This is a genomic window from Mycolicibacterium gadium, assembly GCF_010728925.1.
Lineage (GTDB): Bacteria > Actinomycetota > Actinomycetes > Mycobacteriales > Mycobacteriaceae > Mycobacterium > Mycobacterium gadium.
The window spans coordinates 5,468,893-5,526,563 of the sequence record NZ_AP022608.1 but is presented as its reverse complement, the minus strand read 5'-3'; the positions used below and the strand labels follow the sequence as shown (position 1 = coordinate 5,526,563).

General features: G+C 66.0%; 48 protein-coding genes and 1 pseudogene (1 of these 49 running past the window's edge). 22 read left to right on the top strand and 27 right to left on the bottom strand.

The window, feature by feature from the left end:
* Together G6N36_RS27235 and G6N36_RS27230 are read left to right on the top strand one after the other, a co-directional pair.
* Positions 1–1,275: the 3' portion of an oligopeptide ABC transporter ATP-binding protein OppD gene (locus G6N36_RS27235; RefSeq protein ID WP_163689835.1), read on the top strand. Its footprint begins 564 nt before the window's first position; only the last 1,275 of its 1,839 coding nucleotides appear in the window; its start codon lies off the left edge, out of view; the stop codon is at positions 1,273–1,275.
* A gap of 10 nt (positions 1,276–1,285) precedes the next feature.
* Complete coding sequence (locus G6N36_RS27230; RefSeq protein WP_163689833.1) at positions 1,286–2,965, top strand: oligopeptide ABC transporter substrate-binding protein OppA; 1,680 nt, start codon at positions 1,286–1,288, stop codon at positions 2,963–2,965.
* 32 nt (positions 2,966–2,997) lie between these two features.
* Here G6N36_RS27230 and tnpB read toward each other — a convergent pair whose 3' ends face one another.
* Both tnpB and G6N36_RS27220 read right to left on the bottom strand, forming a co-directional pair.
* Positions 2,998–4,371 carry an IS607 family element RNA-guided endonuclease TnpB gene (gene tnpB / locus G6N36_RS27225; RefSeq protein ID WP_235690193.1) on the bottom strand — a complete coding sequence of 458 codons (1,374 nt, stop codon included), beginning with the start codon at positions 4,369–4,371 and terminating at the stop codon, positions 2,998–3,000.
* A 127-nt stretch (positions 4,372–4,498) separates the two neighbouring features.
* Entirely contained in the window at positions 4,499–5,770 is a 1,272-nt protein-coding gene (locus tag G6N36_RS27220) for an alpha/beta fold hydrolase (protein WP_163689831.1), read from the bottom strand.
* Positions 5,771–5,851: 81 nt separating this feature from the next.
* On the opposite strand from G6N36_RS27220, the gene G6N36_RS27215 reads away from it, so the two are divergent.
* Positions 5,852–6,265, top strand: coding sequence for a DUF1622 domain-containing protein (locus G6N36_RS27215; protein WP_163689829.1), 414 nt, complete (start codon positions 5,852–5,854; stop codon positions 6,263–6,265).
* 3 nt (positions 6,266–6,268) lie between these two features.
* On the opposite strand, the gene G6N36_RS27210 is transcribed toward G6N36_RS27215, so the two are convergent.
* From G6N36_RS27210 to G6N36_RS27170, 9 genes are all read right to left on the bottom strand, one after another.
* Positions 6,269–7,804, bottom strand: coding sequence for a GMC family oxidoreductase (locus tag G6N36_RS27210; RefSeq protein ID WP_163689827.1), 1,536 nt, complete (start codon positions 7,802–7,804; stop codon positions 6,269–6,271).
* 49 nt (positions 7,805–7,853) lie between these two features.
* On the bottom strand, positions 7,854–10,499 hold the full coding sequence (locus tag G6N36_RS27205; protein WP_163689826.1) for an AAA family ATPase: 2,646 nt from the start codon (positions 10,497–10,499) through the stop codon (positions 7,854–7,856).
* On the bottom strand, positions 10,496–11,644 hold the full coding sequence (locus tag G6N36_RS27200; RefSeq protein WP_163689824.1) for a metallophosphoesterase family protein: 1,149 nt from the start codon (positions 11,642–11,644) through the stop codon (positions 10,496–10,498). Before G6N36_RS27200 ends, G6N36_RS27205 begins: the two co-directional genes overlap by 4 nt.
* A 116-nt stretch (positions 11,645–11,760) precedes the next feature.
* Positions 11,761–13,059 (bottom strand): dicarboxylate/amino acid:cation symporter, encoded by a 1,299-nt coding sequence (locus G6N36_RS27195; RefSeq protein WP_163689822.1) that lies wholly within the window; start codon positions 13,057–13,059, stop codon positions 11,761–11,763.
* 72 nt (positions 13,060–13,131) lie between these two features.
* Positions 13,132–14,346 (bottom strand): Dyp-type peroxidase, encoded by a 1,215-nt coding sequence (locus G6N36_RS27190; RefSeq protein WP_163689820.1) that lies wholly within the window; start codon positions 14,344–14,346, stop codon positions 13,132–13,134.
* Positions 14,347–14,348: 2 nt separating this feature from the next.
* Positions 14,349–14,876 (bottom strand): copper chaperone PCu(A)C, encoded by a 528-nt coding sequence (locus G6N36_RS27185; RefSeq protein WP_372512255.1) that lies wholly within the window; start codon positions 14,874–14,876, stop codon positions 14,349–14,351.
* Entirely contained in the window at positions 14,869–16,473 is a 1,605-nt protein-coding gene (locus tag G6N36_RS27180) for a PepSY-associated TM helix domain-containing protein (RefSeq protein ID WP_163689818.1), read from the bottom strand. The genes G6N36_RS27185 and G6N36_RS27180 overlap by 8 nt, the downstream gene beginning before the upstream one ends.
* A gap of 47 nt (positions 16,474–16,520) precedes the next feature.
* A complete protein-coding gene (locus G6N36_RS27175) occupies positions 16,521–18,044 on the bottom strand; it encodes a PepSY-associated TM helix domain-containing protein (protein ID WP_163689817.1) in 1,524 nt (507 codons plus the stop codon).
* A gap of 186 nt (positions 18,045–18,230) precedes the next feature.
* The gene (locus G6N36_RS27170) at positions 18,231–18,770 is read right to left on the bottom strand and encodes a hypothetical protein (protein WP_235690192.1); all 540 of its coding nucleotides are present in this window, start codon (positions 18,768–18,770) and stop codon (positions 18,231–18,233) included.
* 74 nt (positions 18,771–18,844) lie between these two features.
* On the opposite strand from G6N36_RS27170, the gene G6N36_RS27165 reads away from it, so the two are divergent.
* On the top strand, positions 18,845–19,363 hold the full coding sequence (locus G6N36_RS27165; protein WP_163689815.1) for a SixA phosphatase family protein: 519 nt from the start codon (positions 18,845–18,847) through the stop codon (positions 19,361–19,363).
* Between the two features lies 1 nt (position 19,364).
* Here the strand turns inward: G6N36_RS27165 and G6N36_RS27160 are convergent, their stop codons facing one another.
* Together G6N36_RS27160 and G6N36_RS27155 are read right to left on the bottom strand one after the other, a co-directional pair.
* Positions 19,365–19,931 carry a DUF3558 domain-containing protein gene (locus tag G6N36_RS27160; protein WP_163689814.1) on the bottom strand — a complete coding sequence of 189 codons (567 nt, stop codon included), beginning with the start codon at positions 19,929–19,931 and terminating at the stop codon, positions 19,365–19,367.
* Entirely contained in the window at positions 19,928–20,512 is a 585-nt protein-coding gene (locus G6N36_RS27155) for a DUF3558 domain-containing protein (protein WP_163689812.1), read from the bottom strand. The genes G6N36_RS27160 and G6N36_RS27155 overlap by 4 nt, the downstream gene beginning before the upstream one ends.
* A gap of 115 nt (positions 20,513–20,627) precedes the next feature.
* Between G6N36_RS27155 and G6N36_RS27150 the strand changes: the two genes are divergently transcribed.
* The 3 genes from G6N36_RS27150 to G6N36_RS27140 are packed head-to-tail and all read left to right on the top strand — an operon-like array spanning position 20,628 to position 26,466.
* Positions 20,628–22,364 carry an ABC transporter ATP-binding protein gene (locus G6N36_RS27150; protein WP_163689810.1) on the top strand — a complete coding sequence of 579 codons (1,737 nt, stop codon included), beginning with the start codon at positions 20,628–20,630 and terminating at the stop codon, positions 22,362–22,364.
* 2 nt (positions 22,365–22,366) lie between these two features.
* A complete protein-coding gene (locus G6N36_RS27145) occupies positions 22,367–24,259 on the top strand; it encodes an ABC transporter ATP-binding protein (protein ID WP_163689808.1) in 1,893 nt (630 codons plus the stop codon).
* Positions 24,260–24,279: 20 nt separating this feature from the next.
* Entirely contained in the window at positions 24,280–26,466 is a 2,187-nt protein-coding gene (locus G6N36_RS27140; protein WP_163689806.1) for a molybdopterin-containing oxidoreductase family protein, read from the top strand.
* Here the strand turns inward: G6N36_RS27140 and G6N36_RS27135 are convergent.
* Positions 26,463–27,047, bottom strand: a complete 585-nt coding sequence (locus tag G6N36_RS27135) for an ATP-binding transcription factor AbmR (RefSeq protein WP_163689805.1) — start codon at positions 27,045–27,047, stop codon at positions 26,463–26,465. The genes G6N36_RS27140 and G6N36_RS27135 overlap by 4 nt on opposite strands.
* A 73-nt stretch (positions 27,048–27,120) precedes the next feature.
* The gene (locus tag G6N36_RS27130; RefSeq protein ID WP_163689803.1) at positions 27,121–27,327 is read right to left on the bottom strand and encodes a hypothetical protein; all 207 of its coding nucleotides are present in this window, start codon (positions 27,325–27,327) and stop codon (positions 27,121–27,123) included.
* Between the two features lie 38 nt (positions 27,328–27,365).
* Between G6N36_RS27130 and G6N36_RS27125 the strand changes: the two genes are divergently transcribed.
* Positions 27,366–28,253, top strand: coding sequence for an AIM24 family protein (locus G6N36_RS27125; protein WP_163689801.1), 888 nt, complete (start codon positions 27,366–27,368; stop codon positions 28,251–28,253).
* 4 nt (positions 28,254–28,257) lie between these two features.
* Here the strand turns inward: G6N36_RS27125 and dtd are convergent, their stop codons facing one another.
* The gene (dtd, locus tag G6N36_RS27120; RefSeq protein ID WP_163689799.1) at positions 28,258–28,689 is read right to left on the bottom strand and encodes a D-aminoacyl-tRNA deacylase; all 432 of its coding nucleotides are present in this window, start codon (positions 28,687–28,689) and stop codon (positions 28,258–28,260) included.
* A gap of 65 nt (positions 28,690–28,754) precedes the next feature.
* On the opposite strand from dtd, the gene G6N36_RS27115 reads away from it, so the two are divergent.
* The 3 genes from G6N36_RS27115 to G6N36_RS27105 are packed head-to-tail and all read left to right on the top strand — an operon-like array spanning position 28,755 to position 32,042.
* Positions 28,755–28,961 carry a heavy-metal-associated domain-containing protein gene (locus tag G6N36_RS27115; RefSeq protein ID WP_163689797.1) on the top strand — a complete coding sequence of 69 codons (207 nt, stop codon included), beginning with the start codon at positions 28,755–28,757 and terminating at the stop codon, positions 28,959–28,961.
* Entirely contained in the window at positions 28,961–29,845 is an 885-nt protein-coding gene (locus tag G6N36_RS27110) for a DUF8832 domain-containing protein (RefSeq protein WP_163689795.1), read from the top strand. Before G6N36_RS27115 ends, G6N36_RS27110 begins: the two co-directional genes overlap by 1 nt.
* Before the next feature lies 1 nt (position 29,846).
* Complete coding sequence (locus G6N36_RS27105) at positions 29,847–32,042, top strand: heavy metal translocating P-type ATPase (protein ID WP_163689793.1); 2,196 nt, start codon at positions 29,847–29,849, stop codon at positions 32,040–32,042.
* On the opposite strand, the gene G6N36_RS27100 is transcribed toward G6N36_RS27105, so the two are convergent.
* Genes G6N36_RS27100 through G6N36_RS27090 form a run of 3 tightly spaced genes read right to left on the bottom strand, consistent with a single transcriptional unit; the run spans position 32,043 to position 34,561 of the window.
* On the bottom strand, positions 32,043–32,942 hold the full coding sequence (locus G6N36_RS27100) for an NAD-dependent epimerase/dehydratase family protein (RefSeq protein WP_163689791.1): 900 nt from the start codon (positions 32,940–32,942) through the stop codon (positions 32,043–32,045).
* Between the two features lie 29 nt (positions 32,943–32,971).
* Positions 32,972–33,385, bottom strand: coding sequence for a hypothetical protein (locus G6N36_RS27095; RefSeq protein ID WP_163689788.1), 414 nt, complete (start codon positions 33,383–33,385; stop codon positions 32,972–32,974).
* A 60-nt stretch (positions 33,386–33,445) separates the two neighbouring features.
* The gene (locus tag G6N36_RS27090) at positions 33,446–34,561 is read right to left on the bottom strand and encodes an adenylate/guanylate cyclase domain-containing protein (protein WP_163689786.1); all 1,116 of its coding nucleotides are present in this window, start codon (positions 34,559–34,561) and stop codon (positions 33,446–33,448) included.
* 41 nt (positions 34,562–34,602) lie between these two features.
* Here G6N36_RS27090 and G6N36_RS27085 point away from each other — a divergent pair, with 41 nt between their 5' ends.
* The 3 genes from G6N36_RS27085 (at position 34,603) to G6N36_RS29565 (ending at position 40,061) form a co-directional block, all read left to right on the top strand.
* The gene (locus G6N36_RS27085; RefSeq protein ID WP_163689784.1) at positions 34,603–35,103 is read left to right on the top strand and encodes a DNA-deoxyinosine glycosylase; all 501 of its coding nucleotides are present in this window, start codon (positions 34,603–34,605) and stop codon (positions 35,101–35,103) included.
* Between the two features lie 63 nt (positions 35,104–35,166).
* The gene (locus G6N36_RS27080) at positions 35,167–38,286 is read left to right on the top strand and encodes an ATP-binding protein (RefSeq protein WP_163689782.1); all 3,120 of its coding nucleotides are present in this window, start codon (positions 35,167–35,169) and stop codon (positions 38,284–38,286) included.
* A complete protein-coding gene (locus G6N36_RS29565) occupies positions 38,283–40,061 on the top strand; it encodes a serine/threonine-protein kinase (RefSeq protein WP_179964881.1) in 1,779 nt (592 codons plus the stop codon). The genes G6N36_RS27080 and G6N36_RS29565 overlap by 4 nt, the downstream gene beginning before the upstream one ends.
* Positions 40,062–40,094: 33 nt before the next feature.
* Here G6N36_RS29565 and G6N36_RS27070 read toward each other — a convergent pair whose 3' ends face one another.
* The gene (locus G6N36_RS27070) at positions 40,095–41,471 is read right to left on the bottom strand and encodes an amidase (protein ID WP_163689780.1); all 1,377 of its coding nucleotides are present in this window, start codon (positions 41,469–41,471) and stop codon (positions 40,095–40,097) included.
* Between the two features lie 49 nt (positions 41,472–41,520).
* Between G6N36_RS27070 and G6N36_RS27065 the strand changes: the two genes are divergently transcribed.
* Entirely contained in the window at positions 41,521–41,958 is a 438-nt protein-coding gene (locus G6N36_RS27065) for an HIT family protein (RefSeq protein WP_163689779.1), read from the top strand.
* 3 nt (positions 41,959–41,961) lie between these two features.
* Positions 41,962–42,405, top strand: coding sequence for a nitroreductase family deazaflavin-dependent oxidoreductase (locus tag G6N36_RS27060; RefSeq protein WP_163689777.1), 444 nt, complete (start codon positions 41,962–41,964; stop codon positions 42,403–42,405).
* On the opposite strand, the gene G6N36_RS27055 is transcribed toward G6N36_RS27060, so the two are convergent.
* Entirely contained in the window at positions 42,406–43,443 is a 1,038-nt protein-coding gene (locus G6N36_RS27055; RefSeq protein WP_163689775.1) for an LLM class flavin-dependent oxidoreductase, read from the bottom strand.
* A 13-nt stretch (positions 43,444–43,456) separates the two neighbouring features.
* Entirely contained in the window at positions 43,457–44,689 is a 1,233-nt protein-coding gene (locus G6N36_RS27050; RefSeq protein ID WP_163689773.1) for an FAD-dependent oxidoreductase, read from the bottom strand.
* 54 nt (positions 44,690–44,743) lie between these two features.
* On the opposite strand from G6N36_RS27050, the gene G6N36_RS27045 reads away from it, so the two are divergent.
* The gene (locus G6N36_RS27045) at positions 44,744–45,397 is read left to right on the top strand and encodes a TetR/AcrR family transcriptional regulator (protein ID WP_163689772.1); all 654 of its coding nucleotides are present in this window, start codon (positions 44,744–44,746) and stop codon (positions 45,395–45,397) included.
* Here the strand turns inward: G6N36_RS27045 and G6N36_RS27040 are convergent.
* A complete protein-coding gene (locus tag G6N36_RS27040) occupies positions 45,336–46,181 on the bottom strand; it encodes a uracil-DNA glycosylase (protein ID WP_179964880.1) in 846 nt (281 codons plus the stop codon). The genes G6N36_RS27045 and G6N36_RS27040 overlap by 62 nt on opposite strands.
* Before the next feature lie 58 nt (positions 46,182–46,239).
* Here G6N36_RS27040 and G6N36_RS27035 point away from each other — a divergent pair, with 58 nt between their 5' ends.
* On the top strand, positions 46,240–47,487 hold the full coding sequence (locus G6N36_RS27035) for a multidrug efflux MFS transporter Tap (RefSeq protein WP_163689770.1): 1,248 nt from the start codon (positions 46,240–46,242) through the stop codon (positions 47,485–47,487).
* Here the strand turns inward: G6N36_RS27035 and G6N36_RS27030 are convergent.
* Entirely contained in the window at positions 47,477–49,045 is a 1,569-nt protein-coding gene (locus G6N36_RS27030) for an acyl-CoA synthetase (RefSeq protein ID WP_163689768.1), read from the bottom strand. The genes G6N36_RS27035 and G6N36_RS27030 overlap by 11 nt on opposite strands.
* 22 nt (positions 49,046–49,067) lie before the next feature.
* Complete coding sequence (locus G6N36_RS27025) at positions 49,068–51,689, bottom strand: helix-turn-helix transcriptional regulator (RefSeq protein WP_163689766.1); 2,622 nt, start codon at positions 51,687–51,689, stop codon at positions 49,068–49,070.
* Between the two features lie 116 nt (positions 51,690–51,805).
* On the opposite strand from G6N36_RS27025, the pseudogene G6N36_RS27020 reads away from it, so the two are divergent.
* The 4 genes and pseudogenes from G6N36_RS27020 to G6N36_RS27005 all read left to right on the top strand — a co-directional run bounded on the left by G6N36_RS27020 (position 51,806) and on the right by G6N36_RS27005 (position 56,766).
* Positions 51,806–53,463 (top strand): annotated as a pseudogene (locus G6N36_RS27020) (L-lactate permease).
* 28 nt (positions 53,464–53,491) lie between these two features.
* Entirely contained in the window at positions 53,492–54,859 is a 1,368-nt protein-coding gene (locus G6N36_RS27015) for an FAD-binding oxidoreductase (RefSeq protein WP_163689765.1), read from the top strand.
* Positions 54,860–54,940: 81 nt separating this feature from the next.
* Positions 54,941–56,182: a cytochrome P450 gene (locus G6N36_RS27010; RefSeq protein ID WP_163689763.1), complete on the top strand. Its 1,242-nt coding sequence runs from the start codon at positions 54,941–54,943 to the stop codon at positions 56,180–56,182.
* Entirely contained in the window at positions 56,182–56,766 is a 585-nt protein-coding gene (locus tag G6N36_RS27005) for a TetR/AcrR family transcriptional regulator (RefSeq protein ID WP_163689761.1), read from the top strand. Before G6N36_RS27010 ends, G6N36_RS27005 begins: the two co-directional genes overlap by 1 nt.
* A 9-nt stretch (positions 56,767–56,775) precedes the next feature.
* On the opposite strand, the gene G6N36_RS27000 is transcribed toward G6N36_RS27005, so the two are convergent.
* On the bottom strand, positions 56,776–57,069 hold the full coding sequence (locus G6N36_RS27000) for a hypothetical protein (protein WP_163689759.1): 294 nt from the start codon (positions 57,067–57,069) through the stop codon (positions 56,776–56,778).
* 71 nt (positions 57,070–57,140) lie between these two features.
* A complete protein-coding gene (locus tag G6N36_RS26995) occupies positions 57,141–57,545 on the bottom strand; it encodes a heme-binding protein (RefSeq protein WP_163690942.1) in 405 nt (134 codons plus the stop codon).
* Positions 57,546–57,671: the final 126 nt, after the last annotated feature.

Sequence of the window (57,671 nt, the reverse complement as noted above, 5' to 3'; positions counted from 1 at the left end):
CAGGCGCAGATCCTCGATGTGCTCAAGACCGCGCGCGACGTGACCGGCGCCGGCGTCCTGATCATCACCCACGACCTCGGGGTGGTCGCCGAGTTCGCGGACCGTGCCCTGGTGATGTACGCCGGACGGCCAGTCGAGATCGCTTCTGTCGACGAGCTGTACCAGAACCGCCGAATGCCCTACACCGCAGGGCTTCTCGGATCGGTGCCTCGCTTGGACGCGGCGCGGGGGGCGCGGCTGGTGCCGATACCGGGCGCCCCGCCCGCGATGGCCGCGCTACCGCCCGGCTGCCCGTTCGAGCCGCGCTGCCCACTCGCCATCGACGACTGCCGCGCCAACGAACCGGAACTGCTCGAGATCGCACCTGACCACCGGGCCGCCTGCATCCGCACCGACGAGGTGGCCGGACGCAGTGCGGCGCAGATCTACGGCGTGTCCACCGAACCTCCCGACGCCGCCGATGAGGATGCCGACCCCAGTGTGGTGCTGCGGGTCCGGGACCTCGTCAAGACGTACAAGCTGACCAAGGGTGTGGTGTTCCGCAGGCAGGTCGGCGAGGTGCGCGCGGTCGACGGCATCAGTTTCGAACTTCAGCAGGGCCGCACGCTCGGCATCGTCGGCGAATCCGGTTCGGGTAAGTCGACCACGTTGCATCAGATCCTGGAATTGACCGCGCCGCAGTCGGGTTCGATCGAGGTGCTCGACACCGACGTCGCGACACTCGATTCACGGTCCCGCCGTGCCCTGCGCGGCGATCTGCAGGCGGTGTTCCAGGACCCGGTGGCCTCGCTGGACCCACGGCTGCCGGTGTTCGAAGTGCTCGCGGAGCCGTTGAGCGCCAACGGTTTCGACAAGAAGACCATCGACGACAGGGTGGCCGAGCTGCTCGGTATCGTGGGCTTACGACGGGAGGACGCCGCGCGCTACCCCGCTGAGTTCTCCGGTGGACAGAAGCAGCGCATCGGTATCGCGCGTGCCCTGGCGCTGCAGCCCAAGATCCTCGCCCTCGACGAGCCGGTCTCGGCGCTCGACGTTTCGATCCAGGCGGGCATCATCAACCTGCTGCTGGACCTGCAGCAGCAGTTCGGGCTGTCCTACCTGTTCGTGTCCCACGACCTTTCCGTGGTCAAGCATCTGGCCCACCGGGTGGCGGTGATGTACAAGGGCACCATCGTCGAGCAGGGCGACGGTGACCAGGTGTTCAGCAGCCCGCAACACGAGTACACCCGCCGATTGCTTGCCGCGGTTCCGCAACCAGAGGTGAATCGCCGCTAGAGTCGGCGGCATGAGCCTCCGACGCATCACTCAGGCCCTGGGCATGGCAACTCTGATCGCTGCCCTGACCCTGACCGCCTGCTCCGACAGCAACCAGGAGGCGCCATCAGCGGGCGGATCCGCAGAAGTCGGCAGCACCAATGACGTCAACCCTCAGGACGTCGCTAACCTGAAGCAGGGCGGCAACCTACGGCTGGCGCTCAACGACTTCCCGCCGAACTTCAACTCACTTCATATCGACGGCAACACCGGCGACGTCGCATCGATCGAACGCCCGACGATGCCGCGGGCATTCCGGATCGGCGCCGACGGCTCGGCCTCCGTCAACACCGACTACTTCACCAGCGTGGAGCTGACGAGCACCGAACCTCAGGTCGTCACGTACACCATCAACCCCAAAGCGGTGTGGAGCGACGGGACCCCGATCACCTGGGAGGACCTTCAATCCCAGATCAACGCCACCAGCGGCAAGGACAAAGGTTTCGCGATCGCGGCCACCAACGGCAGCGATCGCGTGGAGAAGGTGGAACGCGGCGTCGACGATCGACAGGCCGTCATCACGTTCTCCAAACCCTGGTCCGACTGGAAGGGCATGTTCGCCGGCAGCACCATGCTGCTGCCGAAAAGTTCGACGGCCACCCCGGAGGCGTTCAACCGAGCGCAGCTCAACGGGCCGGGCCCATCGGCGGGGCCCTTCCTGATCTCCAATCTCGACCGCGGCGCGAAGCGGATCACGTTGACGCGCAACCCCAAATGGTGGGGTGAGGCACCGCTGCTGGACAGCATCACGTACCTGATCCTGGACGACGCCGCGCGCATCCCGGCACTGCAGAACAACACGATCGACGCCACCGGCCTCGCCACACTCGACGAGATGGAGATCGCCAGGCGCACCAACGGCGTCGCCATCCGCCGCGCCCCCGGGCTGGGCTGGTATCACTTCACGTTCAACGGATCCCCGGACCGGATCCTGGCGGATCCAGCACTGCGACGCGCCGTCGCCCAAGGCATCGATCGCAACACCATTGCCGCGGTGGTCCAGCGGGGGCTCGCCGACAACCCGGTGCCGCTGAACAACCACATCTACGTCGCCGGCCAGGAGGGCTACCAGGACAACAGCGGCGTCGTCGCCTTCGACCCCGAAAAGGCGAAGCTGGAACTGGATGCGTTGGGCTGGCGGATGAACGGCCAGTTCCGCGAGAAGGACGGTAAGCAGCTGGTCATCCGCGACGTGCTCTTCGACTCGCTCGGGACGAGGCAGTATGCCCAGATCGCGCAGAACAATCTCGCCCAGATCGGCGTCAAGCTCGAACTCGACATCCGGCCTGCGGCGGGCTTCTTCACCGATTACGTCACGGTCGGCAACTTCGACATCGCCCAATTTTCATGGAGCGGTGACGCTTTCCCGCTGTCGAGCCTGACCCAGATCTACCGCACGGGCGCGGAGAGTAACTTTGGCAACATCAGCAGCCCGGCGATCGACGCCAAAATCGAGGAGACGGTGAGCGAACTGGATCCCGCGAAAGCCCGCACGCTCGCCAACGAGTTGGACAAGTTGCTGTTCGAGGAGGTCTTCAGCCTTCCGCTGACACAGTCCACCGGAAACGTCGCGGTGCGAAGCAATTTGGCGAACTTCGGCGCGTTCGGCCTCGCCGACGCCAACTACGCGACGATCGGTTTCATGAAGTAGCCGTTGCAAGTGAGTGATCTTTAGTGATCACGCTACTTGCACCCCGTCTCGGGGTTGTTCGGCAGCCTTAAGGCTGCGTCCCTTCCGCGCTTCACGGCCACCAGCCGGGCCGGGCCCGGTCTTACGGTCGGCTCCACGCTTAACGGCGGCCCCAACTGGGCCGACGACCTAAAAGTTTCCTCGTAGCGTGCGAGGTTGATGGCGGCGTTGTCATCACGCTGGTGGGTGACCGAACAACTATCGCAGGTCCAGTTCTCGGCCCAGCCGATGTCCTGCACATGCCGACATACGTGGCAAATTTTCGACGACGGAAACCGACGGTCGGCGACCATCAGTGCGGATCCGTACCAGCCCGTCTTGTAGGACAAGTGCCGGCGCGGGGTACCCAGGGCCGAGTCCGAAAGTCCACGCCGTCTGGCGCGGGCACCGGCAAGTCCCTTTTGCCGCAGCATCCCCGCCGCGTCCAAACCTTCGACAACGATCCGGCCGTGGGTTTTGGCCAATCGTGTTGTCAGGACATGCAGGTGATGGGTGCGGACATCGTTGACCCGGCGGTGCAGCCGGGAAATCTGGGTGGTGCACTCACGGTAGCGCCGTGAGCCTTTCGTGCAGCGCGACCGAGCCCGACTGGCGTGCCGCAACTCTCTGAGCGCCGCATCCAGCGGCCGCGGATTGGGCACTTGTTCGAGCACTGCGCCGACCTCGTTGGCGATCGTGGCCAGGCGCCGGACCCCGAGATCGACACCAACCCGCGAACCAGGTGACGCGACGCTGACTTGTTGGGGTCGTCGAATCAGCACCCGCAGACTCGCATCCAGGCGGGTACCGTTGCGGCGTACGCTGATCGCCAGCACCCGCGCCCGGCCCTTCGCGATGAGACGTTCAACCCGACGCGTATTCTCCTGCGTACGGACGGTCCCGATGACCGGAATCGTGAGGTGACGCCGGTCGCGCTCGATCCGCATCGCACCGGTCGTGAACGTTACCCGATCGGCATCGCACCCTTTGCGTTTGAACCGCGGGAACCCAACCCTCTTGCCGGTCCGCTTATCCGAGCGGGATTGTTGCCAGTTCCAGTACGCGTCCACCGCGCCACCGATGCCGTCGGCGTAGGCCTCCTTCGAGCACTCCGGCCACCACACCGTCCCGGTCTCGACGTCCACACAGACCTCGTCTTTGACCGTGTTCCACTTCTTCCGTAGCACTCGAAGAGACGGCTTCGATGTTTCGACGCCGGTAGCGTGCCACGCATCAATATCAGCTTTCAGCGCCGCAACCGTCCAGTTGTATGCCTTACGCCGCGCGCCGAAATGTCTTGCCAATGACCGGACTTGCTCCTCGGTCGGGTCCAGCGTGAACCGAAACGCCTGAATGCACCAGCCATCGGGTATCTCGAATCTGGCCATCAGGTCGCCACCACCGGGTCATCGGTCTCACCAGTCGCTAGGGCACCTTCGGCACGGTTCTGCGCAACTCGCTTGCCCAGATTCATACCTCCCTTCCTACGGCACACCACTGACAACTACCGACCACTCAGACGCAAAAGCTGGCGCCCCTGCGCACGGTTCGGGGAATCGCTGCGGGCACCGCCGATTCGAGGGCTGCCGCCGCCTCGATACCCCAGATCAAAGCGCGCACGCTGAGTCCAGCGGGTTTCGAATCCAGCGCGGCCTCGCGTTCGGGGAGCGTCTGGAATGTGCCGTCGTAGATCTCCTTGACGATGTCCAGGGCCGCGCTTTCGCGCAGATCGACGATGCTGTGCCCCGCGGTCGCCAGGTTGACCAGCACCGCGTTCGGGATCAGCGACGCGACCCGCTGTGCCACCGTCGGCGGCGCGATCAGGTCACGACCTCCCGAGATCACCACCGTGGGCCAGGTGAAGTTCGGCATCTGGGCGACCAGATCGAAGGGCTCGGCATCGAATTCTGTTGTGCCTGTGTCGGCTTCGCGATAGGCGACGGCGGGGTCGAACGGCTTACCGTCCGGTGTCGCGCCATAGTTCAGCTCGCGGTACGCGATGCGGTTGACGAGGTCGGGCTCGTTTCGGTATGGCGCCTTGCGCTCCAGCACCAGCCGGGTGGCGTGGGCCATGCCCGACCACAGCCAGTGCTTGCCGGTCAGCAGCAGATCGAGTTGGCGCCGCAGCAGCGCGGGTCCGGCCAGGCCGTAGACGGCGATCGCCAGCTGGGTGGCTGCCGGCGTCAACTGGTTGTCGCCGACCAACCGTCGCACCTTGGGCGCCAGGTCTGCGGTCTCGGGGTCCTCACCGTTCCAGAGCAGGCTGCGGGCCGCCTCGCGGACCGCGTCGATGTCCTGGGCGGACAGCACAGGTGAGTCGAGGACCATGGCGTGCACCCGCTGCGGATGGCATACGCCGAATCCAGCTGCGAGATAGGTGCCGTAAGAGGTGCCGTAGACGACCGCTTTGTCGACGCCGGCATCGTCGAGCACCGCTGCCACGTCGTCGACGACCTGGCCGATCGTCAACGCCTCCGGCGGGAGGTCGGCGCCGCGATCGTCGTGACGGGACAGGCCGACACCGCGGTGCTCGACCATGATAACGTCCAGGCCCTGAGCGGCCGCGCGACGGCGGAAGCCCCGGTACAGCGCGACCGATGCCGCGCCGGGACCACCCGGGATGACGACCAGCGGACGAGCAGACTTCCGCCCGGCGCGCACGTAGTACAGGTCGAACTCGTCATCTGCGCCGCCCTGGCCGCTGCGCACCGGCCGCCGGACGGCGCGGACACCGGGGAGCGCCGCGAGTTTGTCGTGCGCGCGCCGGCGTCTGGCGTTCATGGTCATCGCTCTACATTCTGCCCGTTGCGCGCCCGGGTTCTATAGAGTCGCGGGACGAATCGAACAACCCACCGGAGCCGAGGCAGCGTGCGAACACAGGAATTCTTCGAGCGGGCGACGCAGGCGTTCGAAGTCCTGGGTGTGCTGTCGATGATCATCGGGTTCGCGTTCGCGTTCGGACTTTCGCTGATCACCTGGAGGCGCACCAAAAACGGTGGTCGTGCGTTCAAGACGCTGCGGGAATCCCTGGGTGGAGCAATTCTTCTCGGCCTCGAGCTGCTTGTCGCGGCGGACATCGTCAAGACCGTGACGTCGACGCCGTCGCTCACCGACGCCGCCGTTCTGGGGATGATCGTCCTCATCAGGACGGTGCTGAGCATCACCATCGAGATCGAAATCGACGGTGTCGCACCGTGGCGCAAGGCGCTACGGACCGGCCCCGAGGTGCTGACGAGTGCGGCCCGCAAGGCCATGAGCTCGCAGCCCGACTCTCCCACATAGCGCTCAGGAGCGGATGAGTTCCGCGGCCTTCTCGCCGATCAGCACGCTGGGCGCATGGGTGTGCCCGCGGATGATCGTCGGCATCACCGATGCGTCCGCGACCCGCAGCCCCTCGACCCCGCGGACCCGCAACTGCGGGTCGACGACGCTGGCGTCGTCACCACCCATGCGGCAGGTGCCGACGGGGTGATAGAGCGTGTGCGACAACGAGTTCAGCGCGCGGTCCAACGTTTCGTCGTCGAGGTTCGTGGCGTTCAGCGGTCGGGCGATATTGCCGATGATGCCTTTCAGCGCGGGCGACTTCGCGATGGTCGCGCACATCCGAAGGCCGGCCATCAGCGCGTCGCGGTCCGCGCCGGCCGGATCGGTCAGGTACCGCGGATCGATGATCGGCTTGTCTTTGGGATTCGAGGAGCGCAAGGTGATGGTGCCGCTGCTGTACGGCTTCACCAAGATCGGGCCCATCACGACCGCATGGCCCGGATACGGGTCGCCGATGCCTTCCTCGAAGTACGGTGCCGGCGCGAATATCAGCTCCAGATCCGGCAATTCGAGATCGGCGCGGCTCTTCACGAAGCCGTACGCCTCACCGACGTTGGATGTGAGCATGCCGCGTCTGCGGATCAAGTAGTTGAGCAGTTCCAGCGGCTTCTCTGCCGCGAACAGAGTGTCGTTGGGCACGTCGAATCCCAGCGGCACCACCAGGTGATCGAGCAGATTGGCGCCGACGTCCGGTGACTCGGCGACCACGTCGATGCCGTGTTCGGTGAGCTGGTCGCGGTCACCGATTCCGGAGAGCATCAGCAGCTGCGGGCTGTTGATCGCGCCTCCGCACAGCACCACCTCGCGTTTTGCCCGCACCTCCTGCTTGCGTCCGTCTTTCTCGAACTCGACCCCGGCGGCACGTTGCCCGTCGAACAGCACCTTGGTGGCAGTGGCTTCGGTCAGTAGCGTCAGGTTCGGACGTTTGACCGCAGGCTTCAGGTAGGCGTCCGCGGTGCTCCACCGCGCCCCGCGGCGCTGTGTGACGCGGGTTTCGCAGAAACCCCGCGGCTCATCTTGATTGGGCTCTTCGACGCGGTAGCCGCATTCCTGGATGGCCTTCAGCCATGCGGCCGTGGACGACCGGGGGCTTCGTTGACGAGCGATCGACAGCGGGCCGCTTTCGATACGGCGCAGATAGGGTTCCAGGCGGGCGTAGCTCCACTGCTCGCCGGCGGCCGCACCCCACTCGTCGTAGTCGGCGGCGAATCCGCGGACCCACATCATCGCGTTCATCGACGAGGAACCGCCGAGCATTTTGCCTCGCGGCCAATAGATCTCACGCCCGTCGAGCTCTTTCTGCGGCTCCGTGAGATAGTCCCAGTCCATCGGCGTGCGCATCAGTTTGGCAAAGCCCGCGGGGATGTGAACAAATTTGTCTTTGTCCTTGGGCCCGGCCTCGAGCACCACGACCGCAGCGGCCGGATCCGCACTCAGACGATTGGCCACCACCGATCCGGCAGAGCCCGTTCCCACAACGATGTAGTCGGCGTCCACCCGCCGGAGTCTATGGTTCCTGCGGCCCCATGGGTGCCACTCGCGCGGATTAGGTGGTCAGCGCGATGTGATGGGCGCCGTCGATCGCGGCATAGCGCTGCGGACTGCACGTCAGCACGATTACCTGGCCGTCACCGCCCACCGCGTTGAACACCTCACCCATCTTCACGAGGCGATCGGCGTCGGTGAATCCCAGTGCGTCGTCGATCACCACTGGGACGGTGTCCTCCTTGGCCACCAGCGCCGCACCGGCCAGCCGCGCGACGATGCCCAGCTGCTCCTTCGCGCCGCCGGACAGCGACTCGTAGGGGACCGTGCGACCTGACAGGGTGCGGCTACAGATCTTCAGGTCACTGTCGATCTCGACCTCAAAGCTGGTGCCGAAGACCAGCCGGCCAAGCCGTTCCACCTCGGTTCGAAACGGGTCGACGTAGCGCAGCCGGGTGGCGTCGCGATGACGTGTGATCACCGAACGCAGCAGCTCCGCGGCACGGGCCCGGCGTTGAACCCGCGCGTAGTCGGCCTCGGCGTGTTCACGTTCGGTTTCAGCCGCGTCCAGTTGCCCTTTGCGCCCTTGGGTGCCGTAGACCTTCAGCTGCGTCTTGACCTCGCGCAGCGCCTCGACCACCTCGTTGTGGGCGCGGCTCACCATCTCGGCGCGACAGGCGGCATCGCGGAGCGCGGCGGCGACAGCTTCGGGTGCGGCGCCGGCGAGCTCCTCGCGGAGCTCAGCGACGAGGCTGCTCGCGCGACGCGCCTCCTCCTCATGTGCCCCTGCCTTGACGGCCAGCTCCGCATCGCTGGCCGTCGCGCGCTGTCGCGCGAGTTCCTCACGCGCCAGCATGATCTGGCCCTGTTCGGTGACGAGCTTGTCGCACACCAGCGCGACGCGGGTCTCGCGCTCCCCCAGTTGTTTTGCCGCCGCCTCGGCGACCTTGCGGTGTTTGTCCCCCTCCGCGATGGCGTGCGCCACCGCGACCGTCGCCGCGTCGAGCTCGGCACGAGCGGTATCGGGGTCGATGCCGAACAGATCAGCGGTAGCGGGTTGACGCGCGGTCAACTCGGCCAACCTGATGCGCAGCTGATCGACGGATCCGTCGCCGGACAGTGCCTCGATCCGGGTGGCCAGTCGATCCCGGGCCGTCGTCAAGTGTTGCCGGCGCTGATCCAGATCACGCGCGGCGGCGAGATCGAAAACACCGCCGGCCGCCAAGGCTGCCGCTAAAACCTCTTGAGCAGCAGCCAGTTTGGCGCGCATCTCCGATGCCGGTGCGCCCGGCGCCACGCGCGCGGTCAGTACACCAGGAACTTCGATGTCGGTCTGCGCGCTGATGCCCGCCGACAACGTCTGACCCGCGGCAAGGGTGTGCGATTCGCCACCAAGGCGCACCTCGATGTCGCCGATCGCGACCAACTCGACATGCGCCGACATCAGCTCGACCTGACCCGTTGCCACATCAACCGCAGACTTCGCGGTCTCGATGGCCCGCATGCCCTCGGCCGTCAGCGCGATGTCGGCAAGCTCGGCCTCGGTGCGCTCCAGATCGCGTTGCGCCCCTGCGATCTTGGACAGCAGCGAGGCCACCCGGTCGGCTTCGTCGCGCGCAACCAGTTGGTCGACGTTTCGGCGGGCCGCCTCGGCGCGCACCTGGGCGGTAGCCATCGCCGTCCGCGCCTGCTCGGCCACGACCTCGGCCGCCTGCTGTACCTCGGCGGCGGCGGCCAGCTCCTGCGCCGCGGCTTCGGCCGACGCTTCGAGTTCCACGATGGCGGCGGCCCGCCCATCGATCTGTTCGGCGAGCTTGCGCCGCTCGCTGACCGCCGCGACCGACGTGGCGCGGATCGCGTCCGCGGCGGATGCGACCTGCTCGGCCTGCTTGAGCTGGCCGGCGAGCGCGGCGACAGCCTCTGCTGCGGTCTGGGCGGCGACGAGCTGCTTCTCGGCGTCGACGCGTTCGGCGGTCAGCCGCTCGACCTCCGGGGTGAGCTCGGCATGCCGCCGGACCGCGTCGTCGACCTCCGCCATCGCAGCCGCGCACCGGGCCAGTTCCTGGTCGGCGGCGCGCAGGCGATTCGTCGCGGCGGCCCACTGTCCGGTGGGACGACCGGTCCGGGTGAAGTAGTCGAGGTATTCGGCCTCGACCCGGTCGACGAGCAACGCGTCGGTGCCGTTACCGGCCGCGGGCTGCGCCTCCGACATGCCGCGGGCCTCGCCCGCGGCGACGTCGAGCGCACGTGACAGCGCGTCGCAGCCGGAAAGGTCCACCGCCGAGGTGGACGCGGACTGCAATACGCGCTGGGCCTGCCACAGACAGGTGTCGACGGTCTCGGTCAGCATCGCCCGAACCCGCTCGTGCGCCTCATCGCCGGTGAGCTGCTCGCGCCGCGGCGCCAGGACCGTCAACTCGGTCTCGGCCCGCTTGTGAAAGCGCTTGCGGTACACGAACCGATAAGGGCCGGTGGAGATTTCGGCGGTGATCTCGGCGCCGACGTCAGCGTGCGCCGGCTTGACCTGCTTGACCTCTTTCTTCGACGAACGGTCCTTGGATTCCAGGAGCAGGTCCAGTGCCTCGATCATCGACGACTTGCCGATCTCGTTGGCACCGCTGACGACCACCACGCCGCGGTCGGGGAACTCGATCTCGCGGTGCGTGATGCCGCGGTAGTTGGTCAAGACCATGCGGTGCAGTTTCACGCCACTCCCCTGTCCGCCAGGCGCAGCAGCAAGGCCAGCGCCGAACGCGCAGCGTCGGCGTCATCGCCGTCGGACCTTGCCGCGGTCACCAACTCGTCGACCGCGGCCGCCGCGAATCCGCCGATTCCAAGGTTGTCGAACTCCCCGTCAGCGGGTGTCACTGCGATGTCGGACTGCTTGTCCCACACGGTAAGTGCGGCGAACAGACGCGCGTACTTGTCCAGACACGCATCGAGCGCGGCCTTGTCGGTCACCGTCAGCGAACCCGTCAGCCCGATTCGGACGACGGTACGGTCCTTGTCCTGCATCAGATCCAGGTTCAGGTCCAGGTCGGCGATGTCCCGGCTGTCGTCCACCGAGCGGCGCAGCGTCACGAACCGCCACCGGCCCACCGTGTGGGGCCGGACCTGCACGGGGGCGTCAGGATGGGCTTCGTCGAGGTCGACCACCAGCACGTGACCTGGATCGGTTTCGATGTCGTCGTAGTTGGTCACTTCCAGCGAACCCGAGTACCAGATACGTCCGGTGGAACCGACCTGCATACGAGAGTGCTTGTCGCCCAACGCCGCATAGTGTACGGCACCACGGGCGATGGCTGCTTCCAGTGCCGCCAGCCGAATCAGCGACGGCCGGTCCTTATCGGGAACGAAGAGGTCGACGCCGCCGTGGCCGACGACGATGCGGGCGGTTCCGTCGGCAGGCAGGTCGTCGAGTACGGAGGCCACCGGGTCCGCGCACGGGGCCTTGGACGTCCACGGCGCCGCGACGAGCTCCAGGCCGGGCCGCACCACGTGCACACCGGACCGGTCGAGGACCGTCACGTTGTCCGGGCACTCCGCGACGAACAGCGGGCTGGTGTAGACCGACGAGGCATCCAGCGGGTCGTGGTTGCCCGGCAACAGATACACCGGGACACCGATGGCGCGCATGGCTTCCAGCGACTGGCTGACGTCCCTTGGCGCGAGTTGGTTGTGCTCGAACACATCGCCCGCCACGACCACGAACTCGGCTCCGGTACCGGCCGCCAGTTCCTTCAGAGCGGCCACCGCATCGCGGCGCGCGGCCGAATAGCGGGGCTGCGCCTCACCGTTGAGGAAGTAGCGGGTCATGCCGAGCTGCCAGTCGGCGGTGTGTATGAATCGCATCTCGGCCCATTCCCTTCCACTCACGCGCGGCGAGCCGCGCATCGAACCGGTGTTTGCCAGGCATCGAGAGTGTAGGTCCGGCCGCCGACATGTCCGGTGAGGCGCGGCGAGCCCCGTCAGTCGGCTTGATCTGCGCGGGTGAGCACGTCCTGATAGTCCGCGAGCTCGATTTCCTCGGCCACCACGGTCCTTGTCCCGTTGTAGACCTCGCGGTCGATCTCGTCGTCGGCGTTCGCGACCAGCATGGCCACGAAGGTATCGCCATTGACGTTGAGGAACGTGCGGAAGATCCCGGCGAACCAGTCGACGGCGATGAGCAATCCGACCGCCTCGAGCGGAAGATCCAAAGAGGTCGCGAGGAACGTGGCCACCACCGGAAAGCCGCCGGGGACGGTGATCGTTCCCATGTTCAGGAGGATGGCCAGTGCCATGCCGAGCACGATGGCGCCGAAACTCAGTTCGATGTCGCCCGACTGCGCGAGGAACATCACGACGATCATGTAGTTGAGGACAGCGCCGTAGGAGCCCATCGTCAGACCGACCGACAGCGTGAAGTTGGCGACCTTCTGACTGACGCCGACCTTCTCGACGGTGTTCTTGAGCACCGTCGGGAACGTCACCGCCGAACTCGTCGTGGTGATGGCGATCGCCGTCTGCTCGACGAGCTTGCCCGGCAGTTTCCACGGGCTCAGCCGGGTGCGCAGCGTGACGACGACAACGAACAACGCGAAGAGGATGAGGACACCGGCCAGCGTTGCCCCTAGGTATTTCAGCGCCGATGTGACGACGGCGAAGCCCACGTCGCCGGCCAGCGCCGCCAGCAGACAGAACACCCCGATCGGGGCGGCATACATGACGAGTCGAATCATGGTGAGCACGATCTGCTGGATCTGGTCGATGAACGTCAGCACCCTGTTGTCGCCGGTCTTGGTCATCTGGTTGCGCAACGCCACGCCGAAAAGCAGTGAGAACACGATGATCGGCACCATCGTCGCGCTCGACATCGCTTCGAAGATGTTCTTGGAGACGAAGTTGAGCAAGGTGTCCTGCCACCCCAGCGCTTCTCCGGCGGACTCCTGAAGCGACGAGTCGACCTCGCCGCTGAACTCGATACCGCTGCCGGGGCGGATGAGGACACTGAGCACCCAAGCGAGGATGGCGGCAACGATCGAAAAGCCGAACATCCATTTGAACGTGCGGAACGCGATTCTGCCGGTGCCTGCGCCGGTCATCGAACCGGTCGCGACGATCACCGAGGCCATCACGAGCGGCACGATCGACATCTGGATCAGTCGGATGAACATGTCACCGACGAATTTCAGATTCGCCGCCCACTCGCCTGCGATCAGGCCGAAGGCGAGTCCGGCGACCGCGGCAACACCGATTTGGAGCGCTGGATGCGACAGGGCTTTCATTTCGCGAAGCTATGTCGGCGCCGCTACAAAGACGTGGCGGGTTCGTTGCGCCCGTGTATCAGCAGTCCTCGCTCATCCCCGGGATTCGAACAGCGGCTGCCCCAGGAATCCGCCGGGTGCCGGAACGCCCGGAAGTATCGCGAACGTGGCCGATCCGACGGTGGTGATCCACCGATTGAGGGCGTCGCCGGCCGCGAGGCGACGCTGTACCGGGACGAACTGTCGCGCAGGGTCACGCTGGTAGGCGGCGAAGATGAGCCCGCTGTCGGTCGTGCGGCCGTCGCGGGGTGGATCGTCGTAGTTGTACGGCCTGCGCAGGAACTGCTCGTCATCGGTGCGGTGCCGGGCCAGCGCAACGTGGGAATTCGGCGGGATCACCGGTATCCCGTCGACGGTGGCGCCGAGGTCGGGCTCGTCGGTTTCCTTTCGACCGGTCAGCGGAGCACCGGTGTACAGGCGCCGCCCGACGGTGAGTTCCTTACTGGGACGGTCGAGTTCGTCCCAGGTGTCCATTTCGGCGCGGATCCGCCGGATGACGACCACCGTGCCGCCGGCGAACCACGGCGCGGCGGCACCATCCGCCCACACATGGCGATCGAAGGCCTGCTCGTCATGCAGGTTCGCCGTCCCGTCGACCTGCCCCATGAGATTGCGCATGCTGCCGCCCGGCCGGTTGGAGCCGTGGGCGTTGCGAAAGCCATTCTGCCGCCAGCGTTGGCGGGTCATGGAGCGGACGTTTTTCAGCAGCACCCGGCCCGCGTGCGCGATGACGATCGGATCGTCGGCGCAGATCTGCAACAACAGGTCTCCGCCACGCCATGCCGGCTCCAGCAGGTCGGTGCTGAAGCTGGGCAGTTCGGTGACCGGTTCCGGTCGCAGGTGCGCCAGCCCCACACGGTCGAAAACGGAGGGCCCGAGTCCGACGGTGACGGTGAGTCGGGCGGGCCGCAGCGCGAGCTCGGGTTCGGTGTCGGCCAGCGCCGGATCGCCCTGGGTGAGCCGCGCCGCGTCCGATGTCCAGAGCTTCAGGACGGCAGTGAGCGTGTCGCGAGCACTTCGACCGCCCTGCGGGAGCAGATCGAGCGCGACGAACAACGCGTGCGCCTGCGGCGGTGTCGCGACGCCGCTCTGGTGCCGACCCCAAAACGGTTCGACCACGGTGTCGAATCCACCTGTCGGAGTGGCGGATTGCGCTGCGCTGCACTGAGTGACTGCGGTTCCGGCGGCCAATGCGGCGGCGCCCCCGGTCAGAAGGCGCCGCCGATTGAACAGCGGATTCCCACCCATGGCTAGTGATGCCCTCCGCCGGATCCGGTGCCGCCCGGTGTGTATTGCTCGTTAGCACCGGCGAAGTCGCGGATCTGCGCGGTCATCGGAAGGGTCGATCCGTCCTCGAAGACGACGGACATCGTCACGTCGGCACCCGGCTGCAGCGGTTCCTTGATGTCCATCAACATCAGATGGTCACCGCCGGGGATCAGCTCGCGCGAGCCACCGGCGGGGATCACAAGCCCATCCGCGTTGGGACGCATCGTCATTGCACCCGATCCATCCGGGACAACCTCGTGCACCTCGACCCGGCCGGCCAGCGCCGACTCACCGGACACGATGCGGGCCTCGTGGTCGCCCGTGTTCGAGAACGTGCCGAACACCGCGGCCATCCCCGTCTCTGCCGAGCTCGCCCACTGGTTCTCGACGGTGACAGTCGACGCCATCAGCTCCCTGCGGTGGCCCGAGGAATCCGAACAGCCGGTGCCGAGCATCGTGCAGACCGAGAGAGCGGCACCGAGCGCGATACGAATCCTGTTGTCAAACAAGTGATCTACTTTCCTCATTGGGGGTGTCGGCTTCTTGCAATGCCCCAGCCGGCACCTCGTCGCCTTCGCCGACGTCATCGGCTGCTTGCACCTGCTCTCCGGCGCTTCGCGATCGGTCCCGGCGAGCGAGCACAGCCTCGACGGCGAGCACCAGCAGCAGCGAGACGCCGAAGACTGGAAACAGCACCCCGAGTACCACTGCAGCCGCGGTAACCGCTATGACCACACGTTTGGGAGGTGCGGCGCCGGCGACGCCCACCCGCCCGGGCAGCCCCGCGCGGCCTGCGGGACGGCGGATCCACCACATCAACAGCCCTGTCGCGACGCTGGTGAGCACGCCCAGGCAGGCGATCGTTGCCGAGATCCTGGTCAACACCCCAAGCTGGTTGCCCATGTGCATCGCGATACCGAAGCTGGTCGCTCGTGAGAGCGCTCCATCTTGGTCAGCGGTGGCATTGGCGATCGTCCGACCGGTGAACTGGTTCAGATAGAGCGTGCGCTGTTCCGAAAGCTTCTGTGGCCATGCGTTGACGACGGTGTAGCTGCCGTACACCGTTTCTCCGTTTTCGGTGATGTCCGAGGGCGGGATGATGGCGTAGCCGGGCACCATCTTCTCGCCTTTCGCAAGCCGATCGATGTCGGCGAACGACAGTCGGGCGGGTACCGCGCCGTCGACTGTCGATGCGTAGACCGGATCGTCGGTGGCTGCCCAGGCGATGCGGCGGCCGAGCCGGTCGTAGTCGCCCATCACGGCTGGTGTCGAGGGGGCATCGATTTCAGTCGACGGCGCGACCGTGCCGGAGAATGCGCGCCAGTTCTCACCCCAGTAGCGCGACCAGGTCAAGCCCGAGAGAACATAACAGATGAGGATGACAGCGATCACGACTCCGGTGAGCGCATGTAGATCACGCCATCGAATCCGTCCGCCCTTCCGCCAGCGGATCTTCAGCAGCGGCTTCGTTGCCTCGATTGCTCTCGGCCACCACAGATAGATGCCGCTGGCCAATAGCACGAGGATCCATACGGCAGTGAGCTCCATCCAAAGGTTCCCTACGCCAACGGGAATCGTGGCGTCGGGGTACGCCGAGGGCGCGATCAAATGACCAAGTGACGGTAGATGGACTTGCGGCCCGTCGTTGCCGAACATTCTATGCAGCTGATTGGCCCACCCGACCAGGCCGGACAGTTCACTGCGCTGTCCCAGATATCGCCCGGTATACGGGTCGACGAACACCTGAGTGAGGTTGGCTTCGGCGTCGGGATATTCAAGGGCATCCGGAGACAGAAAATCGACGCGTGTCGACATCCCCGGGCCGGCGGGTGGCGTGACGGCGTCGAGGGTGTAGTCGCCGCCGACCTCAGCCTCAGCCACGGCGATCTGCTTGTCGAGCGGAACGGTTTCCTTGCCCTCCGCGACGACGTAGAGATCGCGGTTGAGCCAATCGTTCAACGGCTGGGTGTAAAGGATGACGAGTCCAGAACACGCGAGAACCACCAGAGCCGGTGCGGCGAAAAGGGCTACCCAGAAGTGCAGGCCCCAGACTCGTCGCAGAACGGCGGATTCGCGGCGACGGGCGGCGACAGTCGATGTACTCACGAATACTCCCTGGGCTGGATGACGATGGTCGTGTTTGTTCGCATTGCTCAACCTCTCTGGTCGCCCGTTGTCCGGGACTCTCGTTCGTCGGCGGACCCGGCTCGCTGACCCGACACTCGCTTCGCGGCGCTCACCACAAGGTCAACGAGCAGAAAGGTGAGCAGACTCAACCCCAAAAGCGGTATACACCAGCCGATCACAAGTGCAGTGGCTCCGATGGCGATAGCACCGGCAGCAGGTAAACCTCTGATGGATCCGCGCTTTGGCGGCCGCCCGCCGAATCGGCGGCCGCGCGTCGGTCGACGCCGCCACCACATCACGTAGCCGCGCACGATGACCGATACAAGCGCTGCTGCCAGGAGGACAAGTGCGAGCTGGTTCAGAAGGCCGAACAGCAGCCCCATGTGCAGTTGTATGCCCCATGCCGCCAACTTCGCCGCTAGGGGCCAGTCCGCGAACCACATTATGTCGGTGACCTTTCCGGTCGCGCCGTCGACAGCGACGCTGTTGTTCGACATCACCCACGGTTGTCGGGTTTGCACGACGGTGTAGGCGGTGCCAGGCGCGTCCGGAATGGTGACTTCGACGTGTCCGCCCACGCCGGCAGCACGCGCCGACTGCAGGACGCGGTCAACTTGATCGACGTGAATTGCTGAATGCGCATCGCGTGTTCGGCTCGACGCGGATTCGTGGTCTCCATGAGCGGTCTCTTCTGAGTGCGCGCCTGAGTTGCTGCCATCCAAGACGGTCGAAACCGTGGGTGTCGTCCAGGACAGCGCGGCGCGCAGCTCGGTGATCTTCTCTCCCGCGTACAGCGACCACGTCAGTCCTGTCGCCGATAGGAAAAGGAGCCCGGCTGCAATCCACAGTCCGACCACACCGTGCCAACTCAGGGTCCTCTGCCGACCGCTGGCTGAACGCGCAACGGTGAGTAGTCGGGCGTCCTCGGAATCGGCGTCCGACATCCGGCGGTAGCGGCTGACCCAAAGGTAAACCCCGGCAAGCGCTATCAGCCATAGCCACGACGCTGCAAGTTCACTGTAGGCGCGCCCCACGTCGCCTAGGTGCAGGCTGCGGTGCAGCTGATCTATCCACGTTCGCATCGGCAGAGCTCCGCTGTTGCCGTAGACCACCAGATCCCCTTGTGGTCGGGCGGAGACCGGATCGACGAACACCGCGCGACGCTCCGACTCGCCGAGGGTCGGATCCTCGAAGAGCACGCGCGTGGTCTGTCCGGATTCGACCGCAGGACGAACCGCGGTCACGAGCAGATCGGGCCGCACCGCCTGGGCAGATCGAATCTGCTCGGCGACAGGTCGCGCTGCACCGGTGCTCTGGGCCGCCAAATTGTCTCGGTACACGAATTGCTCCACGCTCGGGGCGATCGCATACAGGGCGCCGCTGACAGCGGCGATCAACAGGAACGGACCGACGAACAGCCCCGCATAAAAATGCAGGCGTAAGACCAGCGCCCTCACACCGCGCCGGCGCCGCGTCCCCTCCAGATCACTCGACGCCTGTCGTAGTCCGGCGCCTGCGTCACTGGTTTCGTGTCCGGACGTCGTAGTCATGGGAGTTGTGTTCTCCAAACCAACGGCTGCGCGCCCATCCCGATCGACGTGTCGGTGAATGGGGGTGCAATACGGTCAATGGCGGATGCTCGCACGCACACGGCGCCAAGAGCGCGCGTGAGGAGATCCGTGAAGGCTCTGACGTCGATTCGCAGCAGCGGCGAACGACATTCAGACGATGTCGCTTTAGTGGATGGACGCGAGCAGCGGTGGCGCTCGCATTCTCAGTCCGGATCGCGGTTGGTCGGAAAGCATCACGACCGGGTTCACCGACCACACCGCAGCAGATGGACGACCGCGATGAATTAGCGTCAGCGACAGCCACGACAGGACCGACGAGCAAACAACATAGAGGTATTCGACGGACGTGATCGCGACGCCGAGCAGCACGGCGGCCGCGAGGTGCGCGGCGGCCATCAAGGGGGTGACTCCGAAGGTGCCGCCGTGGTGATGATGTGGCTCCGACGCCATCAACGTGAGGTGACCGAGCGACTGGGCGACGGTGAGTGCACCGACCACGCCGATCAGCCTGCCGCGGCGGCCTTCGAGTGGCACGGCGGCCAGGACGGCGCCGATGATTGCACACACCAGGGTCGAGGCGATGAGCCGTCCGCCCTGCGGTATGAAGCCGCCGGCGGCGGTGTGAGCGCCGACCGTGACGACGGCCGAGCACGCACCCACCAGGGCGCCGCGCAGCCAGCGCGCCCGTGACTTTGGCGTACCCACGTGCCGCACTTTACCTCTGCGACTACTACATCACCTAGTAGACCCCGTGGTGGCGCCACCTCTACGGTGAGACGGTGAGCGACTCCTATCGCACGCTGTTGCTGCTCCGCCACGCCAAGTCGGACTACCCGGCGGGAGTGGCCGATCACGAACGTCCGCTGGCACCGCGCGGTATCCGGGAGGCCGCGCTGGCCGGTGACTGGCTGCGAGCGCACGCGCCCGCGGTGGACGCGGTGCTGTGCTCGACGGCCACCCGCACCCGGCAGACGCTGGAACGGACCCGCATCGAAGCGCCGACGGAGTTCGTCGACCGCCTCTACGACGCGACGCCCGGCGTGGTGATCGACGAGATCAACGGGGTCGCCTCACGATTCGACCACGAGGTGAACACCCTGCTGGTCATCGGGCACGAGCCGACGATGTCTGCGGTGTCACTCGGATTGGCCACTGCTGACGGCAGCAACAGCACTGCGGCCGAACGCATCTCCGAGAAATTCCCGACGTCCTCGGTCGCGGTGTTGCGAACCGGCCAGCGCTGGGATCAGCTGGCGCTCAACGGTGCCACGCTGGTCACCTTCCACGTGCCCCGGTAAGTCAGGCGCGGGTGGCCAGCGTCAGCTCCATCAGCTTGAGCGCCATCGCGCAGGCATCGCTGCCCGGGCTCTGCGGGTTGACCCACCAGCCGACCACGCCTGCCGCATCGCTGGCGACCCCGCAGGCGCCGTTCGGATCGTTCGGGCGCATCACGATGGACTCGATACCCGCCACCGACTTGGTCTCGACCTGGTACTCGAGTTGGTCGGCCACCTCGCGTTCATTGGCCAGACTGCCCTGCTCGAACCAGAAACGGGTGATGTCCACCAGTCCCGTCGGGTTCGCGGCCTGCCAGCGGCACACCGCCCCGACGAACGTGCTCTGGATGTCCAAGGGATCCGCATTGACCGTCTCGGCGAGGATGTCCTCGGTCAGGACGTCGCACTCCTTCTGCAGATTCGGGTACTGCCGTTCGGAGTCGTTGTTGCGGGGTGTGTCACCGGACCCCGACTTGGTCGCAGTTCCCTCCACGGTGCTGGTGCACCCGGCAAGCACCGCGACCGCGGCCAGCGCCACGGCAGCAGCGCGCGCGGCACCCCGGCGTTGATGGGTAAGTCCGATTCTCATTTGGAGTTCACAATCGACTGGCGGGTGAGTTCCTTGGCGACGTCGCACGGGTCCGGGAACGGTTGCTCGTTGTAGCTGATCGACCATTCGATGAAGTCGTCATCGAACTGGATGCCGATCTCGCACAGGTTGGTTCCGAGCATCGGATCGTCACCGGTGGCGATGAAGCCGGTCTTTCCCTCGATGGTGATGTCCTCGACGCTGGCTCGGGTCAGCTCCTCGGTCTTGCGTTCACGACCGATGGGGCTGCCGCGGAACCAGGTGAACGAGAAGTGCGGGCCCAGGATGCTGCCGCCGGCAAGCCACTGACACCCCACCGACGTCTTCGCAGTGTTCACCAGACCCGGGACCCGCGTCTGCGAGATCACCTCCTGGTCGCTGATCCCTCCACATTCGGGGAAGAAGGGGCCGTGGGTCGCGTTGTCCGAAGGTGCCTGACTCTGCGGCACCTCCCCCGGGTTCGTCGGCTCGGAATCCGAGCATGCGGCAAACACCGGGATCATCACCGCGGCCGCCACGGCCAGCGCTTTGGCGTTTCGGCTCGTCCGAGCCGCGCGCGTCGTGGGAGTCACGCCATGCACTGTAGCGGCAGGTCAGAAGGTCAACCACCGACAGGCCGGTTGACCTGCCTATTTATCCAATTCTCAGGTGACACTGCTGGCCACGACGGATAGGCGGTATGCGACAGTAACTCCCATGTTGTGGGCGCTGCTGCGACAGTACGCGCGGCCATATCGGTGGCTGCTTGCGTCCGTGGCGCTGCTCCAGTTGATCAGCACCCTGGCATCGCTGTACCTGCCGACGGTGAACGCCTCGATCATCGACGACGGCGTCGCCAAGGGCGATCTACCGATCATTGTCGAGCTCGGCGGCGTGATGCTCGCGGTCACCGCACTGCAGGTGCTGTGCGCGATCGGCGCGGTGTACTTCGGGTCGCGGGCGGGCGCGGGGTTCGGTCGCGACCTCCGATCGTCGATCTTTCACCACGTCACCGGGTTCTCGGCCGAGGAGGCCGCACGGTTTGGCGCGGCGTCACTGCTCACCAGGACCACGAACGACGTCCAGCAGATCCAGCTGCTCGTGCAACTGACCTGCACCATGCTGATCACCGCGCCGATCATGTCGATCGGCGGAATCTTCATGGCCGTACATCAGGACGCGGGCCTGTCCTGGCTGCTTCTGGTCAGCGTGCCGATCCTGGCCGCCGCCAACTACTGGGTGGTGTCGCACCTGTTGCCGATCTTCCGGCGCATGCAACGACTCATCGACGGCATCAACCGGGTCATGCGTGAACAGCTTTCCGGAATCCGGGTGATTCGCGCCTTCACCCGGGAAACGTTCGAGCGCAAGCGATTCGCGGAAGCGAACGAGGCCGTCGCCGAAGCGGCACTGGAGGCGGGCCGCTGGCAGGCATTGATGCTGCCCTCGACGACCCTCGTCATCAACATCTCCAGCGTCGCGCTGATCTGGTTCGGCGGTCTGCGCATCGACGCCGGCCAGATGCAGGTCGGTTCGCTGATCGCGTTCCTGGCCTATTTCATGCAGATCCTGATGGCGGTACTGCTCGCGACATTCATGCTGGTCCTCATCCCCCGCGCGTCGGTGTGCGCCGAACGCATCGGGGAGGTGTTGTCGACCGAACCCCAGATCACCAGCCCGCAGGACCCCGTGCGGCCCGCGGCCATCGAGGGCGAGATCCGTTTGGATGGCGCCTCTTTCAGCTATCCAGGCGCCGAGCGCCCGGTACTGCAGGATATTTCGTTCACCGCGCGGCCGGGGACGACGACGGCGATCGTCGGATCGACCGGTTCCGGCAAGTCAACGTTGATTTCGTTGATCTGCCGCCTGTATGACGTGACAGCCGGCTCGGTGCGCGTGGACGGCATCGACGTACGCGAGTTCGATCTCGAACAGTTGTGGACGGCGATCGGTGTGGTGCCGCAGCGGGGCTATCTGTTCTCCGGGACCGTCGCAGACAACCTGCAGGTCGGCGCGCCCCCGGGAACTGTGGCGACCGAAAGCGACATGTGGCACGCGCTCGAGGTGGCGGCTGCCGACGACTTCGTACGCGCCCACCCCGACGGGCTGGAGATGCGCGTCGCGCAGGGGGGCATCAACTTCTCTGGAGGTCAGCGTCAGCGGCTGGCGATCGCGCGCGCGGTGATCCGCCGTCCCGCGGTCTACTTGTTCGACGACGCGTTCTCCGCGCTCGATGTCCGAACCGACGCACAGGTGCGAGCCGCACTTCGGGAGGAGTCGGCCGGTTCCACAGTTGTGATTGTCTCCCAGCGTATTTCGACAATCGCCCAGGCCGATCAGATCATCGTCATCGACAACGGGCGGATCCTCGGTGTGGGTAGCCACGACACTCTGCTGACGGATTGCCCGGAGTACGCGGAGTTCGCCGACTCACAGGTGGTGGGTGCGCCTTGACGATGGCACGCACCATCCGCGGCGTGGGTCAGGCACCGACCGAGCGGTCGCGGGACTTCAAGGGTTCAGCGATCAGATTGGTCAAGCAGCTGACGCCGCAGCGGGCGCTGGCCATCACTGTCGTCGTGCTCGGTGTCGGTGGCATCGCGATCGGTGTCGTCGGACCGCGCATTCTCGGACACGCCACCGACCTGTTGTTCAACGGCGTGATCGGCCGTCAGCTGCCCGCCGGCCTGACCAAAGAGCAGGCAGTCGAGGCGGCGCGCGCGCGTGGTGACAACACTTTCGCCGATCTGCTGTCCGGAATGAACGTCGTACCGGGCCAGGGCGTGGACTTCGCAGCCGTCGGCCGCACGCTGCTGTTGGCGCTGTGTCTGTACCTCGTTGCCGCGCTGTTGGTCTGGGTGCAGGCACGCATTCTGAACGTCGTCGTGCAGCGCACGATGGTCACCCTGCGATCCGACGTCGAGGACAAACTGCACCGAATGCCGCTGTCGTACTTCGACTCCCGTCAGCGCGGCGAGGTCCTCAGCCGCGTCACCAACGATGTCGACAACATCCAGACGTCGCTGTCGATGACGATCAACTCGCTGTTGACATCGGTGTTGACGGTCATCGCGGTGCTGGTGATGATGCTGACGATCTCGCCGCTGCTGACGCTGCTCACCGTGATCACCGTGCCGCTATCCCTCTGGGCGACCCGCGTGATCGCACGACGGTCTCAGCGGTTGTTCGTCGCACAGTGGGCCAACACCGGGCGGCTCAACGCGCACATCGAGGAGACGTACAGCGGGTTCACCATCGTCAAGACGTTCGGTCATCGCGCCCAGGCACAGCAACAGTTCGGCGAGTTCAACGACGACGTGTATCAGACCAGCTCTGAGGCGCAGTTCTTTTCGGGCCTGGTGTCGCCGGCGACGGTGTTCATCGGCAATATCAGCTACGTCGCGGTGGCCGTCGTCGGCGGAATACAAGTCGCGACGGGCCAGATCACCCTGGGCAGTATCCAGGCGTTCATCCAGTATGTCCGCCAGTTCAACCAACCGCTGACCCAGGTCGCCGGCATGTACAACACCCTGCAATCCGGCGTGGCCAGCGCGGAGCGGGTGTTCGAGCTACTCGATACCGAGGAGGAATCCCCTGAGCGTGCGGCGTTGCCGCCGTTGTCGGCGGGGCGCCCCGGCCGAGTCGAGTTCAGGAACGTCGACTTCAGCTACCGCGAGGGCACACCCGTCATCGAGGACCTGTCACTGACCGCCGAACCGGGAACCACAGTGGCGATCGTCGGGCCGACGGGCGCGGGCAAGACCACGCTGGTGAACCTGCTGATGCGGTTCTACGAAGTCGATTCCGGCCAGATCCTGCTCGACGGCGTGGACGTTGCCACCGTCAGCCGCCAGTCACTGCGATCCCGCATCGGGATGGTGCTGCAGGACACCTGGCTGTTCAGCGGAACCATCTACGACAACATCGCCTACGGCAGACCCGATGCAGAAGAGGACGAGGTGATCGCGGCCGCGAAGGCCGCCTACGTCGACCGGTTCGTGCACCATCTGCCCGACGGCTATCAAACGTGGGTCAGAGGCGACGGCGGAAACATCAGCGCGGGCGAGAAACAGCTCATCACGATCGCCCGTGCCACGCTGTCCCGCCCGCAATTGCTCGTCCTCGACGAGGCGACGAGTTCGGTCGACACCAGGACCGAATTGCTGATCCAGCAGGCAATGGCCGAATTACGCCGCGACCGGACGAGTTTCATCATCGCGCACCGGCTTTCGACGATCCGCGACGCCGACGTCATCGTCGTCCTCGAAGCCGGTCGCATCGTTGAACAAGGCAACCACGCGCAGCTCATGGCTAAGCGTGGCGCTTATTGGTCCATGACGCAGGCGTAGCCGTCGTAGTCTCGAAATCGATGACCACGACATCGAATAAGACGACGGCGTACACCTTCTGCAGATACTGTTCGGCAGCCTGTGGTCTCGAGGTCACCGTTGAGGACAACAGGGTGGTCAAGATTTCACCCGACAAGGAGAACCCGCACAGTTGGCATGACTTCTGCGCCAAGGGAAGGACGGCCAATCAGCTCGTCGAGCACCCGCGCAGGATCGTGGCGCCGATGCGTCGGGTCGGGGACTCCCCCGGCGAGTATGTCGAAGCCAGCTGGGACGAGGCGATCGCCGACATCGCCGCGCGGATGACGGCGCTAATCGACGCCGACGGCCCCGACTCGATCGGCCTCTATTACGGGAACCCGACTGGCTACTCGTCGTCGAACGTGCTGTTCATGATCGCGTGGTTGGATGCCGTCGGCACCCAGAACCGGTACGCCGTCGGTTCGGTGGACCAGAACGCGATGCACGTCGTCGCCGACGCGATGTACGGATCGATCCTGATGGCGCCGGTATCCGACGTCGACAACTGCGACTACTTCCTGCTGGTCGGCGCCAATCCGGCGGTCAGCGCGTGGAACTGGCTGGAAACCGTGCCCGGCGGCTGGAGGCGCGCACTGGAGCGACAGCGTCAAGGCGCGCAGATCGTCGTCGTCGATCCCCTGCGGACCGAGACCGCCGACAAGGCGGATCTGCATCTGGCCGTGCGACCCGGCCAGGACTGGGCACTGCTGCTGGCCATGGTCAAGGTCATCCTCGACGAGCGGCTTGAACACGAGGGCGACTGCCGCGATCTCGCCACCGGTGTGGATGAGCTCCGCGCGCTCGTCACCGACGCGAACCTCGACGATCTGGCCGTGCGGTGCGACATCCCCCGCGCCGTCATCGAGCAAGTGGCAAGGAATTTCGCGACCGCGAAGCGCGCGATGGTCGTCACCCGCACCGGTGTTTCACTGCACGTCACCGGCAGCATCGGCGAGTGGCTGGGCCACGTGCTGAACGTCATCACGGGTCGGATGGACCGGCCGGGCGGGCGCCGGTTCGAACCCGGTTATGTCGATGCGCTGAAGCTGTCCGGTATGGCGAAACCGCCGGCACACAAGAGCCGGCTCAGGGGCACCGATCTGGTCGCGGGTGCCCACGCACTGGCGGAACTGCCCGATGAGATCACGACACCCGGGCCGGGACAGATTCGCGCGATGGTGATCAACTGCGGCAATCCCGTGGTGTCCGGACCGCACGGCGCCAAGTTGGACGCCGCGCTCGCGCAACTGGATCTTTTGGTCGCGATTGACTTGGTACAGCGCGAAAGTCACCGTCACGCGCACTGGTTGCTGCCTGCCGCGCACTGGCTGGAACGCGACGACCTGCTGGCCCTGACCAGCAACCTGCACGACGAACCGTACGTGCAGTACGGACGGGCGGTCGTCGATCCACCGCCGGGGGCCCGTGAGGAGTGGCGCATCTTCGTCGATCTCGCGATCGCGATGCGCAAGCCGCTCTTCGGCGCCAAAGGGACGAACAGTTTCGTGCGGGCCACCCGCGCTCTTGCCAGGCTGACCCGTAGGCCCGCCCTCGAGTTCACCCCGGCGTGGTTGAATCGCCTGCTCGTCGCGACCAGCCGAAAGATCAACGGGCGCAGAGTGAGTTGGCGTGATCTGATGGCCAATCCGCATGGAATGGTGCTGGGTCCACGAGAATTCGGTCATTTTCGCAGCGCGCTGCGCACCGAGGACAAGATGGTGCACACCGCACCGCCGGCGTTCGTGGCCCGCACGCGTGAACTGCTCACCGAGCCCGCGCCGGTGCCCCCGGCCGGGTACCCGTTCCAGTTGTCGAACCGCCGCAACCGGCACTCGATGAACTCCTGGCTCAACGAGCTTCCCGGCCTGCACCCCTCGGGTAAGCGCAATGACGTGGTGATCAACCCCGAGGACGCAGTGACGCTGGGAATCGCCGACGGAGACGCGGTGCGGGTCTTCTCCCCCGTCGGACAGATCGAGTTGACCGCTTCTATCAGCGATCGTCCCCGTCGTGGGGTGCTGATAATCGACCACGGTTGGGGCTCAAGGGTCTTCGACCCGCGCGGCGGCGCCGATCCGGTCTCCTACGGCGCCAACCGCAATCTGCTCATCGACGACGTGTCCGTCGATCCGCTGTCGGGGACCTCGGCTTTGAGCTCGGGGTATGTGGGTGTCGAGCGCGTTTAGAGCTGTGGGCCCTCGGCGCGCAGGTCGTCGACGTTGCGCATCGCGTCGCGCAGCTTGCCCAGCCACTCGTCGGCATGTTCGCCGACGAGCCTGACCGACCACGCCAGCGCATCGGAGCGTGAGCGGGCCACGCCGGCGTCCACCAGCGTGTCGAGTACCTGGCGCTCGGGCTGACGCAAGCGCGTCATCACCGGTACGGCGATGTGGGTGAACAGGACGCGTTCGTAATTGTCGTCACCTACCGCCCCGATCTCGACGCCCCACGCGACCTTGCGACCGTAGCGACGCTCGGCTTCATCGGCGATTCGCATTCGCTCCGAACGCGTCTCCTCGCGGAACCGCGCCACTCTGCCGGATGCATGGGCTTCAGTTTCCGCACCGTCGGAGCCGCTTTTGACTTCGGGGAGGCGGCCGATGACGGTGATCTCTTCGCGGTCGACGACGACGGTCGGGTCACCGGTGAACCAGCCTTCGGGCAGGCGACCGGAGAACCAGTCGCCCGCACTGCTCGCGTCGGGTTGTTCGGCCTGCTGCCAGCCACCAGAGCGGCCCGGCCTTCTCCCGGAGTGATGATGTCTCATGATTACATGATTACATCGTTACACCGCTGTTGGGACGGCTTTCTCCCGAAGCGAACAGCGCGGTGCCTGCGCGCTACTGCTTGCGGTTCAAGAGCAGAACAGCTGCGCCGCCCACGACCGCACCGATGAACAGCAGGACGGCCAGGGTCGGACTGACCAGCCACCACACCAGGCCCAGCCCGATGATCACCGGGGAGACGACGAACAGCACCATGCCCGGGTGCTGCTTGATGACCGCGAGGGCGCTTTGCGCGCGCACCCGGTCAATTTCCTTTGCCATCTCACCAGGATGCCAGTCGTCGGTTTAGTTTTGTTTCCATGACAGGACCTAATAACGGAAGCTGGCGGCCCGACCCCGAGGGACGCTACGAACACCGCTGGTGGGACGGCCAGCAGTGGACCGATCAGGTATCGCACCAAGGGCAGGTCGTCCGGGCGCCGCTGGGCGCACCTCCTGCCGGGCCCGCGCCGCAGCATCAGCCAGGACCGCCCCAGGCGGCGGTCATGGGCGGGCAGCCGGCCGGCGACGGATTCTCCGGCATCAGTGGCGATTTGGTCGACGGACGGTTCAGCGAGAAGGAAGCCAAACCGATCGCGAACCAGAACTCGAAGCTGCTGCGCGTGCGCCTCGGCGAACCGTTCATGGCGCGCCAGGGTGCGATGGTGGCCTACCAGGGCAACGTGGACTTCGCGTTCGAGGGCGGAGGGGCGTCGAAGTTCCTCAAGAAGGCGCTGACGGGCGAGGGCCTGCCACTGATGCGGTGCCAGGGGCAGGGCGACGTGTTCCTGGCCGAGCGCGCTTACGACGTCCATCTGCTGAACCTGACGAATTCCGGGTTGTCGATCAGCGGCAAGAACGTGCTGGCCTTCTCGGCGAGCCTCGACTGGAACATCGAGCGCGTCAAGGGCGGCAGCATGGTGGCCGGCGGGTTGTTCAACACGACATTGCGCGGTACCGGTTGGGTGGCGCTGACCACCGACGGCCCACCCGTCGTACTCAACGCCGCTGAGGCGCCCACGTTCGCCGACACCAACGCGGTGGTGGCGTGGTCGGCGAACCTGCAGACCCAGCTCAAGACGAGCTTCAAGGCGGGGGCGCTGATCGGCCGCGGCTCAGGCGAGGCGGTTCAGGTGTCGTTTTACGGGCCGGGCTTCGTCATCGTGCAGCCATCGGAGGGCATACCGCCGGTCACCGCGGCACACTGAGGGCTCACAGCTCCAGCAGCACCGTCACGGGGCCGTCGTTGACGAGTTCCACCCGCATATCCGCCCCGAACACGCCCGTCTCGACCGGTGCACCTAGAGCCCGAAGTGCGTCGGCGAAGGCGGTCACCAGCGGTTCGGCCACCGCGCGTGGGGCGGCGGCGTTCCAGGCGGGACGGCGGCCCTTGCCGGTATTGGCGTAAAGCGTGAACTGGCTGACCACGAGGATCGGCGCCCCGACGTCGCTCGCCGATTTCTCGTCGTCGAGAATGCGCAGCTGCCACAGCTTTTCGGCCATGCGCTGCGCCTTCGACGTGTCGTCGTCGTGCGTGACCCCTACCAGCGCCACCAGCCCCTGACGCTCGGGGCGCACCGCTCCGACCACCTCACCGTCGACCCGCACCGCCGCCGACGTCACCCGCTGGACCAGGACGCGCATGGTCGCCGATGCTGCCAGGCACCAGCCATTTGCATACCCTATGGGGGTATGGTACCTATGGACTCATGCGCACGACAACGGTCACCGTAACCGGAATGAGCTGTGGACATTGCGCCACGTCGGTGCGTGAGGAGATCACGGAGATCCCCGGCGTCCGATCCGTCGACGTGGACCTTGCCAGCGGTAGCGTCACCATCGACAGCGACAGCGTGCTCGAGGCGGCCGCGATCAAGACCGCCGTCAAGGACGCCGGCTACCAGCTGGCCAGCTGATGAAAACCGGACAGAAGGTCATCGCGTTCGTCGTCGGACTGGCCGCGGTCTTCGCGATCTCCGTCTGGATCGGCAACGCGGTCACCCCGCAGGAAGCGACGACAACGGCCGCACAAGAGCTGCCCGGCGGACTGCAGACGACGCAGGACGGGTACACGCTGGCCCTGAACAACCCGATCGCCACCGCCAATCCCGATGTGCCGCTGAAGTTTCGGATTCTGAGTGCCACCGGAGCGCCGGTGAAACGCTACGTCGAAAAACACGACGAACTGCTGCACCTGATTGTCGTACGCAACGACCTTGCGGTCTTTCAGCACGTCCACCCGAAGCTCGACGAGCAAGGCACGTGGAGTGTGCCATTGAACCTGTCTCGCGCCGGTGACTATCGCGTCTACGCCGACTTCATGCCATCGGGCGGTCCCGCGCTGACGTTGGGCGCCAATCTGCACGTCGCCGGCAAGTACGACCCGCAACCGCTGCCCCCCGCAGCGCAGACCGCCGAGGTCGATGACTACACGGTGACCCTGCGCGGGACGCCGAAGGCCAACGAGGCGTCGATGCTCACACTGGCGGTCAGCCGGGACGGCAAACCCGTCGACGACCTGCAGCCCTACCTCGGCGCGTACGGGCACCTCGTCGCGGTCCGCGCGCCGGATCTCGCCTACCTCCACGTGCATCCGATGAGCGATCCCGACGGCGGCACCGCGGCCTCAGGCCCGGAGATCGGGTTCCACACGACGTTCCCCAGCACGGGCTCGTACCGACTGTTCCTCGATTTTCGGCATCGCGACGCCGTGCGCACCGCCGCGTTCACCGTGAACGTCACCGACGCCGCCTCGACGACGGCGCCTGCCCCGTCTGGCGGCGGCGGACACCAACACTGACATGTCAGTCGTCGAACTCTCGGTGGACGGCATGACGTGCGCGTCGTGCGCCAACCGAATCGAGAAGAAACTCAACAAGATCGAGGGCGTCACCGCCACGGTCAACTTCGCGACCGAGAAAGCCAGGGTTGAGTTCGGCGACGACGTGACCGCTGAACAACTCGTAGCGACAGTGGCGCACGCCGGCTATCAGGCGCATCTGCCGGTGCCGGATCCCGTGGTGGCGGAAGATGATCCGACCGCCGCGCTGCGGACCCGGTTGCTGATCTGCCTGGCGCTGACGGTGCCGGTCGTCGCGATGGCGATGGTGCCCGCATGGCAGTTCACGTACTGGCAGTGGTTGTCGTTGACATTGGCTGCACCGGTGGTGATCTGGGGTGCATGGCCGTTCCACCGGGCGGCGTGGGCGAACCTGCGGCACGGCACCGCCACCATGGACACGCTCATCTCGATGGGCACGCTGGCCGCGCTGGGGTGGTCGATTTACGCGCTGTTCTGGGGCACCGCGGGCACGCCTGGGATGACTCACGCGTTCGAGCTGACCATCGGCCGCACCGACGGCAGCGGCAACATCTATCTCGAGGCCGCCGCGGGCGTCACCACCTTCATCCTCGCCGGGCGCTACTTCGAGGTCCGGTCCAAGCGACGCGCGGGCGCGGCGCTGCGGGCGCTGCTCGAGCTCGGAGCCAAGGATGTGACTGTCCGCAGAGACGGTGCCGAGCAGCGCATCTCGATCGATGCGCTGAAGGTCGGCGATGAGTTCGTCGTACGTCCTGGCGAGAAGATCGCCACCGACGGTGTGGTGGTCGAGGGACGTTCCGCGGTCGACGCGTCGCTGCTGACCGGCGAGTCGGTGCCGGTTGAGGTCGAACCGGGTGCCGAGGTGGTCGGGGCCACCGTAAACGCCGATGGCAGGTTGGTGGTTCGGGCGAGCAGGGTCGGTTCCGACACTGCGCTGGCGCAGATCAGCAGGCTCGTCGAGGACGCCCAGAACGGTAAAGCGCAAGCCCAGCGGTTGGCGGACCGGATCTCGGGTGTGTTCGTGCCGATTGTCATCGCATTATCCGTTGCGACGCTGGGCTTCTGGATCGGCACGGGCGGACCGATCGCGGCGGCGTTCACCGCGGCGGTGGCGGTGCTGATCATCGCGTGCCCCTGCGCGCTGGGTCTGGCGACGCCGACGGCGTTGATGGTCGGCACGGGCCGGGGTGCGCAGCTGGGCATTTTGATCAAGGGTCCGGAGGTACTCGAGTCCACGGACCGGGTCGACACCATCCTGTTGGACAAGACCGGCACGGTCACGACCGGCACGATGACCATGGTCGACGTGATCGCCGCCGGGGGTATGCACACCGACGAGGTCCTGCGGCTCGCAGGTGCACTCGAGGAGGCATCCGAGCATCCGGTCGCGAAGGCCATCGCGGCAGCTGCACAGGCAAAGGTCGGCGATCTGCCTGCGGCAGTGGATTTCACCAATCTGCGCGGCCTCGGTGTCCAAGGTGTTGTCGACGGCGTCGATGTGACGGTCGGGCGGGCGCGACTGTTCACGCAGATGCCCGAGGAGCTCGCGGAGTCCATGCGCCTGGCGGAATCCGAGGGGTCGACCGCGGTCGCGGTCGGCCGGGACGGGACGGCCCTTGGCGTGCTGGTGGTCGCCGACGCGGTCAAGCCGACATCAGCCGATGCCGTCAAAGAGCTTCGTGCACTGGGACTTACGCCGATCCTGCTCACCGGAGACAACGAGGCGACGGCCCGCGCGGTGGCGGCCCAGGCGGGAATCGACGAGGTGATCGCCGAGGTACTGCCTACCGAGAAGGTCGACGTCGTCAAGCGACTGCAGGCCGACGGCAAAATCGTCGCGATGGTGGGTGACGGTGTCAACGATGCGGCGGCGCTCGCACAGGCCGATCTGGGGCTGGCGATGGGCAGCGGCGCGGACGTAGCGATCGAGGCGAGCGACCTGACTCTGGTCCGCAATGACCTGCGCACCGTGGGTGATGCGATCCGGTTGTCTCGCAGGACGCTCGCGACGATCAAGGGCAATTTGTTCTGGGCTTTCGCCTACAACGTGGCAGCGTTGCCGTTGGCGGCGGCCGGCCTGCTCAACCCGATGATCGCGGGCGCCGCAATGGCTTTCAGCTCCGTCTTCGTCGTCACCAACAGCCTGCGACTGCGCCGGTTCAAACGCTCGCGGTAGTCAGCCGACCAGCTCGGGGTGGAACTTGGCCGCCATTCGACGCAAGCCGTCTTTCCAGTCGACCGTCGCGGGCCCGATCAGCTCGCGCATATACGAGACGTCCAGCGGATTTCCGCGCAGAGCCTGATCGCTTTCCTCGAACCTCGGCTCCGCACCCACAAGCGAACCCAGGTATGCGCACCATTCCTGGATGCTGACGAACTGCTCGCTGGCCCAGTTGACGGTTACCGCCGGAACCGACGCCACCTCGAGGAGTTTCGGGATGGTGGCGATGATGTCGTCCTCGTGCATCAGGTTGTAGCGGGCCGGCCCACCCGGCGGGACCGGGATCGGCGAGCCGCCCAGCATCATCTCCATGTGGAAGAACGGCCACCCGCCGTTGTCGCCGTAGGGGACGTTGAGACGAGCGATCACGCTGGGAATGTGCAGAGCGCGCGCCATGGTGCGGACAACGACCTCGCCCGCGATCTTCGAGATGGAATACGTTGGGAACATTGGCTTGTGGTTGTCCCCGAGGGCGGCGCGTTCAGAACGGGGGTCGTCGTCAGGCGGGTCGTAGACGGCGCCCGACGAGCAGTGTAGGAAGCCCTTCGCTTCGCGGCAATGCGCCATGAGGAGTCCGACCGACTCCGCGTTGGCCGCAAGATCCTTGTCCCACCGGCCGCTTTTGGCCACCGCCAGGTTGATGACGTAGTCGAAGTCCGTCGGCAGTCCGGTGAAGTCACCACTGGCCAGGTTTATCGTCTCGCATCGCACCCCTGACTTTTCGAGATCAGCCTTTCCCGCGGAGTCGGTGAACCGGGCGATGCCCCACACCTCGTTGTCGGCCGCGAGCGCCTTGGCGACGGGGACGGCGACCTGCCCGGTGGGACCGGTGATGAGGATCTTTGTACCGCGCATCGGCTGATCGTAGGCGACCGCGGTATCCGCTAGAGGGTGGCGTTGACGGGTCCGAGCAGCTGGCAGTTGGGGTCTGTCGTGTAGTCGAAGGCCGCGCTGCAGCCCCTGCCCGACGACTCGTAGACCAGGCCCGGGGTGTACGGCTCGAAGTACACCTGCGCGGGCGCTGCATCACGGGACTGCGTGCAGTGGTCCGACTGGCCCTGGATGGACAGGCAGGCCACGCCATACCGTGGTTTCCACGGAGCCAGGCAGCGGGCGGGAGTCAGCGTGGCGGTTACCTTGGCCACACCGTCGACCTGGACCACCTGCGGGGCCGAAAGCGTGAAGTTGCACGGACCCGGATTCGGCGGCGGCAGGGGCAGGGCGTGGGCCGCACCCGCACCGGCGAACGCCGCGGTGAGCACAACCGCTGAGATCAGCCCAATAATCACCCGGCGCATCTCTGGATCGTAAACCCAGGGCCGTCGCGTCCGGGCTGATCTGCGTGTAGCAAATACCGCTCAGGTCGATCGACGGACGCGAAACAGCTTGACGTCGGATGAGATGCCCTTGAGATGGCGCGCACCCGCGAACGACCACGTGAATCGCTCGTCGTCGCCGACGGCCTCGCGCGTCGACTCCGACACCAGAACCGAACCGGGGCGGGCGGCGCCGGTCACCCGGCTGGCTTGATTCACCGGACTGCCGAACCAGTCGCCGGCCCGGCTGACGGCCATGCCGGTCGCCATGCCGGCCCTGAGCCTGGGGTATTCGTCGTCACCCTCTGTCGCCTCGACCAGTGTCATCATGGCCTCGAGCAGCGGCACCGGCTCGGCACTGACGAGCATGACTTCGTCGCCGATGGTCTTGATGAAACGCACCGGTGGAACCGCGGCCTCGTGCGTGAGGTCGGCCAGGCGGTGCGCGAGCCGTTCGAGGTCTTGCGGCGGCACCACTTCGCCCAGCCGCGTGAATCCGACGAGGTCGGCGAACGCGATGCTCACCAGGCGGGCTCCGGGAAGGCGTTGCCCCTCCGCCATTTCCGATGCGGTGATGGCCTCGGTCTCCAGCAGATGTCGCAGCTGAAGCCGCAACATCTCCTGGATCATGGGACCGAGCAGCGGCGCCGCCTCGGAGACGAGCATTTTCGAATTCTTCGCGATGGTCAGCTCGGTGGCCGTCGGCTCGAGAATGGTGGCGAGCCCCGCGTAGCGCATGACCTCTGCCGCCCGCGACAGGCCGTCGGCCAACAGTCGGGTGATCTGTACGAGCTGGTCGGGTTCGATACCCAACTCGATGAAGCGCTGCCCATAGGCCGCGGCCTCGGCATCCGCACGCGAGTGCACGGCGGCATCGGGATCGTCCACGGTCGGCAGGCCGATCGCGCGTTGCAGGCGCTGGAGCAGTTCCAGGTCGATGCCGGTCTTCTCGCAGGTCTCACGGGCCGACACGTAGGTCCCGTCCTCACCCAGAACTCGGCGAGCGGCGAGCAACATCGGCATGAACGATGCTCTGATCTGGTCGACAGTGAACCCTTCGGCCAGCAGCCACCCGATGAGTTCAGCCCGCTCCGTCCGGGCCGTGCCGTCGAGACCGTCGAGTAGCCCGGATGCCTCGATGTCGAAATCTTCGGCCACCGGCACAACGTATACCCCGGCGCCGTGGGATATTCGGCTCCATGACGGCGCCACTGGTCCAAGGCCTCCCGCCGATCATCGGCGACGGCGCGCACACGTTGATACTCGGCAACATGCTGAGCGCGATGTCGGTGACGTCCCAGCAGTACTACGGCAACCCCCGCAACGCGTTCTGGCGGATCACCGGTGAGCTCTTCGGGTTCGCCGCCGACGATCCGTACGACGACCGGACTGCGGCGCTGGTTGCCAATGGTGTCGCAGTATGGGATGTGCTGCGATCCTGCAGGCGCAAGGGCAGCCTGGATGCGGCCGTAGAGCCGGACAGTATGGTGCCCAACGATTTTGGACGCCTGCTCGTCGCACATCCGGGCATCAGACGGATCTTCTTCAACGGCGCCGCCGCCGAGAAGAACTTCAACCGCCTCGTCCGTGTCGCCCCAGACGTGCACTATCGGCGACTTCCGTCGACCAGTCCGGCCCAGACGATGCGTTATGAGGACAAAGTGGCCGCCTGGCGCGGCGGCATATCCGCACGTCAATAATGGTCCCGTCGGCGCGAACTGGTCCTATCCTCAGCTCAGCAGCAATGCGAGCAGGTGGGGTCGATGGCGGCAGCAGTGATTTGCCGGGCGTGCGGCGCGCAACCTCGTGATGAAGCGCGCTTCTGTGACGCGTGCGGCGCCCGCATCGAGGCGCCAACGGCCGAGTACAAGCAAGTCACCGTGCTGTTCGCCGACGTAGTCCACTCGATGGACCTGGCTTCGACGCTCGACGCCGAACGGCTGCGTGAGATCATGGCCGACTTGTTCGATCGCTCCGCCTCAATTGTGCGGCATTACGGCGGCACCGTGGACAAGTTCACCGGTGACGGCATCATGGCAGTGTTCGGCGCACCGATCAGCCTCGAGGATCACGCCTTTCGCGCATGCCTGGCCGCGTTGGATATCCAGAGGAACGTCGGTGTCACGCTGCAGCTGCGAATCGGCCTGAACTCGGGTCAGGTGATAGCAGGCGAAATCGGCTCCACTACAGGAAATTACACGGCCATCGGCGAGGTGGTCGGCATGGCGCAACGCATGGAGTCCGTCGCGCCTCCTGGTGGAGTGATACTCAGTGAATCGACCGCCCGGCTGGTGGAGAATGTCGCCGTTCTCGGCAGCCCGGAGCAAGTGCACATAAAGAACATCGTCGAGCCGGTGGCCGCGAGGCGGCTCGTGGCGATCGGCGACCACCAGCCACCGCGGCGAACGGAATCGCCCCTTGTAGGACGTACGTGGGAACTCGCCACCGTCAGCGGGATTTTCGACGAGGCGATCAGCGGCGCTGGCTGCGTCGTAACTGTGGTCGGGCCCCCGGGAATCGGCAAGAGCCGGCTGATCCGCGAAACGACCGCCGCCGCAGTCGCTCGAGGCGTGCCCGTCTATTCGACCTATTGCGAATCTCACGCCACCGATGTTCCCTTCCATGTCGCTGCCCGGTTGCTGCGCAGCGCGCTGGACGTTGCGAACCTCACCGCAGAGGCGGCACGTCGGCAGGTGCACAAACGGTTTCTCGACGCCGATCCCGAAGATCTCGTACTGCTCGATGATCTATTGGGGATACGCGCTCCCTCGGAGCACCTGCCAGAAGTGGCACCCGACGCTCGTCGCCGTCGGCTGACCGCACTGATCAACTCTGCGTCACTGACGAACCCGGAGCCCGCGGTGTACGTCATCGAGGACGTGCACTGGATCGACGAGGCCAGCGAGTCATTGCTGTCCGACTTCCTCGCGGTTGTCCCGCAGATCCCCGCACTCACATTGCTCACCCATCGCCCCGAGTACCGGGGTCGAATGAGCCAGATCCCAGGCGCACAAAGAGTCGCGCTTCGGCCACTCAGTGACGCGCAAACGGCGATGCTCGCCGGCCAGTTGGTAGGCGCCGATCCGGCGCTCGGAAACCTTGCAGTGCGGGTAGCAGAACGCGCGCGCGGCAATCCGTTCTTCGCCGAGGAGATGGTGCGGGATCTAGCGGAGCGCGGCGTGCTCAACGGACAGCCCGGCTCGTACGCCCTTCGCGGAGATGTGGACGACGCCGAAGTCCCTGCCACTCTTTACGCAACCATCGGTGCTCGCATAGACCGCCTTGGACACGCTGCCAAGCAAACGCTGAACGCCGCGGCCGTCATTGGGTCGAGATTCGACGACGACCTTCTCGCCGCACTTGTCGAAGACGCCGATGTAACACCGCTGATCGCTGCGGAACTCGTCGATCAGGTCGGGTTCCGGCCGGACCCAAAGTACGCGTTTCGCAACCCTTTGATACGCGCGGTTGCCTTTGAGTCACAGCTCAAGTCCGACCGCTCCCAGCTACACACGCGTCTGGCCACCGTGCTCGAGGCGCAGGGCTCTGCCGATGAGAACGCCGCATTGATTGCGGAGCATCTCGAGGCGGCCGGTGATTTGCACGCCGCGTACGAGTGGCACATGCGGGCGGGGACGTGGTCGAACTTCCGCGACGACGCCGCCGCTATGACCAGCTGGCGTCGGGCGCGGCGCGTCGCGGACCTGCTGCCCGAGGCCGATCCGGATCGCACGACCATGCGGATCGCCCCGCGAACCCTGTTGTGCGCAACGGTAACTCGTACTCTCGGCAGCGGCGCCGAGACAGGCTTCGAGGAGTTGCGAGACCTGTGTATCGCCGCTGGCGATCAGCGGTCACTGGCGATAGCGACGGCCGGGCACGCGTTGGATCAATACTTCAACAGTCGCCTCGCGGAGGCGTCGCGGACGGGATCGGAGCTTGTCCAGTTGCTCGAGTCCATTGGCGATCCGACGTTGACACTCGCCCTGCTGAGTGTCCCGTTGTCCGCTAAGCAGCAGACCGGCGAAATGTCCGAGGTGCTCCGCTTGGCTGAACGCGGTATCGAGCTCGCCGGCGGCGACTCCACCAAAGGGAAGATGATGACGGGCTCACCGCTGACCCTCATCGTCGCGATGCGGGGTATGGCACGGACCTGCCTCGGAATCGCAGGCTGGAGGGACGACTTCCAACGAGCGGTCTCAATGGGCCGGACGGCGGAACCGGTAACCCGCTCTGCCGCAATGTACTTCACCTACATCGCGGCCATAGCAAACCGGTTACTCGCTCCGACGGTCGCCGTTCTACGCGAAGCCGAAGCAGCGCTCGAGATCGCCGAGCAGTCGGGCGGGGATGTCGCGGTGGGGCAGGGCAAACAGTATCTGGGCATCCTGCTCGTGCGGTTGGGAGGAAGCTCGCGCGCGAGGGGCTTTCAGCTGTTGGATCAAGTTCGCACCATGGCCCTTGAGCAGCGCTACAACGCAGCAGTTGTCACACTCATCGATATCCTCCTCGCGGAGGAAAAGATAAGGATCGGCGATATCGCCGGCGCGATTTCGCTGTCCAGGCCGGCTGTAAACGAATTCTTCGGTGCGGGTGATGTTTTGTGGGCAGGCTATGGGACCAATGTCCTGGTAGAAGCACTGCTGCTGCGGAAAAGCCCTGCGGATCTACAGGATGCGAAGGTTGCAGTCGACCGGTTAGCCGCTGCACAAGTCGAGGCGGGGTTCGTTCTGCACACCGTCTGGCTACTGCGCGCGCAGGCGCTACTCGCCCAAGCGCAGGGCGGGGAAGGGACATATCGAGAGCTCCGGGACCATTATCGAAAGATGGCCACAGAGCTGGGCTTTGAGGGTCACATGGCGATGGCAGAGGCGATGCCATGACCCGGCCGGGTCCGCCGAGTGGCGGTGGCACTCCGTTCGGCCAGTACCAGCTGATCGCGCTGCTCGGCCGCGGGGGTATGGGCGAGGTGTGGCGGGCCCATGACACGGTCACCGATCGCATCGTCGCGCTGAAACTGCTTCCGGCACGTTTCGCCGAAGACAGCGTGTTCAAGGAGCGCTTCCGCCGCGAGGCCCACGCAGCCGCACAGCTGAACGAGCCACACGTGGTGCCGATTCACACCTACGGCGAGATCAACGGACACCTGTTCGTGGACATGCGGCTGATCGAGGGCCGCGACGTGGAAACCGTGCTGGCAGAAGGGCCGCTGGCCCCGGCGCGGGCGGTGCTGATCATCGAGCAGGTGGCCAAGGCCGTACATGCCGCGCACAAGGTCGGGTTGGTGCACCGGGACATCAAGCCGTCCAACATCTTGCTTGACGACGACGACTTCGCGTATTTGATCGATTTCGGGATCGCGCGCGCCGCCGGCGAGACCGGCCTGACTGCAACTGGCGGGGTGGTCGGCACGCTGCGGTATATGGCGCCAGAGCGTTTCAGCACCGGCGATGCCGATGCCCGGTCCGACATTTACGCGCTGGCGTGCGTGCTCTATGAGTGTCTGACAGGCAGCCGCCCGTTTCCCGGTGACAGCATGGAGCAGCAAGTGGCAGGGCATCTAGCGAGCCCGCCACCACGACCGTCCGACACCGGGGCCCCGTCGAAGTTCGACGAAGTGATCGCCACCGGCATGGCCAAAGACCCCAGGGCTCGCTATCCCACCACCGTTCAGTTGGCCCGCGCTGCGCGCGACGCGATCACCTCACCCCTGTCCAACCCGTTGCCGACCGTTCGGGCACGACCCCCGGCGCGGCTCACACCACCGCCGTTGCCCCCACCTTCGCGCCCGCCGCCAATCCGGCCACAGTTACCCTCGAACGCGGGATCGGCCTGGCACGCACCACCACCGGGCCGGCCATTCATGGAGCGGCCGCCCGCGTCGCCGTCCAGCTCCCCGCCGGCCGCCACCGCCGTTCGATTGAAGCGCTGGGTCGTGCCCGCCGCCCTCGCTGCGGTCGTGGCTGTCCTTGGCGGCCTTGCCATCTGGTACACGACCCGCTCGTCGACCGCCCCGCCGACCACGTCGCTCGCACCCGGCGCATCGACCATCCCGCCGATCTCGTCGATCGCATCGAGCGTGTCGACGAGCCCGCCGATACCGTCGAGCAACCCACCGACCCTCGCTGCCGTCGACTTCCGCAGCTGGCAGGCGTTCGGCGGCATCGATGCGCAGGTCAGCAACGATGGCCGGTCAGTCGTTCTCGACACCCACAACACCACCGAGAACTGGACGACGGCGTGGTCGGGGATTATGGCCCCCGGAGCGCCGCGATGTAGTACTCACATCACCGGATCGGCCCGCGATATCTCCCACAATTTCGGTGCCGCAGGCGGATTCGGAATCGGGCTGACAACCCTCCAGAAAGACGCGTCCGGTCAAGAGGCTTCCTACGGCTCCGCCGTGCAGTATGACTTCGGCTTGACCGGCTATTTCGCCGTGGCCTACCCGACTGCAGAGTCGTACAGCCTCGTCCCGGCGCCCCTCGACCATGAATGGCACCGCTTCGACATCAGCATCGATACGAATGGTTGGATCACGGCCCAGGTGGACGGCCAGACGGTCGTGCGCGCCAAGGGGGACGCCGTCTGCGGGTCGCCGACGATCCGCGTGTGGGCGGGATCCGCGGAGTTTCGCGAATTCTCGGTCGAGCGGTGACGTGTGCCGTTCGGGCGCAACCGAAGAGACGAGCTAGGACACCGGTGGGCGGCGATCAGCCCACGGCCGTGCCTTCTCGATCTGTGCGCTCAGCGACAGCAGGGTCGCCTCGTCGAACGGCGGGCCCACCAGCTGGATCGACGTCGGTATTCCGTTGTCGTCGAAGCCCCACGGCACGACGGCGGCCGGCTGGCCCGTGGCATTGAACATCGCCTGGAACGGCACCCGGGCCGCGACCAACGCAAGCGTCGAGAGAGCGCCGCGGCGTTGGTAGGCGCCGATGCGTGACGGCCCCATCGCCGTGCCCGGCGTGATGAGGACGTCCACGTCGTCGAAGATCGAGTTGACGCGTTCGGCGATGTCGTTCTCCGCCTCCCTGATTCGCTTCATGCGATCGTCGGAGATCAACGAACCGATTCGCGCGAAGTTCCGGGTGCGCGGCTCGAGCCGCTGCGGCCGCAGCAGCGTCTGGACGTCGTCGTGCGCGCCGCGGAAGTACCGGGTCAACGCGTGGGCGATTGCAGTCGACGGATAGTCGGGATCGCGGATGACGACCTGATGCCCGAGCTCACGCAACAGCCCTATCGCCTCCTCGAGCGCGACTCGCTGCGGGGCGCCTACCCGCGTCACCACCCCCGCGGGAACCTTGCTGCTCACCGCAATCCTAAGCCTTCCAGGCTCTTTCGCTGCCGCGGCGACGAAGCCGGACTCACCACTCGTCACGTCGAGGAACAGCGCAGCGTCTTCGACCGTCCGCGCTATCGGACCGTTGACGACCAAGCCGTTCCATGCGTCGTCGTGCGGTGCCAGCGGCACCCGGTCCCGCTGCGGCTTGAGTCCGAACAGCCCGCACCACGTCGAAGGAATCCGGATCGACCCCATGCCATCTGAGCCCAACGCCATCGATGCGAGTCCAGCCGCCACCGCGGCGCAACTGCCCGCGCTACTGCCGCCCGGGGTGTAGTCGGTGTTCCACGGATTTCGGGTGGCACCAAACGTCGTCGTTTCCGCGAAGGGCCACAGCGTCATCTCCGGCACGGCCGTCTTGCCGACGAGGACCGCGCCCGCCTCGCGAAGGCGACGGACGACTTCCGCATCGGTGGTGCGAGGCGCGCCGTGGGCCGAGGTCCCAAAGGCCGTGATCTGTCCGGCGATGTCGACGTCGTCCTTGATGGCGATCGGTACACCGAGCAGCGGCAGTCGTTCACCGGCGTCGAGGCGGGCCTGTGCGACTGCCGCATGCTCCCGCGCGCTGTCGGCGAGGACCACGCGATAGGACCGCAGTTCGGGATCGAGGCGGGCAATGCGAGCCAGGTACACATTGAGCAGCGCAGGTGCGGTGATGGTGCCACCTGCCAGCATGCGGGCCTGCTGCGCGGCGCCGGCGAAGGCGAGTTCTCGATCGTCCATGGGGTGCATCCTCCGGCCCTTGCCGCGACTGTCCCGCTAACGTAGCGGAATGTCCTGTGTGTTCTGCGCCGTCGTCGCCGGCGAATCTCCGGCCATCAAGATCTATGAGAACGCCGACTACCTGGCAATACTGGACATTCGGCCATTCACCAGGGGCCATACCCTGGTCATCCCGAAGCAGCACACCATCGACTTGACCGATACGCCGCCGGAAACCCTCGCCGCCATGGTGACCATCGGGCAGCGGATCGCGCGGGCAGCGCGACGATCCGGTCTGCACGCCGACGGCAACAACGTGGTCATCAATGACGGCAAGGCCGCTTTTCAGAGCGTGTTCCACATCCACCTGCATGTGCTGCCGCGCCAGAGCGGCGACAAGCTGTCCTTCGCGAAGGGCATGCTCATGCGACGGGACCCGGACCGGGAGGAATCCGGACGCCTCCTGCGGGACGCGCTGGCCAAACTAGACCCCGCTGAGCAGGATTGACCCATGCCGTCACGTGTGCAGCGGGCGATGCTCAAGGTACTGAGCATCCACGACAAGATCTATCAAGGGACCAACGGCTGGGTGGGCCACCGCCTGCCCTTCGCTCCCCCGAACCTGTTGCTCCGCTCGGTCGGAGCGAAAACCGGTGCGGCAAGAACGAACTCGCTGACCTATGCCAAGGACGGAGAGGACTATCTGATCGTCGCGTCCAATGCGGGCGCCAGACGCTATCCGGCGTGGTACCACAACTTGAAGGCGAACCCGGACGTCGAGATCAATGTGGGGCCCAAACGGTTCCCGGTCACCGCGCGCATCGTCGGGTCCGATGACGCCGACTACGCCCGCCTGTTCCGCATCGCCGACGAGAACAACAGCGGCCGATATACGGCCTATCAGAAGAAGACGACACGACCCATCAGTGTTGTCGCTCTGACGCCGAAGTCCTGACTAGAAAAGCTCTTTCGCCAGCAATTCCAGCGTCCTGTCCCGCGCGGGCGCGGTCGCGGGGTCAGTCCCGCGGCGCGCAGATGCGGCGGGGTTGACCATGACCTCGTCGACGCCGAACTCATCGGCGAGCGCACGCATCTGCTCGGCCGCCTCGGTCGGCGACCCGATCACCGAGCGTCGCAGCGTGGCGTCGGCGATGAGTTGCTGCTGCGGGCTGACCACCGCGGACTGAGCGTCCTCGACAAGGTCCAGCGCGCCCAGCGGTTGACCCGTCCGTAGCCGCGCCATCATCTGCAGGTTCGGCAGCGCCAGCGCCACCGCCTCGTCACGGGTCTCGGCGACGACCGCGTTGACGGTGAGGAAGGTCAGTGGTTCGGGAGCAAGATCGCTCGGCCGGAACTCCGACCGGTACACGGCCAGCGCCTCGGCCGTACCCTGGCCCGAAAAGTGGTGCGCGAACACGTACGGCAACCCCTTGGCGGCGGCCAGGTGCGCCGAGTACATCGACGAGCCCAACAACCACAGCTTGGGTACTGTCACCGCGGCCGGAGTCGCCTTGAGGACGTAGCGCTGGTTCGGAATCGGTACCCGCACGCCGTTGGCGCCCATCAGCGCCACGACGTCGTCGAGATACTCGGGGAACGCTTCGATATCGCGATCGTCGCGACCGGCGGCACCGCGCAGCGCCAACGACGTCACGGGGTCGGAGCCCGGAGCTCGGCCGATGCCGAGGTCGATTCGTCCCGGATGCGCGGCCTCTAGCAACGCGAATTGCTCGGCCACGGCCAGCGGCGCATGGTTGGGCAGCATGACCCCTCCTGAGCCCAGACGCAGCCGTGTCGTGTGCGCGGCCAGATGAGCGATGACAACCGGCGGGCTGGTCGCCGCGACAGACGGCATGTTGTGATGCTCGGCGACCCAGTATCGGGTGTAACCAAGCCGGTCGGCCGTCTGCGCCAGGTGTGTCGAGGCGGCCAGCGCGTCCGAAGTGGACTGGTCGGTACGTACCGGGACGAGGTCTAGGACAGAAAGCTGCATCTGAGGTTCAACGCTACGTCGTCCCCACGGCTTCCCCGACGAGTAGGTCCGGGTCCGGCTGTTCGTGCAGCAGCCGCTGGATCGGCCGCAGCGCCCGTTCAACGCTCACGAACCGCATCGCGAACTCCCGAGCCCACGCCAGGCTCCTGCTGCGGTGGAACATCAGCTTCGCCAGCTGACGGGAATTGTCCTGGGCGGCTTCCACACGGGGGCGTTGGCCGAGCTCGAAGTTGCGGAGCAGACCGGAGAGCCGTGACGTATCCCCATTCCGCAGCATGCGGGCAAGCACCCACGCCGATTCCATCGCCATCCCTGCGCCCACACCCGCGGTGGGAAGAAAGCCCGCGGCCGCGTCACCGAGCAATACCGTGCGGTCGGTGGTCCACGCCGGTGCGCGGCAATCGGTCAGCGCCCAATAGTAGGGATCGGCGGCCCGGGCCACAGCCGTCAGCGCATCCGCGATCCGCGGGTTGACCGTCGCGAGCTTGCCGCGGATGCGCTCGACGAACGGTCCCGGCCCCACTGCGGTGTCGGCGCGCGGGCCGCCGAGAAAGATCCCCAGCTGCCCGGCGACGGGATACATGCCGATGAAAAACCCGTCGCCCCAGACCTCTTCGCCGAGGTCGGAGTCGTCGTCACCCGGCGACCACACCACCCAGCCGCCCCACTTCGTATCGGTGACCGCGGCTGGCCGATAGGCCGGCACCAGCTCGCGCGTCGTCGATCCGATCCCGTCGGCGATGACGACGAGGTCGAACTCGAGTTGGTGTGTCACACCGTCGGTCGTGATGCCTACCTCGACGGCGCCCGGGTTTTCATTCAGTGCGCTGACCGTCGAATCGAACGTCACCGGACATCCTTCAGCCGAGAGCACATCGAGCAGCGCACCACGCGCGATGCCCCGGTAGTCGCCATAACTGGCGATGACTTCGGCCATCGAATCCTCACGCAACATGCGGCCGGTGTGCCCGTGCACGGCGTAGCGATCGAACGAAACGCTGGACGCGCGATACCGGGTCCGGATCCCGAGGTCGTCGATGGCGGCGTCGACCATCGGCATCAGGGCAAGCATGTAACCGGCGGCTGAGGCGTCGTGTGCCCGCTCGATGATCACCGGGTGACGCCCGCCCCGGCGGAGCAGTTGAGCGACCGTGACGCCCGCGATTCCGGCCCCCACCACCAGCACGCGCAGGTCGTCGGTCCGGGCCTGTTCATATTGTTTTTCGACGGGTTTCGGCACAAACATATTCGCCAAGCTACCATTCTGTGTACCGCACGGTCCACTTGCTATCATCTGCCCGTGAACACGGGCCGACTCCGACGGATGGACGCCGAACGAAGACGGCGGCTCGTCGAGGTGTCGGCAGCTGAATTCGCCTCTGCGGGTTACGAAAACGCATCCTTGAACCGCATCATCGAGGCCTGCGGCATGAGCAAGAGCTCGTTCTACTACGTGCTGAGCTCGAAAGCGCAGCTCTTCGAATTCGTGGTACGCGAATTAGTCGATACTGTGGCGGGGACCATCACATTTCCGAAGCCATCGGAATTCGCGGGCCACATGTTCTGGCCGCGGCTCGAACGGTTCTTCGCCGAACTCGTCGTCGCCTCCCAGACCCAGGGGTCGTTCCTCACCCTGGGCCGGATGTTCTACAGCCGGTCGCCGTCCGCGGAGCACGGCACCGTCGGCGACACCATGGCCGCGGTGCGCACCTGGCTGGAGGAACTCCTCTTGATCGGTCGCACGTCGGGGGCGGTGTCGGACGACCTGCCGCAGGCGTTGCAGGTCAGCCTGACGTTCGGCGTCATCCGGGTATTCGACGAGTGGACCATCGCCCACTACGACGAGATCCCGCCGGCCGAGATTGGCGCGCTGGCCAACGTGCAGTTCGCGACTATTCGGCGGATGCTAGAGCCTTCGCCCGCACGAACACGTCGTCGAGCATCTGCGCAGTGAGCCGCCCGGTGAATGTGTTCTGCTGGCTCGGGTGGAAGCAGCCGATGAGCGTGACCTCACCGAGGTCAGCGGTCACGCCGTGGCCGAATCGCGGTGCCGGTGATCCGATGGTTCCGCCACCGTTGCGAACCATCTCCAGCGCGGCCCGCCACCCGAACCCGCCGAGCGCAATGATCACCCGAACCGACGCACGCGTCAGGCGCCACTCGGCGTCCAGCCATGGCGCACATGTGATCCGCTCCTCCGGTGTCGGCGCATTGGCCGGCGGTGCGCATCGGACCGCGGCAGCGATCCGAGTATCGTTGAGCGCCAACCCATCAGCGGCATCGACGCACAGTTCCTGATTCGCCAGGCCCGCGCGGTGCAGTCCGGCGAAGAGGAAGTCTCCGGATCGGTCTCCGGTGAAAACCCTGCCGGTGCGATTGCCGCCATGCGCCGCGGGCGCCAGTCCGACGATCATCATCCTCGGCCGCGGTGACCCCCACCCGGGTATGGGCCGCCCCCAATACGGTTGGTCGGCGTAGGACTTGCGCTTCGCGACGGCCACGTCCTCGCGCCACTGCACCAGACGCGGACAGGCACGGCAGACGGATATCTCGGCGTCGAGTTGCTCCATCGACATCGCCGCGGCCGCCATCCGGACCACCTGCGCCGACTTGGTCGCGACCGGGGTCACGGGAGAGGCGACGTCTCCAGGCCAGCCGGCACCGGGTGGCACCGGCGAGGCGAACTGCGCGCCGGTACGCGGATGGGGCAGCTTCAAATCCACATGACCACTGTGCATGCGCCGCGAAATGGTATGTCGAGCGGCCCTCGCCGCTGTTATCTTCGTCAAGATCAACATGACGACGAACAAGCGCGGCCCGCTCTTTCTGATCCTGTTCTCCGCGCTGATGGCCGGCGCAGGCAACGGCATCTCGATCGTGGCATTCCCATGGCTTGTGTTGCAGCGCAACGGCTCTGCTGTCGAGGCATCGGTGGTCGCGATGGCCGGAACGCTGCCGCTGCTTGCGGCGACCCTGATCGCCGGCGCGGCCGTGGACTATCTCGGACGCCGACGCGTGGCGATGATCTCCGATGCGTTGTCCGCGATATCGGTGGCCGCGGTGCCCGTGCTGGCCTTGACGTTCGGGGTCGAGGTCATCAACGTCGCGGTGCTGGCCGTGCTCGCCGGACTCGGCGGCTTCTTCGACCCGGCGGGCATGACCGCCCGCGAGACGATGCTGCCGGAGGCGGCGGGGCGGGCGGGCTGGACCCTGGACCGTGCCAACAGCGTCTACGAGGCGATCTTCAATCTGGCCTACATCGTCGGGCCCGGTATCGGTGGCCTGCTGATAGCCACGCTCGGCGGTGTCAACACCATGTGGGTCACCACGACGGCGTTCGTGTTGTCGATCATCGCGATCGGCGTTCTGCGGCTGGAAGGCACCGGCAAACCCGACAGGGAGGCGCTATCGGAGAGCGTCTGGGCAGGCATAGTCGAGGGGCTCCGATTCGTGTGGCGCAACAGGGTCCTGCGCACATTGGCGTTCATCAGCTTGGCGGCCAACGGTCTGTACCTGCCGATGGAGAGCGTGCTCTTCCCCAAGTACTTCACCGACCGCAACGAACCCGCGCAGCTGGGCTGGGTGTTGATGGCCATGGGCATCGGCGGCCTGGTCGGCGCGCTGGGATATGCGGTCCTGTCGAAGTACATGAGCCGCCGCACCACGATGCTGACCGCGGTGATCACCCTCGGCGCGGCGATGACGGTGATCGCGTTCCTCCCGCCCCTGCCGCTCATCCTCGGGCTGAGTGCCGTCGTCGGGCTGGTGTACGGGCCGATCGCGCCGATCTACAACTACGTGATGCAGACCCGTGCGCCGAAGCATCTGCGCGGTCGGGTGGTCGGGGTGATGGGGTCGCTGGCCTACGCCGCGGGCCCACTCGGTCTGATCATCGCGGGACCGCTCACCGACGCCGCAGGCCTACACACGACGTTCCTCGCGCTGTCGCTGCCCATGTTGGCGCTCGGCGTCGTCGCGGTGTTCCTGCCCGCGCTGCGGGAGCTGGATCGCCCACCGGCCGCCGAACCGACCGTCAACGGGTGACGGCCGATTCCTGTCCGCCGTAGTCCTTGCGCAGTGTCGTCTTCAGCACCTTGCCGGTCGCGTTGCGGGGCAACTCGGATACGTACTCGACGCGCGTCGGGCATTTGAAGTGTGCCAGCCGCTCGCGGGCATATCCGATCAGCTCGTCGGCGGTCGCCTGCGCATCGGCGTGCAGCGCAACCACAGCGATGGGTGTCTCTCCCCACTTCTCGTGTGGCACACCGACGACCGCGACCTCCCGTATCGCATCGTGGCGATAGAGCACCTGCTCGACCTCGATCGGATAGACGTTCTCGCCGCCGGAGATGATCATGTCCTTCTTGCGATCCACGAGCGTGACGAAACCGTCGGCGTCCATCCGACCGAGGTCCCCGGTGTGGAACCAGCCGCCACGGAACGCCTCGGCCGTCGCCTCCGGCTTGTTCCAGTAGCCCGCGAACACATTCGGACCTCGCACGATGACCTCGCCCACGGTGTCGGTCGCCACATCCCTGTCCGCCTCGTCTACGATCCGCAGCTGCACGTGGAAGAGCGCGCGCCCGATGGTGCCCGACTTTTCCTTGACGTGAGCTGCGTCGAGAAGCGTGGCCCCGGGCGCGGTTTCGGTGAGCCCGTAGCCCTCCTGGAAGGATACCCCTTTGCCCTGAAAGTACTCGATCACAGGCATGGGACATGGTGCGGCACCGCACACCGCGAGTTCGAGTGCCGACAGATCGTATGAGTCGAAGTCGGGGACGGCCATCAACGCGGCCCACATGGCCGGCACGAGGAACTGCATGGTGACCCGTTCCCGCGCCATCGTCGCGAGGGTCTGCGCGGGGTCGAAGGACGGCAACAAGGTGACGGTCCCACCGACGTAGATCAACGGAAGTGTATGGACCCCAAGCCCGCCCATGTGGAACAGCGGTGCGACGGTGACCGTCCGGTCTCCTTCACGCATGCCGCGGCCGACGCTGAGATTGTTTATCACGTTCCACATCAAATTGTCGTGGGTCAGCATCGCACCCTTCGGCCGCCCGGTCGTGCCCGAGGTATACGGCAGGCAGCACAAGTCTGCGCCCGCGACGTCGACGTCAAGGCGTCCCGGCTCACCACTGGCGAGCGCCTGCTCGAAATCTGCTTCACCGCCTGAGGTTTCACCACCGACCACCAGGCGGACCGGCACCTGCACTCCGTCACCGACTAACGCGGCACGGGCCAATTCGCCCAGATGGGCCGACCATAGGAATGCGACGGCACCCGAATCGGCCAGCAGGTAGGACACTTCGGGTGCGGACAGCCGGAAGTTGATCGGCACGAACACGGCTCCGAGTTTCGCGACGGCGAACATCGTCTCGAGAAACTCCGCAGAGTTCACCATCAAGGCGGCGACACGGTCGCCGCGCTCAACGCCGAGATCGCGAAACACCCTCGCGAGTCGATTCGTTCGCTCGTCGAACGAGGTGTAGGTCATCCGACGGTCTCCGTCGACCAGCACGACCGCGTCGCCGGATAGGAACGCACGCCGACTCACCCAATGCCCGAGTCCCGCCACGCGGCCGTGCGGGTCGTCGTCCATGTGCCTGCCCCTCTCTGCGGGCCTAGCGGGTCGCGGCCGGTCCCGCCCGAGCTATCCTCGTCAGTTCCTCGCGAGAATTGGCCCCGACCCGTTGACACGCGCGGTACACGTGGCCCTCGACACTCCGGACGGACATCACCAGCCGGTCAGCGATCTGGCGGTTGGACAGCCCCGCCACGATCAGTTCGACGATTTCGCGCTGCCGTCCGGTCAACGGCTGACTTGCCGGGCTGCGCAGCGCCGGAGTGCACAATCCACCGCACGCGTCGCTGAGTTCCTTGGCCACGGCCGCGGCCCAGAGACCGCGCTTGCGCTGCTGATCCCCGGTGAAAGCCACGGCGGCCTGCGCCGCGACGTCCGCAGCGGTCGCGCGGTCACCGATCGCCTGGTACTCGCCGGACGCGAGCAGGAGACCTTCGCCGTCGTTGGCGGCCAACGATTCCGCATGCTGGGCAACGGCTTTGGCCAGCGGCAGGTCCAGGTCGTTCGCGATCTCACGGGCCCGTACCGCGCCGGAGACGTCGCCCCACTGCGCCGCCACCTGCAGGCAGGCCAGCTCGTGCGTCGGTTGTTCGCGTTGACGCGCCTGGGCTGCAGCCGATTTGACGGCGGTGATCGCCTCAGTGACGCAACCGTTCGCGGCAAGCGACCAGCCCGTCGCGATACTCTGCGCCGTCTGCATGAACAGATAGTCGGGCGGCACACAGGACTGTGCCTCCACGATCGCAGCCTTGGCGGCCTCCGCTTCGCCGAGTTTCGCGTGCGCCTCGGCGAGTGAGAAGCAGGTGGCAGGGCGCAGACCCGATGTGCCACCGTGCCTTTCGGCACCCGCAAGCGCCTCGTGCAGGAGTGTCACGGCGACCTTGACGTCGCCGCGCATCAGGGCCGCGACGCCCATCAGGGAGGCCAGATTCGCGTAGGCCAGGCTAGGTGCGTCACGTGCCGAGTCGGAAAGCCCTGCGACCATCTCGACACATTCGTCGATCCGGCCGGTCAGCCTGCAGGCCCTCGCGTAGACGCTGCCGAACCAGAACCGCATGTGAGACGCCTGGAACGAAGTCATGGCACGGTCGAGCGCGGCCTGCGCGACCGTGGAGAGGTCATCTCCCCGCCCCAGCGCACCCATCGCCATGGTCAATGCGACCGACGCCAACATCACGGGGAAATCCGACAGCAGACCCGAGTCCAGTGCCGCTGTCGCCTTTTTGGCAGCGTCGTCGCACCGTGCGGATGCTGCGTCGACACATGCTTCCACCGCAGTCCGCGCTGCCACATCGGCAGGCGATTCCGGACCTCGGGCCAGTTCGTCGAGCAGAGCCGCGGCGTCGTTGCACCGCCCGAGCATCCAGATCATGTTCGCGGCCCGCAGGGTAACCCATTGGTGTGCCCCCTCAGGGCCGTCATGATCGATCGCCCGCAGGACGTTCTCGGTGTCGAGGCCGCGGCCGAGGAAGAACCAGTTCATCGCCCGCACTCCGAGCGCGTCGGGCGCTCCGGCAGACGCCGCGGCAGCAGCGAAACGGTCAGCCAGATCGAGGTCCAGCAGCGTCATCGCGTGCTGCGCTGCCTGCAGGCACAGACGCGGATCCGGTGGCAGATCGGACTCCAGCGCGAGCAAGGCCCTACGCACCGTCGCCTGCGGGTCCGCGTCCGGATCCTTTGCGAGCCGTTCGGCCAGGCGGCCGCGAATCTTCGACACGTACATCTCGCCGGCCACGGTCCGGCGCAGCTCCCCGTAGAGCGGATGGGCCAGACGGGCGATGAGTTGATCTCCCGAGCGCTCGATGGTGATCAGGCGCATCTGCTCGGCGTTCTCGAGGTCGCTGCGGCCCACCAGATCGCACAGCACATCGACGGCGAGCGGTTCGCACTGCGACAGAGTGTCGACGACGAGCGCCACCTCTGGCGTGAGTTCGTGCAACTGCCTGCCGACCATGTCCGTGATGCTCTGCGACACCGCGACGTCGCCATCCCACATCCAGACACCGGCCATCATCCGCATCCGGCCCGCGGAAACCTGGTCCTTGACGAGTTGGTGCAGGAAGAGCGCGTTGCCGCCGGTAAGCTTCCAAAAGCGTTGCACGCTGCGAGCATCGACCGCGCCACCGAGGGCGACCTCGATCATCGCCCGCGTGCCGTCGACGGTCAGCGGCTCCAAGTCGAGGCGAGTGAGCAGGTCGTCCTTCCACAGCGCCGTGATGGCATCGGGCGGTGTGGCACCCGTCCGCATGGTCACCACGAGGCGGACGCCGCGGGTGTGTGCGAGCTGATGAACGACGTGCGCGGACAATCCGTCTAGCAGATGTGCGTCGTCGACGCCGATCAGGACGCGACTCTGACGCTGGTGTGCGAGCAGGGAATTGATCACGTGCCGGACGACGGGCATGGGGTCGGCGATCGCGTCGCCAATCAACGAGGTGAAGGCGCCAAGCGGAAGTGCGCGCGCGGACTCCGTGCCGACGATCCAGTTGGTCCGCTCCCCCGACGTCTCGGCGCGCGCGAGAACTTCGCGTGCGAGCCGCGTCTTTCCGACACCCGCGGCGCCCACGATCACGACGCCGGAATTTTTACTTCCCCCACTGAGCGTGCGACGGATCGCCGAGAGCTCGCTGTCGCGTCCCGCCAGCGGATCCCCGCTGATCACGGCGCGACTATAACGCGCGTCAATTCAGTGCGCTGGCATTTCACGGGCTGTTTGTATTTATGGCCGAAATGGGTAACCGAATCCCGATGTGACGCGCGCCACAACCAAGGGAACCCATGTACCAGCAAGTTCTTGATCCCGTCGCCGACTCACTCGCCTGGAGTGCGGTAGTCGCCGCGCTCCCGCTGCTCCTGCTGTTCGTCTTGTTGGGCGCTTTGAAGGTCACAGCCTGGGTGGCGTCGCTGATATCGCTGGCCGTCAGCATCGTGATCGCCGTCTTGGTTTACGGCATGCCGATCGGCCAGACCTTGCTGGCCGGGACCGAGGGTGCCGCGTTCGGGTTCTTTCCGATCCTGTGGATCGTCATCAACGCGATCTGGGTGTACCAAATGACCGTCGAGACGGGCATTTCGACGTCTTGCGCCGCTCGTTCAGTCAGGTGAGTGACGACCAGCGGATTCAGGCCATCATCATCGCCTTTTCGTTCGGCGCGCTGATCGAGGCGTTGGCCGGTTTCGGCACCCCGGTGGCGGTCACTTCGGTGATGTTGATGGCGCTCGGCTTCAAACCGCTGAAGGCCGCCGTGATCGCGTTGGTGGCCAACACCGCGCCTGTCGCGTTCGGTGCCATGGCGACTCCGATCATCACGCTGGGCAAGGTCACCGAGATACCGGTCGACACGCTCGGCGCGATGGTCGGTCGGCAGACGCCGATTCTGGCGCTGTTCGTTCCGCTGGCGCTGGTCGCCATCGTCGACGGCTGGCGCGGCATCCGGGAGACATGGTTGGCGGCGGCGGTCTGCGGATTCGTATTCGCCGTCGCCCAGTACGCCACGTCGAACTTCCTGTCCGTACCGCTGGCCGATGTGGTCGCATCGCTGCTGTCCGCCGCCGCGGTGGTGGCGCTGGTACGGATCTGGCGGCCGCGGCACACGTACACCGAACAGCCAACCCCCGTCGCAGGCGGTGCGGTCGACGAACCGTCCGCAGACTTCGCCCAGCGGGTCGAAAACGCCGACGCCCGTCACGATTCGCGCGCCGACGTCATTCGGGCGTACGCGCCCTACGCCATCATCATCGCGGTCTTCGTCGTCTGCCAGATCTCGGCGGTGAAGAGCCTGCTCGACAAAGCCACGTACGCGTTCAATTGGCCGGGTCTCGATGTCGTCGACCCGGACGGCGACCCGTTGTCGCTCACAAAGTTCAGCCTGAACCTGCTCACCACCCCGGGCACTCAGATGCTCGTTGCAGGCGTCCTCACGATGATCGCGTTGAAGCTCTCGGCGCCGCGCGCGCTGAAAGCGTACGGCGCGACGCTGTATCAACTCCGGTGGGCGATCGTGACGGTGATGGCGGTGCTGGCGTTGGCGTTTGTGATGAACCTGTCCGGTCAGACGATCACACTCGGCACGTGGATGGCCGCGACGGGTGGATTGTTCGCGGTGATCTCACCCGTCCTGGGATGGCTCGGCGTCGCCGTCACCGGTTCGGACACATCGGCGAACTCACTATTCGGCGCTCTACAGGTGACCGCAGCCGATCAGGCCGGGCTTTCGGACGTTCTGATGGCGGCCTCGAACAGTTCAGGCGGCGTCCTGGGCAAGATGATCTCGCCGCAGAACCTGGCCATTGCGGCCGCTGCCGTCGGCCTCGACGGCAAGGAAGGCGACATCTTCCGCAGGGTCGTGCTGTGGAGCCTGGGCTTCCTGTTCCTGATGTGCATCCTCTCGGGGCTGCAGGCCACCCCGGTGTTGTCGTGGATGGTGCCGTCATGATGTCCGACGCTGCTCGTAGCATCTACTCATGAGTGCGGATGCGCTGGCCGACCTGACCGCCGAGCTCCCCGAAGGTGCAGTCGTCACCGATCCCGACATCCTGGCGTCCTACCGCCAGGACCGCGCCTTCGACCCGAATGCGGGAACACCACTGGCCGTAGTGCGGCCGCGATGCACCGAAGACGTGCAGGCGACGCTGCGGTGGGCAAGCGCCAATCACGTGGCCATCGTGCCCCGCGGGATGGGCACCGGATTGTCCGGCGGCGCAACCGCGTTGAACGGCGCGATCGTGCTGACCACCGAGAAGATGCGTGACATCACCGTCGACCCGGTGACACGCACGGCCGTCGCGCAGCCCGGCCTGCTCAACGCCGAGGTGAAGGCCGCGGTCGCCGAGCACGGGCTGTGGTATCCGCCGGATCCGTCGTCGTTCGAAATCTGTTCCATCGGCGGCAATATCGCCACCAATGCCGGCGGGCTGTGCTGTGTGAAGTACGGCGTCACCACGGACTACGTCCTCGGGCTGCAGGTGGTCTTGGCCGACGGCACTGCGGTGCGGCTCGGCGGTCCGCGCCTGAAGGATGTCGCCGGGCTTTCACTGACCAAACTGTTCGTCGGCAGCGAGGGCACGCTCGGCGTGATCACCGAGGTGACACTTCGCCTGCTTCCGCCGCAGCGGGTGGCCAGCACCGTCGTCGCCACGTTCGATTCCGTCGAGGCCGCAGCGCAATCCGTCGTCACCATCACCGGCAAGATGCGGCCGTCGATGTTGGAGTTCATGGATTCGGCGTCGATCAACGCCGTCGAGGACAAGCTGCGGATGGGATTGGACCGGACCGCCGCCGCGATGATGGTCGCGGCGACCGACGACCGCGGCGCCACCGGAGTCGAGGATGCCGAGTTCATGGCTGAGGTATTCACCAAATACGGGGCGAAAGAAGTGTTCACGACCGCGGATCCCGACGAGGGTGAGGCGTTCGTCGCGGCCCGAAGATTCTGCATACCCGCCGTCGAGATGAAGGGCTCGCTGCTGCTCGAGGACGTCGGCGTTCCGCTTCCCGCGCTGGCAGAGCTGGTCGGCGGCGTGGCGAAGATCGCCGCGAATCACGACCTGTTGATCTCGGTGATCGCGCACGCCGGCGACGGCAACACCCACCCGCTGATCGTCTATGACCCCGCGGACACCGCGATGACCGAACGCGCCCACCAAGCGTTCGGCGAGATCATGGATCTGGCCGTCGGCCTCGGCGGCACGATCACCGGCGAACACGGCGTGGGCCGATTGAAGCGCCCCTGGCTCGAGGGACAGATCGGCCCGGATGCGATGGAGCTCAATCGGCGCATCAAGGCGGCGCTCGACCCCGACAACATCCTGAACCCCGGGGCCGCGATCTGATCGCTGTGCGTTATCTGCGACAAATCGGACAGTCTGCTTCTACCTATTGACACTCGGGGTGCGTTGTCGTACCAATGAGACATGACGGCAACTCTGTCTCAGAGCTCACCGGTTCGTTTTCAGCTAGCCACCGCCAGCACCTGGGCCAACCCATGGGGTATGTACCGGGCGCTGCGTGACCACGACCCCGTCCACCACGTCGTGCCCGACGACAGGCCCGACCACGACTACTACGTCATGTCGCGGCATGCCGATATCTTCGCGGCAGCGCGCGACCACGAGACCTACTCCTCGGCTCAGGGTTTGACGGTCAACTACGGCGAACTCGATCTCATCGGCCTGGCCGACAACCCGCCGATGGTCATGCAAGACCCGCCGGTGCACACTGAGTTCCGCAGGCTGGTGTCGCGTGGCTTCACACCCCGTCAGGTCGAGGCCGTCGAGCCCAAGGTGCGCGAGTATGTGAAAGAGCGAGTCGAGCGCATCCACGCCAACGGCGGCGGCGACATCGTCGCCGAACTGTTCAAGCCGCTGCCGTCGATGGTCGTCGCTCATTATCTCGGCGTGCCGGAAGGCGACCGTGACAAGTTCGACGGCTGGACTGACGCGATCGTCGCGGCCAATACCGCTGAAGGTGGCATCGGCGGAGCGCTCGGAAATCTCGGTGACGCGCTCGGCGAGATGATGGCCTACTTCACCGCGCTGATCGAAAAGCGTCGCGTCGAACCCGAGGACGATACGGTCTCGCACCTCGTGGCGGCGGGCGTCGGCGCGGACGGCGACATCGCCGGTGTGCTGTCGATTCTCGCGTTCACCTTCACCATGGTCACCGGCGGCAACGACACCACGACCGGCATGCTCGGCGGCTCCGTGCAACTGCTGCACCAGCGACCCGACCAGCGAAAGCTGCTGGCCGACAACGCCGATCTGATCCCCGACGCGATCGATGAGTTCCTGCGTCTCACCTCGCCGGTCCAGATGCTCGGCCGGACGGTGACCCGCGACGTCACGGTCGGAGACACCACCATCCCCGAGGGACGGCGCGTGATGCTCCTCTACGGATCGGCCACCCGCGACGAACGCCAGTACGGCGACGATGCGGGTGAGCTCGACGTGACGCGTAAACCACGCAACATCCTCACCTTCAGCCACGGCGCGCACCACTGCCTCGGTGCCGCCGCCGCCCGGATGCAGTCCCGCGTAGCGCTGACCGAGCTCCTGGCGCGGATCCCCGACTTCGAGGTCGACGAGGACGGGATCGTCTGGGCCGGAGGTAGTTACGTGCGTCGGCCGCTGTCGGTTCCGTTCACGGTCATCCGCTGATGGCCGGCGACTGGCTGGCGGCGCGGCGCACCGAGGTCGCCGCCGACCGGATCCTCGACGCGGCGGGTGAACTGTTCGCGGCAAAAGAGGCCGCGACCGTCGGCATGCACGAAATCGCCTCCGCCGCGGGGTGTTCGCGCGCGACGCTGTACCGGTACTTCGAGAACCGTGAAGCGCTCTACACCGCGTACGTGCACCGAGAGGCCTACCGGCTCTATCGCGAGATGACCGATCAGATCACCGCGCTGGTCGATCCGCGTGAGCGTCTGATCGAAGGCATGATCGCCTCACTGCGCAATGTTCGCGAAAGTCCTGCGCTGGCATCGTGGTTCGCGACGACGCAGCGACCGATCGGCGCGGAGATGGCCGAGGAATCTGAGGTCATCAAGGCGTTGACCGAGGCGTTTGTCATCTCGCTGGGACCCGACAACCCCGAGCTGGTCGCGCACCGGTCACGCTGGCTGGTGCGCGTCATGACGTCGCTGATGCTGTTCCCCGGGCATGACGAGGAGGACGAGCGGGCGATGCTCGAAGAGTTCGTCGTGCCTATCGTGCTGCCCGCGGCACGCGAGCGGCTGGGCTGAGCCCGCGGCCTAGTTGCATCCGGAGGCGTTGACCCACCGGCCGTTGTAACCGACACACGCGCTGACAGGGGGCGGCGGTGGGTCGTAGGGCATGGGCGCGTAGTACGCCGGCGGCGGAACGTAAGGCGCGACGGCGTCGGCGATATTTGCGCAGCCACTCACAGATACCCGTCGGCCCGCACTCACGCACACGTCGGCGTTTGCGATCCCCGGGGCGTGAACAGTAACGATCGCCCCTGGGACAGCTGCGAGAGCGAAGACGCTCGCCGCCGCGATAGCCCAGGGCCTTGTCCATCGGGTCATTTCGGTCATCTCCTTACCGGCGCTCGATTGGCGCATCAAGCCGAAAAATGAGCGTGGCACCGCTCAGGTCGTTACCTATCCAAAGGGGCCGGCGCGTCGCAGCGATTCCTCAGATCCGTCACCGGCTGACGGATCGCGTTGAGCTCGGCTTGAACCTGAGGATTGGCGTCCATATAGGTCTGCACCCTGCCGCGGAGTTCCTCGTTCGGCAGCCCACGGAGGCTGGTGAAGAAGTTGTTGACGTCCGGGTGGGTGAACAGGTACTGCCCCGTCGCCGTGCCGACTACGCCCGACGCCTGCGCCAGGTCGGCGGCCGTGCACCCGGGCGGCGGGGCCGCAGGCGCCGGAGGCGGCGGGGCGGGCGTGGGTTGAGCAAATGCCATCGCGGAGCCCCCGAAGAGCATTGCGCCGGACACCGCCCCGCTACCGATCACTGCAACCACTGCACGCCGTGCAGCGTGTCCCGATATCACCATTTCGCTCCCGTCGTAGAGGCGTTGGAAGCCCTCACGTGAGACGGCTACCGACGTCAATAACACAACCACAACCACCGGCCACAAGGTCGCGATTGGACCGATGAGACCCGCAAGATTCCTGGAACA

What these genes read in the sequence shown, in the direction of transcription:
- G6N36_RS27230 (WP_163689833.1), top strand. Translation starts at nt 1,286, where the DNA reads ATGAGCCTCCGACGCATCACTCAGGCCCTGGGCATGGCAACTCTGATC.
- tnpB (WP_235690193.1), bottom strand. Translation starts at nt 4,371, where the DNA reads ATGGCCAGATTCGAGATACCCGATGGCTGGTGCATTCAGGCGTTTCGG.
- G6N36_RS27220 (WP_163689831.1), bottom strand. Translation starts at nt 5,770, where the DNA reads ATGACCATGAACGCCAGACGCCGGCGCGCGCACGACAAACTCGCGGCG.
- G6N36_RS27200 (WP_163689824.1), bottom strand. Translation starts at nt 11,644, where the DNA reads ATGCGATTCATACACACCGCCGACTGGCAGCTCGGCATGACCCGCTAC.
- G6N36_RS27195 (WP_163689822.1), bottom strand. Translation starts at nt 13,059, where the DNA reads ATGAAAGCCCTGTCGCATCCAGCGCTCCAAATCGGTGTTGCCGCGGTC.
- G6N36_RS27190 (WP_163689820.1), bottom strand. Translation starts at nt 14,346, where the DNA reads ATGGGTGGGAATCCGCTGTTCAATCGGCGGCGCCTTCTGACCGGGGGC.
- G6N36_RS27175 (WP_163689817.1), bottom strand. Translation starts at nt 18,044, where the DNA reads ATGACTACGACGTCCGGACACGAAACCAGTGACGCAGGCGCCGGACTA.
- G6N36_RS27160 (WP_163689814.1), bottom strand. Translation starts at nt 19,931, where the DNA reads ATGAGAATCGGACTTACCCATCAACGCCGGGGTGCCGCGCGCGCTGCT.
- G6N36_RS27150 (WP_163689810.1), top strand. Translation starts at nt 20,628, where the DNA reads ATGTTGTGGGCGCTGCTGCGACAGTACGCGCGGCCATATCGGTGGCTG.
- G6N36_RS27145 (WP_163689808.1), top strand. Translation starts at nt 22,367, where the DNA reads ATGGCACGCACCATCCGCGGCGTGGGTCAGGCACCGACCGAGCGGTCG.
- G6N36_RS27140 (WP_163689806.1), top strand. Translation starts at nt 24,280, where the DNA reads ATGACCACGACATCGAATAAGACGACGGCGTACACCTTCTGCAGATAC.
- G6N36_RS27135 (WP_163689805.1), bottom strand. Translation starts at nt 27,047, where the DNA reads ATGAGACATCATCACTCCGGGAGAAGGCCGGGCCGCTCTGGTGGCTGG.
- G6N36_RS27130 (WP_163689803.1), bottom strand. Translation starts at nt 27,327, where the DNA reads ATGGCAAAGGAAATTGACCGGGTGCGCGCGCAAAGCGCCCTCGCGGTC.
- G6N36_RS27125 (WP_163689801.1), top strand. Translation starts at nt 27,366, where the DNA reads ATGACAGGACCTAATAACGGAAGCTGGCGGCCCGACCCCGAGGGACGC.
- dtd (WP_163689799.1), bottom strand. Translation starts at nt 28,689, where the DNA reads ATGCGCGTCCTGGTCCAGCGGGTGACGTCGGCGGCGGTGCGGGTCGAC.
- G6N36_RS27115 (WP_163689797.1), top strand. Translation starts at nt 28,755, where the DNA reads ATGCGCACGACAACGGTCACCGTAACCGGAATGAGCTGTGGACATTGC.
- G6N36_RS27110 (WP_163689795.1), top strand. Translation starts at nt 28,961, where the DNA reads ATGAAAACCGGACAGAAGGTCATCGCGTTCGTCGTCGGACTGGCCGCG.
- G6N36_RS27105 (WP_163689793.1), top strand. Translation starts at nt 29,847, where the DNA reads ATGTCAGTCGTCGAACTCTCGGTGGACGGCATGACGTGCGCGTCGTGC.
- G6N36_RS27100 (WP_163689791.1), bottom strand. Translation starts at nt 32,942, where the DNA reads ATGCGCGGTACAAAGATCCTCATCACCGGTCCCACCGGGCAGGTCGCC.
- G6N36_RS27095 (WP_163689788.1), bottom strand. Translation starts at nt 33,385, where the DNA reads ATGCGCCGGGTGATTATTGGGCTGATCTCAGCGGTTGTGCTCACCGCG.
- G6N36_RS27085 (WP_163689784.1), top strand. Translation starts at nt 34,603, where the DNA reads ATGACGGCGCCACTGGTCCAAGGCCTCCCGCCGATCATCGGCGACGGC.
- G6N36_RS27080 (WP_163689782.1), top strand. Translation starts at nt 35,167, where the DNA reads ATGGCGGCAGCAGTGATTTGCCGGGCGTGCGGCGCGCAACCTCGTGAT.
- G6N36_RS29565 (WP_179964881.1), top strand. Translation starts at nt 38,283, where the DNA reads ATGACCCGGCCGGGTCCGCCGAGTGGCGGTGGCACTCCGTTCGGCCAG.
- G6N36_RS27070 (WP_163689780.1), bottom strand. Translation starts at nt 41,471, where the DNA reads ATGGACGATCGAGAACTCGCCTTCGCCGGCGCCGCGCAGCAGGCCCGC.
- G6N36_RS27065 (WP_163689779.1), top strand. Translation starts at nt 41,521, where the DNA reads ATGTCCTGTGTGTTCTGCGCCGTCGTCGCCGGCGAATCTCCGGCCATC.
- G6N36_RS27060 (WP_163689777.1), top strand. Translation starts at nt 41,962, where the DNA reads ATGCCGTCACGTGTGCAGCGGGCGATGCTCAAGGTACTGAGCATCCAC.
- G6N36_RS27055 (WP_163689775.1), bottom strand. Translation starts at nt 43,443, where the DNA reads ATGCAGCTTTCTGTCCTAGACCTCGTCCCGGTACGTACCGACCAGTCC.
- G6N36_RS27050 (WP_163689773.1), bottom strand. Translation starts at nt 44,689, where the DNA reads ATGTTTGTGCCGAAACCCGTCGAAAAACAATATGAACAGGCCCGGACC.
- G6N36_RS27040 (WP_179964880.1), bottom strand. Translation starts at nt 46,181, where the DNA reads ATGCACAGTGGTCATGTGGATTTGAAGCTGCCCCATCCGCGTACCGGC.
- G6N36_RS27035 (WP_163689770.1), top strand. Translation starts at nt 46,240, where the DNA reads ATGACGACGAACAAGCGCGGCCCGCTCTTTCTGATCCTGTTCTCCGCG.
- G6N36_RS27030 (WP_163689768.1), bottom strand. Translation starts at nt 49,045, where the DNA reads ATGGACGACGACCCGCACGGCCGCGTGGCGGGACTCGGGCATTGGGTG.
- G6N36_RS27015 (WP_163689765.1), top strand. Translation starts at nt 53,492, where the DNA reads ATGAGTGCGGATGCGCTGGCCGACCTGACCGCCGAGCTCCCCGAAGGT.
- G6N36_RS27010 (WP_163689763.1), top strand. Translation starts at nt 54,941, where the DNA reads ATGACGGCAACTCTGTCTCAGAGCTCACCGGTTCGTTTTCAGCTAGCC.
- G6N36_RS27005 (WP_163689761.1), top strand. Translation starts at nt 56,182, where the DNA reads ATGGCCGGCGACTGGCTGGCGGCGCGGCGCACCGAGGTCGCCGCCGAC.
- G6N36_RS27000 (WP_163689759.1), bottom strand. Translation starts at nt 57,069, where the DNA reads ATGACCCGATGGACAAGGCCCTGGGCTATCGCGGCGGCGAGCGTCTTC.
- G6N36_RS26995 (WP_163690942.1), bottom strand. Translation starts at nt 57,545, where the DNA reads ATGGTGATATCGGGACACGCTGCACGGCGTGCAGTGGTTGCAGTGATC.